Raw genomic sequence first — 57,671 nt, 5'->3', positions numbered from 1 at the left:
CGGAATATTGTTTACAAGAGCCGCTAAAATATATTCGCCTTGTGTTTGCTTGTCAAAATCGTCTAATTCAAATTCTGACAGATCTTGTTCTGTAAATGTGCGCCGTCTTTCGTTTAAGAATAATTCTCTTAAATGAGGTAAATCGCTATCTCTTGATTCTCTTATGATCGTCATTTTAGAAATTGCATTTATTGTTCTTCAAGTATAGAATTTCCTTTAGATAAATCTCCAGAAGTCCATTGCCACGTTTCTTGAAGCCTAATTTTTCCGCTTGCTAAAATTTCAGGTTTAGAAGTGCAGAAACCAGTCATTAATTCGCCTTTTTCATTCACTTGATGATATCTCATTTCGATATTTCCCGCGCCGTCAACCAAACCAATTAAATGACCTTTAACGATTTTTCCTCCAGAATATTCAGAAGTTAAAATGTTTCCTTCCTGTATATAATGAAATGCAGTTTCACTAGAGGTTTCTCCGTTTTCGCTGTTGCTTACAGGTTTGAAGATTTTGTTATTGTAATTAATCATTTTTGATAGTTTAATCTTTTCGATTCAAATCGGTAATTAGTAAAGGATTATTTTCTTTTAGCTTATTTACTAATTCTTCCACCCTTTCTGGATTTTCTTTAATGTTTTCATATTCAGCAGAAGTTATGCCGACGATTTGTAAAAATGAAACTTCGCCGTGTGGCGTTTGTTTTTTAGGAACTTCCAGATCATTCACAAAAATTAATGCCGTAATATCGGTTTCAGTGTCCAGACGAATTGGTCCGTTTGCTGGCATGTAATGAAACTCTTCAAACCAATTTCCACTGTCAAATACATATTTAGCTATATTTTGGAGCAAAGCCACAGCCCAGCTCGGATTTCCGCTATCGGCTTCATAAGGTTTTAATCTAAAAGTAAGTTCAAATCCCCATTTGCTAAATTCTCCATCTGCTTTTTCTTCATTATAATACAATTCAGAAAAACCGTAAGTAATAAAATGGTAATGATCTTCTTGATTTTTGCTTTCGTAATAGCTTACACCATCAAGCGGATGTTCTCCGCCAAGCATATAACTAATTGCTGGAGCAAAATGTTTGGGTTCCTGATTCGGATAAAGGCGTTCAAATTCTTTATCAATTTCTAACCAGCCAACAGCGTCATCTTCGGTAAATTCTTTTTTGTATTGTTCTAATTCCATTTCTAGTAAAACTTATTTTTACACTAAAATAAGTCTTTTTCTAACTATTAGTTTCGACACATTAAAAAAAAATCCGATTTGATTTCGCAAATCGGATTTTGATGTATTTATTGCTGTTGCAATTTTTTCATGAATTCATTTGAAGCCTGTTCCAAAGCTTTAAAATAGTTTCCTTTTTTAAGTTCGGGAATAGAGTAGGTGCTGATTATGTTTTGTGTGTCTTCAGCATTTAACTTGTATTTTATAAAATCGACGCTTAAGACCTGAATTTGCCTTAATGTTTTACTCACAACAATTAGAAGAGTTGGATCTAATCGCGGGTCTTTTGATAAAAATTTGTCAAGATCTACTGCAAATTCGTCAAAAGATTTAAAAGGTTCAACAGAAGGAGTTGTTATGACTACAATTTTGTAAAGGTGTTTTTTTTCGAAAGCGTTAAGGGTAGTGTTTAACGATTGAAGTTCTGCTGGTTTTAATACTTTTTCGAAGTCGTTTACACAGTCTGTAGATTGAGAAAAAGTGCTTTTTAAACGGGAAGCAAAATCGGTGTCGGTTTTGGTTTGGGCAGATAAAACTGAAGATAACAGTATAAGCGTAAAGAATAATTTTTTCATTCTATGGCATGTTAGATTTGGTGCTGCAAAAGTAGCACATTCTTTATTGTAAACAGATGAAAAAATGATCAGTTTTGATTTTAAAATGAAAAAATATTCTTTTTTGAGAAGCAGTTTATCAAATAAAAATCCGATCTACTTTTGGTAAATCGGATTTTGAAATTTTTTATTGAAATAAAGGTATTAGATGATCCCATTTGAGTTCTTTGGCAAAATCTAAAGCTGTTTTTCCGCTATTGGTTTTTGCCTTTGCATTTGCGCCAGCTTTTAAAATGAGTTCTACAGAAGTTTGATTTCCAGCAATAGCTTCACGATGCAAAAAAGTGTAGCCTAAATCGTCTTGCGCTTCTATTTCTTCTGGATTGTTTTTTAAGAATTCGATTAGACTTTCTTTCATATTGATACTCATTGGATGCTCTATCAAGTTTTCTGGTTTTTCTTTCTGATTTGTAACAACCAGAATATCATTGTAATCTCCAAACTCTAAGCCCCAAGCATCGTCATGGTCTTTTCTTTCGTCTTCGTCCATTTCTGAGCGCATGGCGTGTATCGTAAAAGCCCCGTATGTTTTTCCTTGGCTTGCAAATAACCAATCACTGATTTGATTGATCGGAATTGCAATCTCGTCTCCATTATTAACATTGGTTAGATCATTGGGATCATTTACTAAAATCCCGTATATCATTTCGCCGTCAAAGTTTACGTCGTTAATCCACATATGTTCTACGATAGTTTCGTCGTCTATATCTTGAGTGAAAGCCAATTTTACACAAGCAACATCCAATCCTGGAACTATTCTTCTGTATTCCCAAGATAATTCTCTCCAGAAATATTTAAAGGTTTCTTGTGCTCTTTTATAAGCTTCGATCATTTTTGGATTTTCTCCGTCGGCGTAGAATATTTTTGTTTCTTCCATAAAAAAGGATATTTATAATGATTTATAAAAGTAATCTTTTTATGACTTTAAGGAAAATGATATTTAATTATTTTGGAATTTTAAGACGAAGTTTTGTCATTTCGAGGAACGAGAAATCACACTAGTTAATCGACAAAGATTGGGATATACTTTACGGAGTTTCTTGTACGATTTCTCCTTTCAGTCGAAATGACAAAATAGACAAACTTTAAATATGTTGAAATAAATAAATCCGACCTGTTTTTACAAATCGGATTTATAATTTAAAGTTTAAATCGATTAGTATTATCGCTCCAACCTTTCCATTCAAATATTTCGACTATTTTTTCGGTAATATCTTTTTGCTTTTCTTCCCATTTGTTTATAGTTAATGAATAAAATTCAGAACTGTAATCATGTTCAGTATAGTCTATAAAAGCAATTGCATCATTTTTTTCTAATATTGTAATTTTATCAAATGATGTTTTAAAATTAAAATAATTTATCAATTCAGCTATCTTATTCTTTATTGCATCATGATTTTTTGGAAATAAATACATATACGATTTAGTTTTTATTTTGGAGCAATTTGTACAAATATGTTTTATTAAAAAATTGCTTAAACACAAATCTTCATAATAAGTTATTTCCTGTGTTTTTGAATTTATGATGAACCTATAAATGGTTGGATTTTCTTTTAATAAATCAATTTTTTTGATGCCATAAAAAAAGTCTTGCTGTCCTTCTTGTAATAGTAATAGAAAATCATCTTTTTTGTTGTACGAAATAATTAATCGCTGATTTGTAAAAATATAATCGAAGGCAGAATGGATGTATTTTTTATTACCATAAATTATAGAATTATTTAAATCACTAAAAAGATTAAGAACCTTATTGATATTTTCAGAAATATTAATTCCGAGTCGATCTCCAAAATTAATTTCTTCGGTTTGGAGAAGGTCTATTTCATACCAAGTTTTTATAAATTGTATTAAAACAATAAAAATGTTTCTATTATTTATCGTGTGTATTATTGGACTATAACTCATATTACTATTTTTTATTCAATTCTAAAAACACAAAATTATAGAAAAAGGATTACAAAAAATGAAGTGTTATCATAAATAAATCCGACTTGTTTTTACAAATCGGATTATCTAAAATAAGTTTATGTTTTATTTACTTTCAAATCTCTTTTTCCAATAAAAATAAACCGTTACAACATTTAAAACGGCAAGAATCCACAGTAAAGGATTACTGAAAAAATCCTGATAACTATGTCCTTTTGGAATTTCTACAAATGGAACAAAGATTAAAACATCTAATAAAATAGCAGTTAAAGACATTATGAATCCAATTGGAATTCCTGATGTCGAAGTTCCTTTTTTGTAATAAAACGAAGCTCCAAAAATAGCGTAGAAGACAATTAAAATGCAGATTAGTGCTGTTTGTATGTTTAAAGAATCTTTTACAATAGGTATGTGTGCTAGAATAAAAAAGGTTAAAGCTATACAACTCCAGAGTATTATACCCGATAAAACTGCTCTCCGATAATTCATGACAGCTGGTTTACTTTGTTCCAAATTCCAGTTTTTGATGTTTTTAAAACATATTCGGTAAAATCTATTGCTTTTCGGCCTAAAACTTTTTCAATATCATTTGTAATGCTAGAATTTCGTCCGTCCAGTACTTCTGTAAATAAATAATTTACAAGCCAGATTTCGTCTTCAGGAACCTGATATTCCCGAAGCGTCTTCACATAATCCTCAAGTTCTACTGCTTGGAAAATAATTTCTCTCTTTGTAATTTTTGCTATTTCAGAAACAGCCTGTTCAAAATTAAGCAGGCGAGGACCAGTTAATTCATAAGTCTTGCCATTATGTTTTTCGTTTAAAAGTGCTTCTGTTACTACTGCTGCAATATCATCCGCATCAGTAAAAGGCTCGAGAACATCGGCTTTTGGGAGTGCTACAAATCCAGCTGAAACAGGTTCTAAAAAAATACTTTCGCTAAAATTCTGATTGAACCAAGATGCTCTTACGATCGTCCAATTTTTGGATGTTTCTTTTACAATTTCTTCACAAACTTGCGCTTCTCTTTCGCCTCTTCCAGAAAGAAGAACCATTTTTTCTACTCCATTTTGTGTAGCAAGAGTTGTAAACTTCTGAATGATTTCTGGTGCCGTTGGTACTGCTAGATCGGGTTGAAATGTGATGTAAACAGTATCAATGTCTTGCAGGGCATTTAACCATGTTTCTGGTTTTTCCCAATCAAAAGGAATTGTGGCAGATCGCGAACCAATTCTCACTTCTACGTCTTTTTGTGTTTCTAATAATGCTGCAACTCTGCGACCCGTTTTTCCATTGCCTCCCAGTACTAAAATTTTCTTTGTTTTCATGATTAATGATTTTAATTAATGATGATACAAAGTTGCACACATCAACATGAAAAGATTTGTCTGAAAGGAATTAAGATTTGTTTGAAAAGAATTGTTTTTTGACTTCGTTTGGTCTTGATCCAAATTTTTTCTGAAAAGCGTTAGAGAATGAACTTAAGCTTTCGTAACCCACTTCCCATGCAGTTTCTTGTACTGTTTTTTCGCTGTTGCAAAGTAATTCGTAAGCTTTGTTGAGCCTTTCTTCGTGAATGTATTTGTAAACTGGAATTCCAAAAAGTTCTTTAAAGTTCTTTTTGAGTTTACTGCTGTTCAAACCAATTAGTTTAGATAATTCTGTAATAGTAGGTGGTTTTGAATAGTTTGTGCTAACGATATCTTTTGCCTGAAAAAGTTTTTCTTTGTCTTTTTCGCTTAAATCTGTTTTCTTTTCTGTAGAAAGCAGTGCAAAATAATGCGCCAGTAATTCATTCACCTGACTTTTTAAAAATAATAATCTTGTATTGCCAGAATACGTGGTATTGAATATTTTTTGAACGGCCAATTGCATTTCGAGTGTCATAAAAAGCGTTGGGCCTTTTACAAAATGTGCCGATGGATTTACTAATTCAGGCAGTTGTTTTTCAAAGATTTCTCTTTCTTCTTTTGGTAATGTCTGCAGGGTTTTCAGCTTCGCAAAAATGCTGATAGATTGTAAAGGTTTTTCGGGAGCAATTTTATGCGAAAAAGAAACTTTTTGATTTCCAAAGAAAGAAATTGCTAAGCCAGTTGTGTTTGTTAGATATTTTGTTTGATCGTTGTGTTTAATTTCCAATTCTACATTTCCAGAACCATAAAAAGCAAAACCTACTGCATCACCATCAATCTCGCATTGTTGCACAAATTCTTTGTCAGAATTGGATTGTTCGATGAGGACAATGAAATTATTTACTTCTATGATATCGGTGGTCATTTTTAATTAGTCAATTAGAAAATTAGTCAATTAGAAAATTTTTAAATGCTTAAATCTAATCAAATATACAAAACTGACTTTGCTTTAAGTGTTTTTATCTTATAGAGCGTATTAAACAAAAAAATCCGATCTGTTTTCACAAATCGGATTTATTAAATTGAGAATTATATATAACCGTAAAACGGTATATTTTTACAAGTGAATTACTTCGCCGTAAGCATCAGCTACAGCTTCCATAACAGCCTCGCTCATTGTTGGGTGAGGGTGGATAGATTTAAGGATTTCGTGACCTGTAGTTTCTAGTTTACGAGCTACAACTGCTTCAGCAATCATATCTGTAACACCAGCACCAATCATGTGGCATCCTAACCATTCTCCGTATTTAGCATCGAAGATTACTTTTACGAATCCGTCAGCATTTCCAGCAGCTTTTGCTTTTCCAGAAGCGGAGAATGGGAATTTACCAATTTTTAATTCGTAACCTTTTTCTTTTGCTTGTTTTTCTGTTAAACCTACAGAAGCGATTTCTGGAGTTGCGTAAGTACAACCAGGAACGTTTCCGTAATCGATTGGGTCTACGTGTAAACCTTTAATTTTTTCTACACAGTTAATTCCTTCAGCAGAAGCTACGTGAGCTAAAGCTTGACCTGGAGTAACGTCTCCAATTGCGTAGTATCCTGGAATGTTAGTTTCGTTGTAAGCGTTTACTAAGATTTTATCTCTATCAACAGCAATTCCAACTTCTTCTAATCCGATGTTTTCAATGTTTGTTTTGATTCCAACTGCAGAAAGTACGATGTCAGCTTCTAGAACTTCTTCTCCTTTTGCCGTTTTAACAAAAGCTTTAACTCCTGCACCTGTTGTGTCAATGCGCTCAACAGAAGAGTTAGTCATTACTTTAATTCCTGATTTTTTCAAAGAACGCTCAAATTGTTTTGAGATATCTTCGTCTTCTACAGGAACTACGTTTGGCATAAATTCTACGATAGTAACATCTGTTCCCATTGAGTTGTAGAAGTGAGCGAACTCAACTCCAATTGCTCCAGAACCAACAATGATCATAGATTTTGGTTGGGTTGGCAGTGTCATTGCCTGACGGTATCCAATTACTTTTACACCATCTTGAGGTAAGTTTGGCAACTCACGAGAACGAGCACCAGTTGCGATGATAATGTGATCAGCGCTGTATTCTGTAACTTTATTGTCTTTATCAGTAACGTCAAGTTTTTTTCCTGGTTTTAATTTTCCAAAACCTTCGATAACGTCAATTTTGTTCTTTTTCATTAAGAATTGAACACCTTTGCTCATTCCTTCAGCTACACCACGGCTACGTTGAATAACTGCAGGGAAATCTTTATCAAATTCAGAAACTTTCAATCCGTAGTCAGAAGCGTGTTTAAGGTAATCAAAAACTTGAGCAGATTTTAAAAGCGCTTTTGTTGGGATACATCCCCAGTTAAGGCAAACTCCACCTAGATTTTCTTTTTCTACTACAGCAGTTTTAAAGCCTAATTGTGAAGCTCTAATCGCTGTTACATATCCTCCAGGACCACTTCCTAAAACAATAACGTCGTATTTCATTTTTTTTGCTTTTAGTATTAACTATCGAAAATGAAGTTTGTATTTCCGAAACTCATCTTTCGATTTTTTCTTTGTTATTTGTGATTGCGAATTTAAGGATTTATTTTATATGAACACTTGAAATTTTGTTTTTAAAGACATACATTTTGGTCTTTTCACAGAAAGCGAACTAATTGTGAATTGTAAATTGTGAATTATGAAGTGATTTTTAAGATTTAATGATTAGTTCTTAGTAATTAGAGAGAAGTGCCTTAAAAAAAATAAAAAATAAGCCACAGATTATTAGGATTAAAATGATTTTAAAAAATCTGTGTTAATCTGTATAATCTGTGGCTTATAATTATGAGTTATGAATTAATAATTTACCATTCACAATTAAAAACTAAATCTTAACGTGTCCCCAGTTTTCTCCGCTGGCAATTCTTCTAATTTGCATTTCGCTTACGCCGAATTGTTTTGCAATCATTTTAAGACGTGTTTTTTGTTCAGGTCTTGCAAGGATTTTTTTAATTAACATCACTTTTGTGGTCGTTAATTTTCGTCCGTCAGCTTTAAGATTATGTTCAATTAAGTTCTTTTTTGCCTGAATAACGCGCGGGCTTTTACGGCTGTGCGCCATCATTTCCTGTTTGGTTGCCCAACGAAGATTACTCACATCATCGTTTGCTCTGTTGTAATCTAAGTGCAAAACATAGGTTTGATCTTCAGAATCTTTTGGAATAAAGTACTGAGCCACTAATTTGTATAAGAAGAGATATTTATTTACGATTTTATCGTCTTTTTTAACCTTAAAACGGAAAGTTGGATATCCGTCGCTTAAACCTCCTTTTAAGATGCGTCCGTTTTCAATATCATCGGTAAAACTGATTAATCTTCCTCTGTTCGAAATGGCGTATCTTAATTGTAATGAGGCGTTTATTTCTATTTCTTTGAATTTTTCATCAGGATAAAATCTATTTTGTGGCATTGTCTTTTACATTTGATTTCTATACTCTCAAAGATAAAGAATAAACCAAAAATTTTTGCTATCTAACTGATTGTGAAAGGGCAATTTTATGATTTCTATAACGCTAATTTAACGTTTTAAAGCGTTTTTGATAGTTTTTAGTCGGATTTTAATTCACAATTTATGAATATTGCAGTTTTTTAATTTAGGAAAGCAACATCAATTTATAGCTAAATAATTATTAATTTATTGATTGAGCCAATTTTTGAAAGTATGAACTTCCTTTTTACTCATGAAAATTGTGTTGGATTGGGTTTGAAGTACATCAGAATCAATCTAAACTCTATAATGTGAAAAAAGGGTTTGACTTTCAATTAAAGTCAAACCCAATTATTTTTAAACTCACATATTTTTTAGAAGGTCTTTTGATTTCCTAATATTGGATTTGAAATAATAAGCTTATCAAAAATCCAGTTTTAAGCAATTTGTTATCTTCTTTAAAAACAAATTAATTACAAGGAGGAGTTCTAAGAACCATATGTACTGTGGTTTCTTTTGGGATGTTGTAATCAGATAGTGTTCTACCGTCTTCAAGTTGTTTTCCTGCAAATATGATTCTTTGGCATTCAACTGGAATTCCTTCTTTATCGAATATTTTAGCCTTAAGATTATCAATAGTGTCTGAACTTTCAATCTCAATTGTTATAATTTTTCCAGTCAAAGTTTTTACAAAAATTTGCATTGAAAACGCATTAAGCGAAAATGCCAAAAATAGAACGATAAAAAGTAATTTTTTTTTCATAGGATTTTTTAAAAATGATTATTTATACCTCAAACGTACTTATTTATTTGTAAGAATACAAGTGGAATTGTTTAGTTATGATAAATTATTTTTTCCCTAATTATAAGAATGAAATGCTTTTTGGTGCTTTAAGTTTTGTAAGATTTTGAAAATTAAGTGCGTAAGTAATTTCTTAAAGCTAATTAGATGCTGAAAATTGCACCATATTTAACTTGAGGAAGATTAAAAATCAATTCTTAATACTAATGATAAAAGGGTTTGACTTTCAATTAAAGTCAAACCCTTTTATTTTTTAATCTTAGACACTTTTTAGAAGTGTCTTTTTTCTATAGGAGAAAAAATATTAATTATTACCTTTCCTTACGAACAACCAGATGTATCGAGCTTTCTTTTTGAATGTTATAATCAGATAATGTTCTTCCATCTTCTAGTTGTCTTCCTGCAAATATAAGCCTTTGGTTATCAGGGAGAATCCCTGTTTTGTCCATTATCTTAAATTTAATGTAATCAATGGTATCAGAGCTTTCTACTTCAAGGGTTATAGTTTCCGTAGAACCAACAACTCTAATGAAAATTTGCATTGAGAATGCACTAACCGAAAAGGTTAAAAAGAAAACGATAAAAAGTAATTTTTTTTTCATAGGATTTTTTAAAAATGATTATTTATTCCTCAAACTTACTTATTTATTTGTAAGAATGCAATTAAAATTATGGAGTTATGATAAATTCATTTTTTCCTAAATACAAGAAATATCCGTGTTTTTGGTGTTTAATTTTTTTGTAAGATTTTGAAAATTAATTATGTAAGTAATTTCTTAAAACCTAATTAGCTACTGAAAATTGCGAATCGTACAGGTTTTTATAATAGCCATCTGTTTTATTTAGTAATTCGTGATGTGTGCCTTGTTCGACAATCAGACCTTTATCCATCACCACAATTTTATCGGCATTTACAATTGTTGCGAGTCTGTGTGCAATAATAATCGAAGTTCTTCCTTTTGTAATTGTTTCTGTCGCACGCTGAATCATTTCTTCAGAATACGTATCGATAGAAGAAGTCGCTTCGTCCAAAATCAAAATACTTGGGTTGCTCACATAAGAACGTAAAAAAGCAATAAGCTGACGCTGTCCAGACGAAAGCATAACACCTCGTTCTTTTACATCAAAATCGTAATTATCAGGCAGACTCATAATAAAATCATGAACTCCAATTTTTTTTGCCGCATCAATTACTTTGTCTCTTGTAATTTCTGGATTGTGCAAAGTAATATTATTATAAATCGTATCGGCAAACAAAAACACATCTTGCAAAACAACAGCAATTTGTTTTCTTAAAGAAGCCAAAGTGTAGTTTTCGATATTTTCTCCATCAATGCAGATTGTTCCGCTATTGATTTCGTAAAAACGATTCAATAAATTAATAATAGTAGATTTTCCTGCTCCTGTAGAACCTACAATCGCCACGGTCTGTCCAGCAGAAACTGAAAGATCAATACCTTTTATGACTTCTTCTTCTGTAATATAGCTGAAACGAACGTCTTTGAAATCAATTCTTCCATCAAAAACAGGCGCTTCAATGGTTCCTGTATCTTGAATGTGATCTTGCGTATCAATAATGTCAAAAACACGATTGGCAGCAATCATTCCTAATTGCATCTCGTTAAATTTATCCGCAATTTGTCTCAACGGATTAAACAGCATTCCGATAAACATCGTATACGAAAACAAATCACCAAAAGTCGTAAAATGATCTCCATTCAAAATTCTGAATCCGCCATATACTACGACCAGACCTAAAGTAATAGACGAAATAATATCGGCAATCGGGAAGAAGATGGAGTTGTATAAAATCGTTTTAATCCAAGCAACTCTATGTTTGTTGTTGATTTCTTTAAAGTTTTCAGCTTCAATTTTTTCGCGGTTAAAAAGCTGTACGATTTTCATTCCCGTCACGCGCTCTTGTACAAAAGAGTTCATATTGGCAATCTGCGTTCGAACTTCTTCAAAAGCCACTTGCATTTTACGTTGGAAAATTCTGGTAATGTAAACCAAAATAGGCATTGCAACTACAACTATCCAGGTTAGTTTCCAGTTCATATAAAACATGAAAATAAGTACCACGACCATTTTCATCAAATCGCTTATAATCATAAACAAACCTTGACTGAAAATACGGGCAATCGATTCAATATCCGAAACAGCGCGAGTAACCAGCTGGCCAACTGGAACCAAATCGAAATACTTCATTCTGAAACTCAAAATGTGTTTAAAAAGTTTAGTTCGAATATCTTTTACAATATCTTGTCCGAGCCAGTTGGCCCAATAAACAAAGTAAAATTGAGAGAAGACCTCCATCAGTAAAACTACTCCCATTAAAACGATATACATTAGCAATCCCATTTTATCATGAGTTTTGATGTAGCCATCGACCGTTTCTTTTAGTAAATAGGGGCGAAGTGCAGCGAAGATAGACAGCGAAATGGCAAATATGATTACGCCATAATAACGCCATTTATAAGGTCGTGTGTATTTTAAAATTCGTTTGAATAATCCTGTATCGAATGCTTTTGCTTTCATTTGTTTTTAGGAGCTTTAAGCTATAGGCTTTAGGCCATAAGCTTTTAGCTTTTAGCTGTAAGAAATAAGCCTAAAGCCTATTGCCTAAAGCTTAAAGCTTATAAATAATCGTAATAAATATTGGTCAAATATAAACCATGTGCCGGAACCGAAAATCCTGCTTTTTCCCTGCTTTTGCTGGCAATGATATTTTCAAAATCAGCTAAAGTTATTTTCTTTAAACCAATATTGATCAAAGTGCCCACAATAGCGCGAACCATATTTCTTAAAAAACGATTTGCTGAAATGGTAAAAATCAGTTTTTCGTTTTCTTGTTTCCAGTATGCCTCAAAAATCGTGCAATCAAATGTGTTTACATCAGTGTTAACTTTTGAAAAACATTGAAAATCGGTATGCTTCAGTAGTAACTGTGCCGCTTCATTCATCAAAGCAATATCCAATTTTTGTGTAACATACCAGCTCAATTCCTGTAAAAACGGATTTTTTGCTGTATTGATATGATATTCGTAAGTTCGCTTTGTGGCATCAAATCTACAATGCGCATCATCGTGAACCAGAATAATATTAAAAATCGCAATATCTTTTGGTAAATAAGAATTCAGTTTATGAATTAAAACTGGAATGTCTAAGTTTTTTTCTGTATCAAAATGACCGTACATTTCGCTTGCATGAACACCAGTATCTGTTCTTCCAGCCCCCATAATGCTGATACTTTCGTTTAATAAAACCGAAAAAGCCTTATTTAAAGTTTCTTGAACTGAAGAAGCGTTTGGCTGTATTTGCCAGCCATGATAATGTGTTCCGTTATAAGCGAATTGAATAAAATATCTCATTTTAAGGACAGAGGTTCTGAGGTGCAAAGGTATGAAAAAAGGTTCTAAGATTCTGAGATGCTAAGGTTCTAAGTTTTTTCTATAGGGATGTTATGATGTTTTTGATATTTGTTATTTGCTAATCAAGTTTTAGACGCACAGCAGTGCGTCTCTACAATTTAAAATGCTAGGAAAAACTTAGTATCTTAGCACCTCAGAATCTTAGCCTCTTAAAAAAAATGACCAAAATCCTCCTTCTCTCAGACACCCACAGTCACATCGATGATACTATTTTAAAATATGTTGCTCAGGCAGACGAAGTTTGGCATGCTGGAGATATTGGAGATTTGGTAGTGACGGATACGATTAAAAAACTAAAACCTTTACGAGCGGTTTACGGAAATATTGACGATGCAAAAGCAAGATTAGAATTTCCGTTAAATAATCGTTTTTCATGTGAAAATGTTTCGGTTTGGATTACTCATATTGGCGGTTATCCCGGAAAATATAATCAGAATGTTAGAGAAGAATTAGCTTTGAATCCGCCTAAATTATTTATCTGTGGACATTCGCATATTTTGAAGGTCATGTTTGATAAAAAGAATAATTTATTGCACATGAATCCAGGCGCGGCAGGAAAAAGTGGTTTTCATAAAGTGAGAACCATGTTGCGTTTTGTAATTGATGATGATAAAATCAAAGATTTGGAAATTATCGAAATAGGAGAGAAGTAATTAATGCGGCAGCGGAATCTGAATCTTTATTTTGGTTCCCTGATTTTCTTTTGAAGTAATTGATAAAGTTCCTTTATATTTTTTGATTCTAGCTCTAATTCTACTTAAACCGAAGCCTTCAGCATCTTTTAATTTTTGTGTTTTAAAACCAATTCCGTCATCGTGAATGTGGAAGATTAGTTGGTTGTCTTTTTCTGCTAAAGAAAGTTTTGCTTTTTGAGCATTGCTATGTTTGGTAATATTGCTGAACAATTCACTAACTATGAAATAGATTTTCATTTCAAATTTTTCAACATATCTTCTACTGGTCGGAATAGTGCTTGAAAATTCAAATTCAATTGCAGAGTTTGAGTTTTTTTCGCATAGATCTTCCAAAGCATAAATTAATCCAAAACGAACCAAAAGCGACGGAACAAGATCATGAGACATATCGCGTAAAAGTTCATGCACTTCTGATAGAATTGCTTTTGCTTTTCGTATTTCTTCCGATTTTACATCGTTTTGAGCTGTAAACGTATTTAGGTGTAATCCCGCAGAAGACAATAATGAATTGATATTGTCATGGAGAAAAGAAGCAATTTTTTTACGCTCTACTTCTTGAGAATCGATTCCGGAATTAATAATATTAAGAAGGATTTTCTGTTTGGTGTCTTTTCGTTTTATTTTCTGTTTTAGTTTGTTGTTTTGGTATAAAAAGTAAAATAAAAGAAAAATGATGACAGTAAGTATAATGGTTAAACTGACGATTTTTTTATTTCGAAGCTGTTCTGATTTGCTAAGATGATTAAAGGTCGTTTGGTTGTTTGCCGTTTGTGAAACTTTTGCTGTATCTTTTGATTGTGCGATACTATTTCCTTCAAAAGAAAAGAGTAAAAGAAGAAATAGGAAGAATTTGAAACGAAACATAAAAGCAATCTTTAAGGATTAATCAAATTGTTTTTAAGAGCATATTTTACCAGACCTATTGTGCTTTTTATATTAAGCTTTTTCATGATGTTTTTTCGATGCGTCTCGACAGTATGTGAACTGATAAAAAGTTTTTTGCTAATTTCTGTACCGCTGTATTCTAAGGCAATTAAAATAATGATTTCAATCTCACGCGGACTTAAAATTGGGTTTTCTATAATTGCGTTTTGATTTAATTTGGGATTGTCTCTAAAAGTATTGAAAATTTTCTCTCTAACGCTGTCGCTAAAATATTCCTGTCCTTGATAAACGGCTTCGACAGCCTCAATAATATTTTCTCCAGCGCAATTTTTCAATAGATAGCCTTTTGCGCCTAATTTCATAACCTCTTTAATGATTTTTAGATCATCGTAACTGGATAAAATAATGGCTTTACAAGGCATTTCTTTTTCATTAAACTCTTTCAGTACCTCTATGCCGTCTTTCTTTGGCATACTGATATCTAGAATTAAAACATCGGCTTTGTCCTTCATGACATCATCATAAACGGTAGTGCCGTCTAAAGAAGTTCCGACCACTTCAAAATTTGAAACAGTTTGGAGCAGGTTTGAAAGACCATCAATTAATACCTGATGATCGTCTGCAAGATGGATCCTTATTTTTGGTGTCATGATTGTATTTGAATTCGAAAATGCAAATTTATCATGTAAATCACATATCTATAATGCCCTTTAGGTCTGATTTATGATAAAATAAGGCATAAAAAAAACCCGAATAAAAATTCGGGTTCTTCTTCGCACAAATAAACTAAGTTTATAGGTTTACCTCAAACGATCAACAGATTTTACAAGATCTTCGTCCTTTTTGATGGCCTTATTAGCTAAAACTAATAACACGATAGCAACAATCGGCATGAACATCCCAATACCTTTCTCAGAGACCTCAGTCCCTCCAGATAAATTTAGTGATCGATATACAAATAATCCTAATAAAATTAAATTTAATATTATATTCAATCTGTTTAGCACAAACTGATTTTGTCTCTTTTTGAATGAAATGATACTGATAATACTAAGCATAGTCGTTAAGCCTAATAAAACAGTATAAAGCTGATCCTGCATAAAAAAGAATGGCTTTCCTGCACTAGTTGTCCAAAGCGGAACAAAAAGCATTAAAATGCCAGTTGCAGCAAAAGCTAGAAATAAATATACAGTCTGAATTCTTTGTATCATGGTCTAAAAATGTTTTACAAAAATATATTTTCTTTTTTTAAAATACTATTGTATGATAAAATTTTATTCGTATTATTGCATCATAATACCGTAAGCACTTCATACTGCGGTCAATTCAAATTAATTATCTACCTATTCTTTTTACAGTATTCCTTAAAATAATTAAATTCATAGAACATTCATGTTTGATATTTCTGCATTAAAAGAAATGAAGCTTTCTGAGCTTCAAGAAATAGCTAAGTTAGCTAAAACAATAAAGATTACTGGTGTCAAAAAAGAGACTTTAATTAGTCAGATTTTAGCACACCAAGAGAGCTCTAATGCGCCAGCTCAAGCTTCTCAAACAGAAGTAGTTTCTGATGCCAAAGAAGATAAACCAAAGCGTGCCAGAATTGCTCCAGCCAAAACAAAAGCAGCAAATACCAAAAATACTCCCGTTTTAGAATTTGATAAAGTAGAGGAAACTGTTCAAAAAAACGATAGTGTAGATACAATTGAGCCAATTGCAGAAACGGCGACTGTAGAAGCACAGGAAAACAAAGAGCCAGCAGCAAAAAAAGAGCCTAAAGTTGTAAAATTCAGCAAGTCGGCATACGAGAAAAAAGTAGCTCTTAAAAAAGAGAAAGAGGCTGTAAATGAAGTTCCTGCAGAGGAAAATGTAGAAGCAGCCCCATCAGAGCCAACTACTTCTGAGCCAACAGCCGAAACAGCTGAAAAAACTCCTCAAACTGCTCCTGTTAAAAAGATCAATCCGAATCAGAATAAAAACCAGAACCAAAATCAAAACCCGAATCAGAATCAAAATCAGAGCGGGAATGGCAATGGAAACGGAAATCACAATAATCAAAATCCTAATCATAAGAATAAAAAGAATAATAATAATTTCAGGGATTCAGATTTTGAATTTGACGGAATTATTGAAAGTGAAGGTGTTCTAGAAATGATGCCTGATGGTTACGGATTTTTACGTTCATCCGATTATAATTATTTAGCTTCTCCAGATGATATTTATTTATCAACTTCACAAATCAGATTATTTGGTTTAAAAACTGGAGATACTGTAAAAGGTGTGGTTCGCCCGCCAAAAGAAGGAGAGAAGTTTTTCCCTTTGGTTCGTGTATTAAAAATTAACGGACACGATCCGCAAGTTGTTCGCGATAGAGTTTCTTTTGAACACTTGACACCTGTTTTCCCTTCAGAAAAATTCAAACTAGCCGAAAAAGGCAGTTCTATTTCAACCAGAATTATAGATTTGTTTTCACCAATAGGTAAAGGTCAGCGTGGTATGATCGTTGCCCAGCCTAAAACAGGTAAAACAATGCTTCTTAAAGATATTGCAAATGCAATTGCAGCAAACCATCCTGAAGTTTACTTAATTGTTCTTCTGATTGACGAACGTCCTGAGGAGGTTACAGATATGCAGAGAAGTGTTCGTGGAGAGGTTATTGCTTCAACTTTTGATAGAGAGCCACAAGAACACGTAAAAATTGCTAACATTGTATTGGAAAAAGCAAAACGTTTAGTAGAATGCGGTCACGACGTTGTGATTTTATTAGACTCTATTACACGTTTAGCAAGAGCTTACAACACGGTTCAACCAGCATCTGGAAAAGTATTAAGTGGAGGTGTTGATGCCAATGCATTGCAAAAACCAAAACGTTTCTTTGGAGCTGCTAGAAATGTAGAAAACGGTGGTTCTTTAAGTATTATCGCAACTGCATTAACAGAAACGGGGTCTAAAATGGACGAAGTAATCTTCGAAGAATTTAAAGGAACTGGTAACATGGAGCTTCAATTAGACCGTAAAATTGCAAATAAACGTATTTTCCCTGCAATCGATCTTACATCTTCAAGTACACGTCGTGATGACTTATTATTAGACGAGAAAACATTGCAAAGAATGTGGATTATGCGTAAATATCTATCAGATATGAATCCAGTAGAATCTATGGATTTTGTAAACGATCGTTTCAAGAAAACAAAAAACAACGAAGAGTTTTTGATTTCGATGAATGACTAGTTAAAGTTGCTAAGGTTCTGAGATGCTAAGATTCTAAGGTTTTTAACTTTGAGAAAAAAAAGCAAGCCAAAAAATATATAAAACAAAAAAAGGATGAGTAAACTCATCCTTTTTTTTATGACCGTTCCTAAAAGAAACCTTAGAATCTTAGCATCTCAGCACCTTAGTATCTTAAAAAGAACTATTTCTTATCAACTACCGGTCTATTTTCTCTATTAGCTAAATCCCAAGCTACGACAAAAGCCAGTTTTGTTCTTTTAGTTAAAGTGTCGTATTCAATTTTTTGAGGTTCGTCGCCTTTTCCGTGGTAATCTTCGTGAACTCCGTTGAAGAAGAAAACGGCTGGAATACCATGTTTTGCAAAGTTATAGTGGTCAGAGCGCTCATAGAAATGGTTTGGATCTTTTGGATCATTAAATTTAAAATCTAAGTCCATTTTGATATATTTTTCGTTTTGAGCTACAACTGCATTGTGTAAATCAGAAGATAATCTGTCAGCACCAATTACATAAACGTAGTTGTTTGTATTTGAATGCTCAACATCACGACGTCCGATCATGTCGATGTTGATGTCTGCGATTGTATTGGCAATAGGAAATAATGGATTTTCAGAATAATAACGAGATCCGTGTAAGCCATGCTCTTCACCAGTTACATGAAGAAACAAAATAGAACGTTTTGGACCGTGACCTTGTTTTTTAGCTTTAGCAAAAGCTTTAGCCATTTCGATCACCGCTACAGTTCCAGAACCATCATCATCTGCACCGTTGTAAACTTCGCCGTCTTTGATGCCCACGTGATCGTAATGTGCAGAAATTACCAAAACTTCATTTGGTTTTTCTGTACCTTCAATGTAAGCCCAGATGTTTTCTGAATCTGGAAGGTTTTGATTGCGTTTTGCATTCATAAATGCTGCAGGAACTGGCTGATAGAAGTCCGACGCTCCTTTTGGAAAAGAAATTCCGCTTTTTTTGTATTGCTCGATCATGTAAAGACCTGCTTTTTTCTGTCCTTTAGAACCCGTTTCGCGGCCTTCCATTTCGTCAGAAGCAATAGTGTAAAGCATTTTTTTAAGATCTTTTTCACTGATAGCTTTAACATATTTTGACGGATCCGAATTGTCTTTGGCTGTTGTTGACTGCGCAGTTTTACAAGAATACGCAGTAACAACTAAAAATAAAATGAGTATTTTTTTCATTCTAGTTAGTGTAAATTAATAAATGTGTAAAGAACGTATAAAGTCAGTAAAAATAGGATAAAAAGAGAATTTATTATAAACAATAAAAAGCTTTTTATAAAAGAGACTATTCTTGATTCGCCATAAAAACGGTGGTGTGCAGGATAAAAATAATAGCACATCCAGATGGTTCCTGCAAATGTTGTAATTGAGGATATAAAAGACAGCGGACTATCTTCTCCAAAAAGGCCAATAACTCTTTCTATGATAAACATGATGAGGAAAATCAGTAAAAGAAAAGAGAAATAATGGAGTGTAAAAATTCCGTGATCGAAATAATACCACCTTTTTTTATTATGAAAAAGCCATAAGAAAAAAGCAAAAAACGGCATGATTATAAATAGAATTTTAGGAAGATTGTGAAAGAACGATTCAACAAACTTTACATAAATTTCTTTTTTGGTGTATTTTTCTGTGACGTGTATCGCTTTTTCAGAAAACCAATAAGAAGAAGCATTTAGCTTCTCACTTTCTTTTCCATATTTTTGAATCGAATCAAGTTCTTTCATCGTTTTAAAATGAAAATACCTTTTGTCTTCCTTTCTGCTTATTCTTAAACTATCAGTAGCTTTAGAAATTTCTTTGTTCAGCGCTTCTTCGCTTTTATCAATTTTTTCACCTACATTATTTGGAAACATTGCAATAAGCAAAAATGTAATAAAACTTATAAAAATGTAAAGTCGAACCGGCGCAAGATAAGACAAACGTTTTCCCGAAAGGTATTCTTTAGTAAGCGTTGAAGGTTTAAAAAGAAGATTTTTTATTGTTTTCCAAAAAGCATTTTCATAGTGTGTTAAATCTTCAAAAAAGTGAATAAATAAATGATGAAAAGTCTTTCGGCTATCGCTATTTTCTTGTCCACAGTTGGGGCAGTATTTCTGCTCCACAACATGTCTGCAATTTAGACAAGTTTTGTCTTCTCTAATTTTGTTATGTGACATTGGTTTATTTTAATTGATTTGTTCTGGTAGTTTTTAGGTATTTGTTTTTTGAAATTATTTTTTCAGGACTTCGTTTAAGAAAAGCTGTAAATGGTCAAAAGATCTTTTTGCAGCCACAGCATTATACGCCGCACCTTTAGAATTATCACTTCCTGCTTCAGGATTAGTAAAAGAGTGGACGGCATTTGCATAATAAATCATTTCCCAGTCTGCTTTCCCGTCACGCATTTCCTGTTGGAAAGCAGCGATTTCGTCTTTTGAAACAAACGGATCATCGGCTCCATGACAAATAAGAACTTTCGTAGCAATAGGTTCATTTTTTCTGCTTGCATCTTTTCCTAAACCACCGTGAAAGGAAGCAATACCTTTGACATTCAAATGTCCGCGGGACGCTTCAAGAACACCGCTTCCTCCAAAGCAATATCCAATAGCTACAATATTATCGGCATTTGCGCCAGCTTTTACTAATTCTTTCAAAGCGGCATCAATACGTTTTTGATACGCTTCGAAGTTTGTTTTGTAAAAACCAGCCTGTTTTCCTGCTTCGCCAGTATTTTTAGGATAATTTCCTTCGCCATAAATATCAGCGATAAAGACATGATAGCCCAGTTTAGATAACTCTTCCGCGATTCCTTTAGAAGCATTATCAATCCCAAGCCATGCCGGTAGAAGTAAGATTCCTGGATTGTTACTGCTTTTTTTAGCAGATTTTATAAATAAGCCATTAAGTTGCTGGCTTCCTTCTGTATATTTTACTGGTTTTAATTGCGCATTCATAAGATTTGAGAATAAGATTGCACTGAATAAAATGATTATGGAGTTTTTCATAATTTCTTCAATTTTTAACAAATATCAGAAATATTATGTTACAAAAAAACCTCACAAGTAAATTCTTGTGAGGTTTGTAACCAATACTTTAAAAGAATGGTTTTCTTTTTATAAGGATATGTTTCGTTTAAAAGCGCAACCCAATTCTACAATAGAATCGGTTTTGTCAATGCCTGGAATTCCGTCGATTTTTTCGTAAAGAATACGGCGCATATGTTCGTGATTTGTTGCTATTATTTTTATGTAAAGCGTAAAAGAACCTGTTACGTAATAACATTCGGTAATCTCCGGAATTTCTTTAAGAGCCTCAATAATTCTTTCAGAATCAGAATCTTTGTTTAATGTAAGCCCAGTAAAAGAAGCCCAGTCGTAGCCAATTTTCTTTTCCTGAATAATAGGTTTTATCCCAGAAATTACACCTTGTTCAATCATTCTGTTAATACGTTGATGCACCATTGTATTTGATATTTTAAGATTAGTGGCGATAGAAGAAAAGGCCATTCTTCCATCTTTTTCTAATTCTTTGATAATGCTAATATCAAATTCGTCTAATAATTCCATTCAATAAAAATCGTTTAAAAATTGAGTCTTTTGTTATTTATAAAAGTAATTCTTTTTTTTAATAAACAGACACATAATCGCATTTCGAAAAAAATAAATATGTCTTTTTAAAAGTAATTAAATTAAGTTTTTGACTTTTATTTTGTTATATTTAAGTCAAAATATCGTTTTATAGGCGGTTATTTGTTTAATTTTAATATTTTTGTAGAAATAAAAAGCATATTATGATAAGTACAGAAAAAACACTTTCATCAAAATCAGAAGTTTTGATTGAAAAAGAAAACAAATATGGTGCTCATAATTACCACCCGCTTCCTGTAGTTTTAGAGCGCGGAGAAGGCGTATATGTATGGGATGTTGACGGTAAAAAATATTATGATTTTTTATCTGCTTATTCTGCGGTAAATCAAGGTCATTGCCATCCTAAAATTGTAAATGCAATGGTAGAGCAGGCGCAAAAACTGACTTTGACTTCTCGTGCTTTTTACAATGATAAATTAGGAAACTATGAAGAATATGTAACGAAATATTTTGGTTTCGATAAAGTTCTTCCAATGAATACTGGTGCAGAAGCAGTTGAAACTGCTTTGAAAATCTCAAGAAAATGGGCATACGAAGTAAAAGGAATTCCTGAAAATCAGGCACAGATTATTGTGTGTGAGAATAACTTTCACGGAAGAACAACTACAATTATCTCTTTTTCTAATGATGAAACAGCTCGTAAAAACTTCGGACCTTTTACAGACGGGTTTATCAAAATTGAATATGATAATTTGGAAGCGCTTGAAAATGCTTTAAATTCATCTAAAAATATTGCTGGATTCTTGGTTGAGCCAATTCAGGGTGAAGCAGGAGTTTATGTTCCTTCTGAAGGATATTTAGCGAAAGCGAAAGCACTTTGTGAAAAACACAATGTTCTTTTTATCGCCGATGAAGTTCAGACAGGAATTGCACGTACAGGAAAATTATTAGCCGTTCACCACGAAAATGTACAGCCTGATGTTTTAATTTTAGGAAAAGCAATTTCTGGCGGTGTTTATCCAGTTTCGGCTGTTTTATGTAATGACGAAATCATGAATGTGATTAAACCAGGACAGCACGGATCTACTTTTGGAGGAAATCCAGTTGCAGCGGCCGTAGCGATTGCAGCTTTGGAAGTGATTAAAGACGAAAAACTAGCTGAAAATGCAGAACGTTTAGGAGTTATTTTAAGAGACGGATTGAATAAAATCGCTGAAAAAAATAACTTGATTACGCTGGTACGCGGAAAAGGACTTTTGAATGCCATCGTAATCAATACAGATGAAGATTCTGATTTGGCTTGGGAAATCTGTCTGAAATTTAGAGATAATGGATTATTGGCAAAACCAACTCACGGAAACAAAATCAGATTTGCACCGCCGTTGGTAATGACCGAAGAGCAAATTAATGAATGTCTTGAGATTATTGAGAAATCTTTGGAGGAGTTTAAAAATTAATTAATTCTCCGTAACTTTAATGATATAAAAAGGCGACTGTAATGAAACAATCGCCTTCTGTTTATAATTACTTAAAATATCAAAAAAAGTAACTATTTCTTATGAGTCAATGTTTTTATAGCATTGACTCATTTTTATTTTAGAATCTCACTTTTTTCAATTCCCATAAGGTTTTAATAAAAGTATCTACATCCTGAGTTGTGTTGTAAAAGGCTAATGAAGGACGAACTGTAGTTTCAACTCCCATTCTGCGTAAAATAGGCTGTGCGCAATGATGTCCGGTTCTTACTGCAACTCCTTCTTTATTCAAAGCCTGTCCAACCTGATCGTTTGAATAGCCTTGCAAGTTAAAAGACAAAACGCTGGCTTTATCTTTGGCAGTTCCTATTAATCTAACACCTGGAATTTCTTTTAAAAGTCGGGTAGCATATTCGAGTAAATAATGCTCGTATTGTCCAATCGCTTCAATCCCTAGTTTTGTTACATAATCAATAGCAGCGCCAAGACCAATGGCATCGGCAATGTTTCCTGTTCCAGCTTCAAAACGATTCGGAGCTTTGTGGTATTTTATTTCCTCAAAAGTCACATCCTGAATCATGTTTCCACCAGATTGATACGGTTGCATTTCGTTTAGTAAATCTTCTTTTCCATACAAAGCGCCAATTCCTGTTGGACCAAATAATTTATGTCCAGAGAAAACCAACCAATCCGGATTTAAATGCTGAACATCTACTTTCATGTGCGAAACCTATTGTGCACCATCAATTAAAACTTTTGCTCCGGCAGCGTGTGCCATTTCAACTATTTTTTTGGCTGGAGTTACAGTTCCTAATGCATTCGAAACTTGTGTAAAAGCCACTAAACGAGTTCTCGAATTCAGCAGTTTTGCATATTCATCCAACAAAATCTGACCGTCATCATCAACAGGAATCACTCTTAGCTTCAAACCTTTTTTATCAGCAAGACGTTTCCACGGAACGATATTCGCGTGATGTTCCAAATTACTGACAATAATTTCGTCGCCCGAGTTTAAATTCTGATCGCCCCAAGTTGAAGCAACTAGATTTATTCCTTCGGTTGCACCTCGAACAAAAACAATTTCGTTTACAGAACTGGCATTCAAAAAGTTTTTTACTTTTTCGCGGGCAGCTTCGTATGCATCAGATGCGCGAGCAGCCAGTTCGTGTGCCGCACGGTGAATATTTGAATTTTCATGTTCGTAGAAATAGGCAATTCTGTCAATAACCGATTGCGGTTTCTGTGTCGTTGCGGCGTTGTCAAACCAAACTAGAGGTTTTCCGTTTACGGTTTCTCTCAGAATCGGAAAATCCTTTTTGACCAATTCGGCATTAAAATGATGTCCTTTGAAAAGATTAATTTCTTTACCATCAAAAGAATTTCCGACGGCAATATTGGTACTTTTTCTGTCAAACGCAAAAGGATTCTGGTCTAAAAAATAGTAGGATGTTGCCGTTTCATTTCCGTTTAACGGAAAATCTTCTCGTTTTTTAAATTGTGTATCAACAAAAGTCAAGGCTGCCTGCAATTCAATTTCAAACGAAGAGTTTTCTGTTTGAAACGGAAGATATTGATTGTTGAGCAACAATGGCGAAAAAGCAGATTCTTCATTCAGCTGCGGATTTCCATTATTTAAATTAATATCATGAAAACCAGTATGCGGATCATCCATGTTTAAATCATGATTTTCCTGTACCCCAGAAGAAGTGTTTTTACCCTTTGGATCAAATCCCGCTCCAGCATTTGGCGGTAAAGCAAAAGCTCCCGTGTTTTCGTAATTGGATACGGTAGGAGAAGCGCCAAATCCGCTAAAGGAATGTTGAACTGGCTGTACATTCGACGGAACTGCTAAAGGAATTTGATCTAATGAGCCAATGTTTCCTGTTTGCAAGAACGTTTCTGCAATCTTTGTCGCACGCGGATGCTCGGCTTTATCCGGACTTAACGATATTTCTTTTGGAAATTCATTCGGTAAAGCTTTGAACAACTCGTTTGCCAAATGCTGCAAATCATCGATTTTGGGTAAACCGTTGTTGTTAATATTTGTACTCATGATACTTTCCTATTTCTACATCTTCTAATACAGCTATGGCATCGTCAACCAAAATAGCCAAAGAGCAGTAAAGTGAAACCAAATAAGAAGCAATTGCTTTTTCGTTGATTCCCATAAAACGAACAGATAATCCTGGAGATTGTTCGCCTTGCAATCCCGGCTGAATTAATCCGATAACGCCTTGACGGCTTTCGCCTGTACGCAATAATATGATTTTAGATTTTCCTTTTACAATTGGCAGTTTATCCGAAGGAATAAGCGGAATTCCTCTCCAAGTTAAAAACTGAGATCCAAATAGAGATGTAGTAGGAGGAGGAACGCCACGACGAGTACATTCACGTCCGAAAGCTGCAATTGCAAGTGGATGCAGTAAAAAGAATCCAGGTTCTTTCCAAACCTTAGTAAGCAATTCATCCAAATCATCTGGAGTTGGAGCTCCCGTACGTGTTTTAATGATTTGTGAAGGCACAACATTGCTCAATAAACCATAATCTTTATTATTGATTAATTCGCTTTCCTGACGTTCTTTAATCGTTTCAATTGCCAAGCGAAGTTGTTCTGAAATTTGGTTGTAAGGTTTGCTGTATAAGTCGGAAACACGGGTGTGAACATCAACAATGGTTTGTACAGCTGCGAGATTGTATTCTCTTGGATTATCGATATAATCAACAAAAGTGTTGGGTAAAACTCTTTCGTCACGAGCAGAACAATCTACTTCGATGTGATTGGCATTTTTAACTTTGTTTAAACGAAATACACCCGATTCTACTGGAGTCCAATGTAATAAATGTGTTAGCCATCTTGGTGTTACGGTTCCGATTTGCGGAACGGTACGAGTTGCAATTGCGAGCTGTCTTGCTGCAACATCGCCTAATGCGGTCTGTTGTGGTTTTGTTTCGGCCATTTTTTTTGAGTTTTAATAGGTTTATAATTTATTTTTTGATTCCTTAAAGTTATTTATAAATTTTATTCAAACAGCTCATCTACAGATAAATATCTTTCTCCTGCGTTGTAATTGAACGTTAGGATTGCAGTGTCTTTTGGTGTTTCCTTTTTGTTTTCTGAAATTGTTTTAATTTTTATTTCGTTCTTATGATACACAATAGAATTTGGAAGAATACTGTTAGTAAGCCAGACATTGCCGCCAATAATTGAATTTTTACCAACAGTTGTCTGACCGCCAAGGATGGAGCTGTTGGCATAGATTACTACATTATCTTCAATTGTTGGATGTCTTTTTATAAAAGCATCTTCTTTTTTTACACTCAAAGCCCCAAGCGTAACGCCTTGATAAATTTGTACATCATTGCCAATAATTGTGGTTTCGCCAATTACAATTCCCGTTCCGTGATCAATGGCAAAATTATCTCCGACTTGAGCGCCGGGATGAATTTCTATACTAGTTTTTATGTGTGCATATTCAGATATAGTTCTAGCAAGAAGTTTTAGATCCTGTTCCCATAATTGATGTGAAAATCGATAAATCGCAATAGCAAAAAAGCTAGGATAAGAATACAAGACTTCTTCAAAGGATTTTGCGGCTGGATCTTTTGTAAAAATAGTAAGCGCATCATTTATGGCTTTTTTGTGTAAATGCGGAATGGCTTCAAAAAAGATTTCAGTCTGTTGTCTTGAATCACTTTTGGGAGAAAAATCGGTGACTAGTTCATCAAACTGTTTTTCAAGAAGATTGAATTTATATCTTACAGATGCCTCAGTTTCATAGGTCTTTGTTGTATTTGAATACAGCAGAAGGAAGAAATCATCAATAAACTGATGGATAACTTTTTTTTCGGGAAGAATTAATAATTCCTGATGTTGTCGCGCTATTTCGTGATAAAAAGATTTCATAACAATTGGTTTTTGGTTTGTAATTGAAATTCTTACCATAACTGATATCTGAATCAAAACCTTTTAAATAGTATTTGATGACATAATAATCCTCGATGCAAAGCAGCAAAGTGATTATAGGATTACAGTAGGAAAGTGTTTGGGAAATAAAGAGAATCGCTTTTTGGCTCCCATTTTTTTAAAATGGAAATCGCTAAAAAGAAAATAGTGAAGGGATTAACAACAGAAACACATACAACAAAATGTATTGTATGTATAATTTTTAGGAAAAATGTGAGATGATATTTTTTCTGATGTTTTCAAAATGTAGTGCTTTAATTATTTAAATTCTACTAATTCTATAGACAAAGTTATATTTATTATGGTAAAATCCAAATCTTTTTTGAAATTTATTTGATACGTTATGAAATTATTCTGTGATAAATAAAATATTTTGGTTTTAATGTGCTGTTTATTAGTTGTTTGTGTTTTGTTTAAAACAATGAAAAAGGGTCGAAAAACAAGTTTTTAAAACTCATTTTTCGACCCTTGAATACTTTTTAAAATTCAAAAAAGATTTTTTTTTTAAGATTTGAATTATTTCTTAGCAGCAGCGCCCGGAATCAATTCTCCTTTTTGTTTGAATTTGCTGTATTCTACAACTCCTGTTTTATCTGCCCAATCGAAATATTTGGCCGAAAGATCGTTTACAATTCCAGGATTTTGTGCGGCAACGTTTGTTGTTTCGCCACGGTCTGCTTCAAGATCATAAAGTTCCCATTGGTAAGACGGATAAATAGAAACCAATTTCCATTTTCCTTCTCTAACCGCTCTGTTTCCAGCTCTTTCCCAGAATAAAGGAGCGCCACGGTTTACTTCGGATGCATTATCAAATAAAACAGGCAGCAAACTTTTACCAGGAAGCGGATTAGAAGTTACGCCATTTAAGTTTTTAGGATAGTCAATTCCAGCCAATTCGTAGAAAGTAGGAGCAAGGTCAATAATATGTCCAGTTCCTTTATCAATTCTTCCTGCTTTAATTTTTGAAGGATACCAAGCAATAAACGGAGAACTGAATCCGCCTTCGTGCATATTGTTTTTATAATCTTGTAAAGGTGTATTAGAAAGATATGCCCAGTTTTGTTCCTGATAATCAAAAGAACCCGAAGTTCCGATTGGTCCGTCGTTACGAACTAAACCTCTTTTTAATGGATTGTACGTATTGAAACCACCTTGAGCGCCATTATCTGCAATAAAAATAATTAAAGTGTTTTTGTCTTTCTTTAACGCTTTCAGTTTATCTAAAACCTTTCCAACATTTTGATCCATGTTGTCTACCATTGCGGCGTACACTTCCATTTTAGCTTTCCAGAATTGTTTTTCGTCATAAGTCAATTTATTCCATTCTGGAACTTCTGGGTCACGAGGAGCAATAGTTTGATTAGGAAGCAAAATGCCGTTTTCTCTTAATTTCTGAATTCTTTTTTCTCTTAAAGCATCCCAGCCCTCATCAAATTTCCCTCTGTATTTGGCAATATCTACAGGTTTTGCCTGTAATGGCCAGTGAGGCGCAGTAAATGCTAAGTATAAAAAGAAAGGTTTGTTTTCTTTGTTTTGTTCGTCTAAGAAAGTAACCGCGTTGTTTCCAATTTCATCTGTGAAGTAGTACGAATCGTCTTTTGGATGCAGTTCTTCATTATTGCGGATCATTTTTACTGGATAAGCCGTTTTCCCGAAAGGAAGCGGTTTTGTGTCGAAATAATTTGCTGCACCTTTTAAGATTCCGTAAAACTTATCAAAACCTCTTTGATTTGGCCATTGCGCTTGATCTTCAGAACCTACGTGCCATTTTCCTGACATTAAAGTGCTGTAACCTCCAGAACGGAAAACTTCACCCAAAGTCAAAGATTCCTTGTTTAAATACCCTTGATAAGCTGGCAAACCTAGATTCACATCAAAATAACCAACTCCAGCTTTGTGCTGATATTGTCCCGTTAATAAAGAAGCTCTCGTAGGCGCACAAATTGAGTTGTTGTAAAATTCGCGCAGACGAGTTCCTTCTTTCGCTAAACGATCTAAGTTTGGGGTTTTAATCTCAGAGCCGTAATTTCCTAAATCTGAATATCCCATATCATCGACCATAATCAAAATTACGTTGGGTTTAGATGATGCGGTTTGGGCTTCGGTTTTATAAGAACCAATTATTCCTGTCAATAAAACAGAAAATAAAATGTTTATTCTTTTATTCATCTTATTTATAATTTACTGTTAGTGTATTTTTAATTTTATTTCTAACACATAGAGGCATAGATTTTATAGATGTAGTAAGGCGTTTTACTTGTAATAAAGATCATAGCTATGTGTCGAGAAATATATTTCTCTTTTATATTCTTTTCGAAAGCAAAAAAACTATGTCTCTATGTGTTAAATTAATTTATGTGTTTAAAAAAAGTTATCTCCAAGCCGGAACTTGTTTCAAATTCGGATTCAAATCCAATTCTCTCTGTGGAATAGGAAAATGAACGTGTTTTGGCTGTGCGTTCGTTTTTCCCGCCGCTTTTAATTTAGCCACAAAATAATCTGGGCCTCTTCTCGCCAAGTCAAACCAACGCTGATATTCGTAAACCAGTTCTTTTCTTCTTTCTTCAAAAACCGCTTCTCTAAACGCGTCTTGACTTAGTGCTGGAGAAGTTGTTGCCAATAATTCAACTCCAGCCCTTGTTCTCACGCGGTCAACTGCGGCATACGCTTCTGGAGTTGGGCCTCCGTTTTGTTCGTTTAAAGCTTCTGCATAAATCAACAATACTTCTGCAAAACGTATAATTGGCGTATTTTTAGAAGACTGCCCCGGCGAAGTCGGCGTCGCGGGATCAAAATATTTGTTGAAATGTGGCGTAACTTTATACGTTTTTCCATCGGTCGGACTTACAAATTCGACTGCAAAAGTGATGTACTTTCTTTTGTCTGTTTCAGCGAAAGCTTCAAAAAGTTTACCTTCTTTGTGCAATGCATCTGCTTGATCTCCTGCAATTCCAGGAACAGAAGTTGGAGCAGCTGTAGAAGCCAGCATATTTCCATTCCAATTTGTTAAACCTTTAAATTGAGCTGAGAAAATATGTTCTTTTCCGTTTTTGGTTGCCACATTAAATACATCAGCATAATTTTCGAACAAATCATAAACTTTGCTGTCAATGATTTCTTTACTTTTTTCGGCTGCTTTCTGCCATTTCTTTTCAGTTAAATATACTTTTGCCAAAATACTTTTTGCAGCGCCAGCAGTTACCCGGCCTTTGTTTTGTTGCACTACAGGAAGCGCTTCGGCATCAATTAGATCGTTTTCAATCTGCGTATAAACATCTGCTTCTGGAGTATTGCTAACATTGATTGCTTCCGGCGTTAAAACTGTTGTTTCGTGTAAAACCAACGGAACATCTCCAAACCATCGTACTAAATTAAAGTATAAAAGTGCTCGTAAGAACTTTGCCTCGTTAATTAAATCTTTGTCTTTCTGTGAATTAAGATTTGGATTCTTCGCGATATTGTCAATTGCCACATTTGCTCTATTGATTCCATCATAACTTTGTCGCCATAATTCAATCATACGGTCGTTTGAAGCATCGTGCGTTAAGTTGGACAAAGCTCTAACATGTGCATTTCTTGCTCTTGGTCCTGCTTCATAATCATCTGTTGCCATTTCGGTCGCAATCTGAATTAAACGATTGTATAGCGTATGTGTCGAACTGTTTATAGCATTATGAATAGCAATAACTGCTGCATCGGCATCTTCGGTGGTTTTATAAAAATTGGTAGACGAAATAAATGCTTTTGGATCTTCGTCTAAAGAATTGCACGCACTCACTAAAAAGAGTACCGCTAAACTGAATATTATATTTTTTTTCATGATAAGTCTTTTAGAATGTTACGATTAATCCGCCTGAGATTGTTTTAGAAGCAGGATAAATTCCAGTATCTGTTCCCGGAGAAATTGTCGTTCCGTTTGTTACTTCAGGATCGTAACCTGTGTATTTTGTCCACGTTAATAAGTTCTCTCCGATAACACGGAATTTTACTGAGGTCAAACTTAATTTCTCTGATATTTTTTTTGGAAGATTATAGCTTAAAGCAATGTTTTTTAATCTCACGAACGAACCATCTTCTACAAAACGATTAGAGAAAACTGGTGCAGGATCTAATTTTGCTCTCGGCGTTGTATTGCTCGGATTTGTTGGTGTCCAAGCATCTAAAGCTGAGGTTGACGCATTTTGCTGCCCGTTGTACAATTCCAGAGCTTGTAGGTTTCCGTTCAGGATTTTATTTCCAACAGAACCATTCACTAAAATGGCCAATTCAAAACCTCGGTAAGTGAAATTATTAGAAAATCCGAAAACAAAATCGGGCTGTGCATCACCAATGCTAGTTCTATCTGCTGCGGTTGTAAACGCTCCGTCTCCGTTAATGTCTTTATACAAGCGATCTCCCGCTTTTGGCGTTGCATTTCCTGTATAAACTCCTTTTGTCGCGACTTCATCTGTCTGTAAAATTCCGTCAGTAACCGCGCCATAGAAAGTTCCTAAAGACTGGCCCACTTTTAAAATATAGTTTCCAAAAGTGTAAAATTCAGCACCATTTCCTAAAGCAATAATTTTGTTTTGGTTAAAGGCAATATTAAAGTTCGATGTCCATGAAAAAGCAGTATTTCCAAGAGAAGCATTCAAGCCAAATTCAATTCCCTGATTACGAACAGATCCAAAATTCTGAAGCGAAGAAGTAAATCCCGTTGTGTACGGAAGCTGAACGTCTAACAATAAATCTTTGGTGATTTTGCGATATACATCAACTGTTAAATTCAATTTATCATTGAAGAAACCAACATCGATTCCAGCGTCAAACTGGTTCGTTAATTCCCATCCCAAATTGTTGTTTGAAATTCGCGTAGGCGTAAAACCGGTATAAATCTGGTCTCCGAAAAGATATTTTACACTCGTTAAAGTAGATAAAGACTGGTATTCTCCAATTTCCTGATTTCCTGTAGCACCCCAGCTTGTTCTGATTTTTAAACTATTGATAACGTCTTTTACAGGATTAAAAAACGATTCGTTACTAATCTGCCAAGCTGCGGCAACAGAAGGGAAATAACCCCATTTATTGTCTTTTCCAAAACGAGAAGAACCATCGGCTCTAATACTTCCTGTTAAGAAATATTTGGAATCATAATTATAATTTACCCTCGATAAAAACGAATTCAGCGCCCAAGTGCTTTCGCCAGAAGTTGGCATTAAAGCCACATTTCCGCTTTGTAAACTGTAGTAAGAAGTAATATCATTTACATATTGCTGTGATCCAGAAGTGTTAAACTCTCGCGTTGAACTTTGCTGTGTATAACCCGCCAAAGCATTCAGATGATGTTTTTCTCCAAATACTGTTGTATACGTTAAGGTGTTTTCGTTTAACCAGCTTCTAGAATCGGCAGTTCCAATTTTTCCTTCTCCATTGGTAATAGAACCTTCATAAATGCTAGATGGGAGATAACTTTTTTCTTTGTTGAAAATCATATCGGTTCCAAAAGAAACTTTCAAAACCAAATTTTTCAAAATATCATATTCGCCGTAAATAGTTCCTAAAATACGATCGGTAATAGATTGATTTTTACGTTCGTTTAACGTTGCGATTGGATTGGCAAAAATATTTTCAAACGGATTTCTTAAAGTATAACTTCCGTCTGGTTCGTAAATCGTTGCCGTTGGAGGCATACTCAATAACGCTGTAACCAAACCGCTCGGAGCCACTTTAGATTTGGTTTCGGCAATTGTTAAGTTCAAACCAAATCTCGCTTTACTGCTTATTTTTGAATTTAAATTAACACGTCCACTGAAACGTTCAAAACCTGTATTTTTTATGATTCCTTCTTGATTGTAATAGTTTCCAGAAACCGCATATTTGGTCTGATTGTTTCCGCCAGAAACACTTAATTGATGATTTTGTGTCAGTCCTTTTTGGAAAGCCGCATCTTGCCAGTCGGTTCCTTTTCCTAATTGCGCAATTTGTGCATCACTCAGATATTGGTTTGTTCCGCCCGCTGGATTAGAATCGTATAAAGCGGCATTTCTTAATCTCGAAAAACCTTGGGCGTCTAACACATCAACTTTTTTACGAACTGACTGTTGGCCAATTGTAAAATCATAATTTACAGTGGTAGCAGTATTTGAACCTTTTTTGGTTGTGATAATAACAACTCCGTTTGCTCCTCTAGAACCGTAAATGGCTGTTGAAGAAGCGTCTTTTAAAACCGTAATCGATTCGATGTCTGACGGATTTATAGTAGAAAGCGGATTGGTTGGCGTACCGCTCAAAACACCAGAAGTGACTTCTGAATTGTATAATGGAAAGCCGTCGATTACATATAAAGGCTCATTTCCGCCCTGAATCGAACTTCCTCCACGAATACGAATGCTCATACCAGCGCCCGGCTGACCCGAAGTTTGTGTTACGTTAACACCCGCAACAGAACCTTGAAGTGAACTTTCAAGCGTTTTTTGAGTTGCTTTTAAGGACATTTGGGCTACGGTTTCGGCAGCTCCAGTATAATCTTTTTTAGAAGTGCTTCCGTATCCAATAATTACAATTTCATTCAATTCCTTCACATCTTCTTTTAATGAAATCTGAATAAAATCTTTGGTTGCGATATATTCTGCGGTAACGTAGCCTAAATAGCTTACGATTAAAGTATAAGGAAATTTTTGTCCTGTCTGAAAATAGAATTTTCCGTCTAAATCGGTTACAGAACTATGAGTTGTTCCTTTGATCTGAATCGTTACGCCAGGAATTGGCTGATTGGTAACTTGATCTACAACGGTACCATTTAAGGTCGAATTAATTAAGGGCTGTGTATTTTGTGCTTTAATTCCGATCGAAATTAAGAATACAAAAAGCCACAAAAAGGCATGTAATTGCTTGTTCATTACTTTTTTGGATTTAAATAATAAAGCAGTACGGAAACTTGGTTTTCCAATTTCCGAAGGCTTTCTTTAGTGATAAATGTTCTTTGAGTCTTGCCATTTCTGTTGCCGCAGAAATGGTTTTTACTATGAAAGGATAGGGCAGTGCATTATTTTCATTTTGTAATCTTGTTTAGTTATTATTTTTTTTAGTTAATATGGTTTTGACATAGTTAATCGTTCAATACTTTAGGTATTAATCGTTTGTTGCCAAGATGTAATTTAGTTTGTGATTTTATTTTCGATAAGAAACGAAAACGGAGATTGGATTTTTAACAGCACATGCACATATAACAAAAAGTGTTATGTGTGAATTTTTCAGGAAGAATGTAATGCGATGTGTAAGCTGTTGTTTTCAAAATGTAGTTCTTTATTGTTTAAACTCTACTAATCCTATAGACAAAGTTAATTTTATTATAATGAAAACCAAAAGATTATTTAATTTTTTTGAGGAAAAGTATATTTAAAGAATGCGAAATATATTTTAAATATTTTTAAGTGATTGTAAATTAGTTGTTTAGTGTTTTTGTTTTAAAAAATAAAAATAGATTTAAACTATTTTGTTTATACAGTTTTTACTTGCTTTTTTAAGCTTGATGTTTGAATTATAAAACTAAACCCGACAGGTTTTAAAAACCTGTCGGGTTTGATATAGAATAGTAATGCTATTTTTAAGGTTTGAAAAGCAAAAAAGCGATAATCAATGTAATAAGGATATTAAAAAATTGTGCAGCGAGAAAAGCTATTAAAGGTTTTCGGCTATTGTTTTGAAGCAAATCTTTAAAATTGGTTTCTAAACCAATGCTGGTAAAAGCCAAGGCAAACCAAAGTCCTTGGAGATTTTTTAAACTTTCTTTTAGTTCATCGCGAGTTTCTGGTGCAACAAAAAACGAAAAGACAATAGAAGCTGCAATAAAACCAATGACAAACTTTGGAAAACGCTCCCAGATTACGCCGAGAGTTGGTTTCGATTTTTGAATTTCAGAAGACTGATTGTGAGTATAAGTCCAATAAATAGAAATAGCAAAAGCGGCTAAGCCCAATAATACATTTTGAGAAAATTTGACAATTGTACTTATTTTTAAAGCTGTTTCTCCCACCAAAGTTCCTGATGCGACGACTGCTCCAGAAGTATCAATACTTCCGCCAAGCCAAGCGCCCGTAACTTCTTCGGGAAAATTAAAATGACTGGCAATGATCGGCATAAAAATCATCATAGGAATTGCAGTTACTAAAACCATCGAAATAACATAAGACAGTTTTTTAGAATCTCCTTTTATGGCGCCCGAAGTTGCAATCGCTGCCGAAACGCCACAGATAGAAACGGCACTCGAAATCATCATGGTCAATTCGTCGTCGACTTTTAGTTTTTTACATAACCAGAAGGCAAAATACCAAACGGATAAAACTACGATCAAAGCTTGAATTAAACCTAATGAACCCGCTTTTAAAATATCTGAAAAAATAACACTCGTTCCCAATAAAACCAATCCGATTTTGACAAAAAGTTCGGTTGATAAAGCAGAACGAAACCATTCTGGAAGTTGGAAGAAATTTCCAATAATCAATCCGATGACTAAACTGAAAATAACTGCTTCTAGATTTAGCGCTTTTACTTCAGAATTTCCTGCAATGATTAAGGCGATTATTGTCAAGAGATAAATGATTGGAAATCCGAAAATGAAATTTTTAATTGATTTTCCAACTAAAAAAGTGCCGATTGTTCCGATAGAAATAAAATAAAGGAATTGAAGACTAATTGTTTGAATGTTTTTAATTTCGAAAACATTGTTTATTAAGTCTGTTCCATTTGTCCATTTAAAAACAGGAACTTCTGGCAGAAAAATAAAGAGAGAGATTCCGATAATTAGAAAACCGAGAATAACGACGGTCCAATCTTCGTGGATAGTAAATTTTGTTGAGGTTGACATTGTATGTTTGCTTTCCTGCAAGGTTTCCAAAACCTTGTAGGTATTAAGTAATTATTCGAGTAGTTCAAACAAACCTACAAGGCTTTGGAAACCTTGCAGGAGTTGAGTATTTGTATTTAAATATTACAAATCGACAAAGTATTTTTGTTTGCCAAAGTCAAATTCGTAATAGGTTAAATTAGGCCAAAGCGGCTTAATTAATCCTTTTTCCCAGTTTTGTAAAGCGGCTTGTAATTCCTTTACTTTTTCAGGATTTTTTTGTGAGAGGTCTGTTTTTTCAAATTTATCAGAAGCAAGGTTGTAGAGCCATTTTTCATGGGTTCTTCCGCTGATGACTAATTTCCAGTCGCCGCTTCTAATGGCTTTTGCATCGCCCGAACGCCAGTATAAATCTTTGTGAGCTACTTTATTTTCATTTACCGTTTTTACTAAATCAACTCCGTCATAAACTCGATCTTTTGGTAAATCAGAACCAATCGCTGATGCAATGGTTGTGAAAATATCTAGAGTGCTTATAGGATTTTTGTAAACAGTATGAGGTTTGACTTTTCCTTTCCATGAAAGTGCAAAAGGAACATTGATTCCGCCTTCAAAATGAGAAAATTTACCGCCTTTTAAAGGTGCATTTGTTGTGGCAAAAGTATAATCGGCACCGCCATTGTCACTGGCAAAAACGATTAAAGTATTTTCTTCAAGACCTTCTTTTTTGATTTTTTCTCGGATTCTTCCAATCGCATCGTCTAAAGCGCTGATCATGGCAAAATAAACGCGTTTGTTTTCATCTTTTACATTCGGAAAACGATCGTAATATTTTTTACGAACCTGAAATGGCGTATGTGGCGCATTAAACGGAATGTATAATAAAAAAGGTTTGTTTTTATTTTTGTCAATAAAAGCTTCTGCTTCTTCCGCAAATTTTTCAGTTAAATAGGCTTTTTCATCAATGATAGTGCTGTCTCGGCGAATCTGTCCAATTCCGACACGGCCTTTGCCCCAAATCATTTTATCGGTAAAATCTTTGTGATGGTGATTGATGATGTCTGGATTATTGTCTTCTGGAGCAAATAAGGAGAATGCTTGATAAAAGCCGTAATGATAATCGAAACCACGGTCCAGAGGAAAAAAAACTTTATTATGTCCCAAATGCCATTTTCCAATAATTCCTGTAGCGTAACCTTGTCTTTTGGCTAAGTCGGCAAAAGTGATTTCAGATTTCGGAAGTCCTTGTGTTGCAATAGATGCATCATTTGGATATTCGATTTTATCATTTAATCTCCAATTATTGGTATTCAACAAATATTTGAAGGCGTAATATTCCAAATTGTTTTTCGGATAGCGATCTCCTGGCTGATATTCATGTCCAAAACGTTCCTGATATCTTCCTGTAATCAAACCCGCACGAGAGGGCGAACAAATTGCTGCCGATGCATATCCATCGGTAAAAGTAACTCCAGAAGCCGCCAAAGAATCAATCTGTGGAGTAGGAGTCGATTTTCCGCCATAGAGCGAAATATCATATTTGCCTAAATCATCGGCAAGGAGAATAATAATATTCGTCTTTTTTACTGTTGAATCAGATGGAGCTTTTGAAGCTAAAAAGGCTTTTTTCCCTTCGGCAAGTTTTTGATCTTCTTTGACTAATGTTCCGTCAGTGTTAATAGGCCAGAATAAAAATGCTGCTAGAATGAGAAGCACTAGTAAAATGGGAATTACAATTTTGGTTATTTTTTTATAGGTTGCCATGTATGGTTTTTGGTTGGGTTTGAGTGGAATTGATTTTTTTTGTCATTTCGACGAAGGAGAAATCTTCACGAGTAACTCCTCAACGAATATCCAATCTTTGTAGAGCTTCTTGCGAAGATTTCTCCTTCGTCGAAATGACAATATTATGGTTACGTAATTGTAAAAAGTTTCGAGACTACTTAGAAGCCAATGCAACATCAACTTCACTCTTCAAATCATTGATGCCTTCTTTCTTAAAAACAATTTTTCCATTTTCATACAAGATCAAAGTCGGAAAAACTTTTACTGTTTTTAAATCGGCAATAACTTGCGGACTGTCTTCCAATTCAATTTCTACGATTTTTAAATTGGTTCCGTATTCAGATCTGATGGTTTCTAAAACTGGCTTTACTTTTTTACAAGGCGCGCAGTATTTTGAACCAATATCGACTAGAACAGTTTTATTATCGGCAATAATTTTATTGAATTCTGCCAATGACAATTTGCTTTTTAGATTGGAATAAAAAGGTTTTCCGTTTCCGATCCAATTTGCAATTCCGCCCTCTAAACTATAGGCTTCAGAAAAGCCATTTTTTAATAATTCTTTTTCTAAAGCAACACTTCGGCCGGCTCCAATAGAATAAATAAAAACAGGTTTTGATTTATCTAGTTTAGCAACAGATTGCGCGTAGTTTTCTGATTGAAGATTAAAGTTTACAGCGCCTTCAATATGATTCAAAACAAATTCTTCAGGAGTTCTGGCATCAACAATCTGCGGATTTTTTTGGCTTTTTATTTTCGAATAAAATGAATCTAACGACAATGAGCTGTGACTTTCATTTTGCGAAAAAGCAGCAACTGCCCATAAAAAGGCAATTGCTGTTATACTGTTTTTTAAGATTTGATTTTTCATATCCAGAAGTATTAAACTTGTTCTAATACAGGTGATGGAGTTTCTTCGGTAACCGTTTTTGGTTTTAGCGGAAGCGATAATACTCCCTCGGCAAGAGAACTGCCTTCTTTTTTAGATTTAAAAATCGGCCAAAGAAACTGAGCATACCATTCTTCTTGTTTGTATGATTTTGTTCCGAATGTTTTTGGATATTTACGTGTTATTAGTCCTGTTCCGAAAATGATATCCCAGATAAAAAACATATTTCCAAAATTTCCTTTAAAATGGCCAACGCCATCTCCGCTTGTATCTGCATGATGCGCTTGGTGTGTTGCAGGAGTAGAAATCACTCTTTCTAAAACCCATGCAATCGGGTGTAATACTTTGTATTTGTAAAAAGGTTTGTCCCATGGAATGCTTGAATGCGCTCCCAAAGTGATGAAACTTTTGATTACTAAAACAAATAAAGCAGGAAGACCTAAACCTAAATAGGTTAAAGTTGCTGTCAAATAAATTTGAGAAAAGAAAAGTGTATAAATAAAGTTTTGTCTAGAAGCCATCGCCATTCCCATATACGGAGCTGAATGATGTGTTCTGTGAAAACGCCATAAAAACGGAACTTGATGATGCAATCTATGATACCAATATTGCGTTAAATCGTCTGCAATGGCAATTAAGAAAAAGCCTCCCCAAAACGGAACCCATGATAATGAGTTTGCTAAGTTTGGCAGTAAATAAGGCAAAGCAGTTAAACTAAAAAAAGCAATTACAGGAGGCAAAAGAAGTTTTGGCGCTAAGAAACAAACGATATCTATTTTGCGTTCTTCGCCAGTCCATTCATCATCGTATAAACCTGCTGCAAATTCGATAACTCCCAAAACAAGCATAAATACTGTTAATCCCCAAGTTCTGATATTGGCAAAAACGGGTTGTGCAAATTCTAAAAACGAAGGCAGTGTAATATGCGATTCACTTACAGCGCCACCCGTTAATTTAAAATAAAGGTAAATTGCCACTACAGGCAATGAATAAATGAAGAAACTTATCGTTAAGTCTCTCGTTAATTTTTCTTTTTGAACTATAGCCATGATTTCTTATTTTAAAAATTGATTTACTACTGCTAATCCGCCAGCCAGAATCGCCAGTGGAACTAAAAACAAGATTATCCCAACGACAATCTTTTTTCCTATAATTTCATAATCTACTCGTTTCATAATTCTTCGTTTTAAGTCCTGCAAGGTTTTTCAAACCTTGTAAGGATGTTTTTTTTAAGCTTTTAATTTAAACCTGCAAGGTTTTGGAAACCTTGCAGGTTCGGTAATTAGTTATTGGTTCCTCCAGGTTTAGTTGCCTGCTTGATTAAGTCGGAAACTGTTTTTCCTTTGTCGGCACCAGTATTGTGAATTCTTCTGTTGTAAACATCCTGCCAGTCAATCAACGGATACACATTGTTTTCTTTTGCCTGTTCGTCAAATAATTTTTGAAGTTCAGCCAGTTTTTCAGGATATTTTTTAGCCAGATTATTACGTTCGTTGAAATCTTCGTTTAGGTTATACAGTTCCCAAACATCGGTATCGAAGTTGCTCGGAGCAGGTTTTTCGTTGCTTCCTAAAGATTTTTTCACAGCAAAAGAATCTGGTAAATGGGCTGCAGAAGCTTTCCATCCGTCTTTGTAGATTGCTCTGTTTCCAAAAATGTAGTAATACTGTACTTTGTGCAATGATTCGGCTTTCGGATTATCTAAAGAAGCTTGGAAAGAAGATCCTTGAATAATATCTTGTTTGATTCCTTTGATATATTCTGGAGCTTTAATTCCTGCAATAGCCAATGTAGTTGGAAGCAAATCGGTTACGTGGCTGTATTGATTTCTGATTCCGCCTTTATCTTTAATTCCGTTTGGATAAAAAACAATCAACGGATTACGAGTTCCACCTTCTGAATGCGCATCTTGTTTCCAGTTTTTGAAAGGAGCATTGGTTGCTTGCGCCCATCCTAAAGGATAATTGGTATTTAGACCTTTTGCTGTTCCGATTTCTCCAATATTATTTAAATTGCTTTGGAAATTCTCTTCATCTGTTTTTCCTTGAGCAAACAAACTCTGATTGATTGTTCCTTGTAAAGTTCCTTCTTTACTGGCTCCGTTATCACCAATAGCAACAAAGATTAAAGTATTATCCAATTGCCCGCTTTGTTTTAAATAATCCACAACTCTTCCAATTTCATAATCGGTATAGGTTAAGAATCCTGCGTAAACTTCCATGAATCTTGCGTATACTTTCTTTTGGTCTGGAGTTAATTTTTTCCATTCCGTAATTAAAGCGTTACGATCTGGCAGTCCAGCATTTTGAGGAAAGATTCCCAATTTCTTTTGGTTTGCCAATACCTTTTCGCGGTAAACATCCCATCCTTCGTCAAATTTTCCTTTATATGGTTCAACCCATTTTTCAGCAACCTGATGAGGTGCGTGAACAGCTCCTGGCGCATAGTACAAGAAGAACGGTTTTCCTGGTGCTGCTTTTTGTTGTTTTTGGATGTAACTGATGGCTTTGTCTGTAATCAATTCATTCAAATGACGTCCGTCAGGTTTAATATGAACTTGATCTTCTACCAAATCAGGATTGTATTGATCGGTTTGAGAACCTAAGAATCCGTAGAAATGATCGAAACCTTTTCCAGTTGGCCAACGGTCAAACGGACCAGCATCTGAGGCTTCCTCGTCTGGCGTAACGCCATATTTTCCAACAGCAAAAGTGTTGTATCCATTATCGCGAAGAATCTCTGCAATTGTTCCTTTATCAGAAGGAATTCTTCCGTCCCAGCCTGGGAAACCTGCGGATAAAATAGTATGAGAAAATCCACTAACGTGAACTCTTCCTGAGTTTCTACCAGTCAATAAAGCCGCACGGGTAGGGGCGCAAATTGCTGTTGTATGGAAGTTGGTATAGCGCAAACCATTATTTGCCAAATTATCAAAAGTAGGCGTATTAATCAATCCTCCAAAGGTACTTGAAGCTCCAAATCCTACGTCGTCTAAAAGAATCCAAACAATATTCGGAGCGCCTTTTGGAGCCGTTACAGGATCTGGCCAATATTCTTTAGAATCAGCTAAAGTTTTACCAATTGTACCCTTAAATTCTTGTTTGTCCTGTGCAAATCCTAATTGTGCAATTAGGACAGCAGTAATCAAAAGCCCTTTCTTAGAGCCTTTGATTGAAATGCTATTTTTTAAATTTTTCATTTTTTATAGTTTTTTAGTTATATGGTTTTAATTAATATCCAGGATTCTGAGGTAATCCGTCAGGGTTGATATTTCTTTCGCTTTGCGGAATTGGATACAGATTATTTCGTTCTGAAACTGAGTTTTTGGCTGTAACTTTTTTCACTTCAGTAACCAATGTTCCCCATCTTACCAAATCGTACCAGCGTTGTCCTTCTTGAACAAATTCTTTTTTACGCTCTTCTTGAATTGCTGCTCTAAAAGAGGTCTGATTTAATCCAACTAAATCGACAGAAGCATCTGGAGTTGTAATTGGTTTTCCAAAAGCTCTTCTGCGAACTTGATTGATTAATTCGTAAGCTTCTGCAGTTGGTCCGCCTTGTTCATTTATCGCTTCCGCTAAAGACAAAAGGATGTCGGCATAGCGAATAACAGGAAAGTTGATTGCTACGTTTGAAGGTGTCGCCAGATTAGACAAATCCAAGTATTTTTTGAAGATTGGTTTCGGAAAAGTATAAAGTGTTCCCGTTGACGGATTAAGCAATTGTTTGGCATAACTCACATCTCTTCTTTTGTCACCAGGCGCATAAATATCATAAAATAAAGCAACATCTGAGATAATATCTGCTGGTTCTGTTGCGGTAAATCCAGTAAAAGAAGTTGCCTGAAAAGTACTTCCGCTAGAACCATTTCCTGCTTGATTTGGCTCAAATTGAACCGAGAAAATATGCTCTTTTCCGTTCTTTTTTGTTTTAGTGAAAATATCTTGGAAATCTTCAAACAACGCGTATCCATAACCTCCATCAATTACTTCTCTAGATTTTGCAATGGCATTTGGCCAGTCTTTTCTAGTCAGATATACTTTTGCTAAAATCGCTTTTGCAGCTCCCGATGTAGCGCGCCCAGCATCTGCTGTAGTATACGTTTTTGGAAGAGCTTCAGCATCTGTCAAGTCTTTAATAATTTGATTGTACACTTCGTCAACCGTAGAGCGATTGGTTTTTAGATCTCCCAAATTGATAGAAGTCGCTTCGTGCAAAACAATTGGAACACCGCCCCAAAGACGAACTGCTTGAAAGTACAAAAGGGCTCTAATAAATTTGGCTTCATTGATCAATCTGGTTTTGATAATGTCTGAACCTGATACTTTCGGAATATTATCAATAGAAACATTGGCTCTGTTGATTCCGTTATAAATTTGTCTCCAAGCCACTTGAACACGATCTGAAGTAGCATCATGCGTTAAACTGCTCAAAGCTCTAACTTGCGGATTGGTTGCCGAAACTCCTGCAGCAGCATAATCAGAACCCATATCTGTTAAGAAATAAAGGTTTCTACCAAACAAACTCTGCTCGCCTGGATCAAGGCTTAAAGAAGCGTAAACTGCAGTTACACTTGCAGTAGCATCATCTTGCGTGACAAAATAATTGTCTTCGGTTACAAAAGAGGTTGGTGTTACCTCAAGATCAGCGCACGATACTAATAGACCGGCACTTAAAAGGAATGTTATAATTATCTTTTTCATTATATATTTTTTTACTTAGAAAGTTACGTTCAAGCCCGAAATGAATGTTTTGGAGTTTGGATAAGAACCAAAATCAATTCCTGGATATAAGTTGTTTTGTTCGTATGAACTTACCTCTGGATCATAGCCAGTATATTTCGTCCACGTGATGAGGTTTTCTGCTGAGATGTAGATTTTTACACTCTTGGTTCCCAGTTTTTTAGAAACGCTTTTTGGCAACGTGTATCCTAATGTTATTAGTTTTAATCGTAAGAAAGAAGCATCTTCTACGTAGCGCTCAGAAACAATTCCAAGAGGAGAACTAGAGGCTCTCGGGATTTCGTTGCTCGGATTGGTTGGTGTCCAACGGTCATTCAATGTAGACGCGGCATTGGTTCCAAGAGTCGAAATTTCTAACTGCTGATTTAAAGCATTGAAGATTTTTCCGCCGTACGCTCCTTGAAAAGAGAAATTCAAATCAAAATCATTGTATGAAATGGTGTTACTGAAACTTCCAACAAATTTTGGCTGAGAAGTGCCTAGATTTCCTTTGTCAAGAGCTGTAATAACACCGTCTCCGTTGGTATCCACATATTTTCTGTCACCCACTTTTGTGTTCGCTAAACTGTTGATTTTTGGTTGTGTATTAACTTCTTCCTGAGTCTGAAAAATTCCGTTGGTTTTATATCCCCAGAAACTTCCCAAAGGCAAACCTACTTTTACAATAACAGGCTGTTGCTGTAGCAAAGAACCATTTGGAACTACTGGGAAAAATTCATTTACACCATTTCCAATCTCAGTAACTTTATTTCTATTTAAAGAAAATACGATATTGGAATTCCAAGCGAAATTTTCTGTTTTGATGTTTTCAGTTGTTAAACCAACCTCAAAACCTTTGTTTTCAACCCCTCCAATGTTCTGAAGCACTGTTGCATAACCTGAACTCAATGGCACTGGAACGTTGATTAATAAATCTTTTGTCTTTTTGTAATAGACATCAAAAACAAAATTGATTTTTCGGTCTAATAAGGATAAATCCAATCCAACGTTATACTGATTTGTTTTTTCCCATTTCAAATCTGGATTGGCCAATCGGGTAGGAGCTAAACCGGTGTATAAAGTTCCACCAAAAGAGTAATTTACAGATCCCATAGAAGCCAACGGAAGATAGTTTCCAATTTCCTGATTTCCTGTAGTCCCCGCCGTAATTCTCAATTTAGCTTCGGTTACGCCTTTAATGTTGTTTGCAAATTCTTCATCGGTAATATTCCATGAAAATCCGGCAGAAGGAAAATAACCCCAAAGTGATTCTGAACCAAAACGAGAAGAACCGTCTGCACGTCCAGAAAGCGTAAAGTTGTATTTTCCTTTATAAGAATAATTCACTCTCGCTAGCCAAGATTTCAGTACGCTTTCATAAGCATCACTGTATGGTTTTACGGGCACACCGTCTTGAATAGCATTGTAAGTATTGGCATCATTAACAAAAGTTTGAGCTCCAGCATTTACAACTTCGCCTTTAGTATATTGAAGCGTATAACCTCCTAAAGCAGAAAACTTATGATTTTCGCCAAAATGTGTGTTGTAATTAAGTGTGTTTTCATTCAAAACAGAACCAACTGATCTTTCTCCGATAGAAGCTAAACCTTTTGTTCCTGCTCCAGTAGTGGTGTTTGATGGAGCATAATAATTTTGTTTTGTGTTTAAAACATCACCGCTAATCGCAACTTTTGCAGTCAATTCTTTATTAAATTTATATTCGCCAAATAAACTGGTTAGGATTCTGTTTAATTTGGTTTCGTTAGTTGTATTATCCAAATCGTTAATTGCGTTCGGAATATAACCATTTACAGAAGTTGCGTAAGGATTGTTAGTTACATTGTAGCTTCCGTCTGCATTTTTAATAGGAACAACAGGAGCTGTCAAGACCACACTTACAAGTGGATTCGGATTTCTTCCGGCCGCCGCACCGCCATTTGTACCCACACCATTTGCAATTGAATTGGTATAGTTGGCATTTACGCCAAATTTGAATTTCTGAGAATAATTTCTTTCGTAGTTAACTCGAAGTGAAATACGTTTAAAATCAGAACCTAAAACAATACCATCTTGATCAAAATAACCTGCAGAAACCGCATATCTAGATTTTTCATCACCACCAGAAAAAGATAGATTATGACTTTGAACGGGTGCCGCAGTGATAAATGCTGCAGACTGCCAATCGTAATTTCCAGAAGTTTTTAAAGCTTCGATTTGAGATGGAGAAAAGGAAGGTGCTTGACCAATACTTGCCTGAACGTCGTTTCTTAAACTTGCCCATTCGCTGGCATTCATTAGTTTTAGTTTTTTTGAAATATTTTGGAATCCGAAATAGCCTTGGTACGAAATATTGTCTTGTCCTTTTGTTCCTTTTTTAGTGGTAATAATTACAACTCCATTTGCACCACGCGAACCATAAATTGCTGTTGCCGATGCATCTTTAAGAACTTCTATCGATTCAATATCAGCAGGGTTAATAGTTGACAGAACATTTACACTTGCTCCGGCATAAGTTACTCCAGCGCCACTATTGCTGTTATCATTATAAATTAAAATTCCATCAACAACATACAAAGGTTCGTTACCAGCAGTAATAGAGTTTCCTCCGCGAATGCGGACACTTGAAGAAGCGCCTGGACGACCAGAACTTTGTGTAACTACAACTCCAGCTACAGCGCCTCTTAAAAGATTATCTGCCGAAGAAGTGACCTGAGATAAATTGGCTTTTGGAACCGATGATACAGAACCTGTAATGTCTTTTCTTTTTTGAGTTCCGTAACCCACAACAACCAATTCGTCTAGCTCTTGGCGTTCTTCTTTAAGGTTAATGATTACTGGATTTTTCTCAACAATTACTTCTATTTTTTTATATCCGATGTAAGTTACAATCAAAGTGTAAGGAAATTTCTGTCCCGTCTGAAAATAAAATTTTCCTTCTGCATCTGTAACAACGCCGTGAGTTGTTCCTTTAATGGTTACAGAAGCGCCGATAATGGGCTGATTTGTAATGTCATCTACAACAGTTCCGTCTAATTTTGATTGTATAAGCGGGGTGGTATTCTGGGCTTGTATTCCTGCCGTTAGGAAGAGTAGAAACAGCAGTATGTGTATGTTTAACTTTTTTTTCATTTCTTTGTGTTGGTTTTAAGTAATTAACAAGACGCCCTGAGCACTGTTTATACAGCACTCTAAAAGTGTTCTTGATTTAGTGATAAATGTTCTTTAAGCCTTGCCATTTCTGTTGCCGCAGAAATGGCTTTTTTTATTTACAGCAACAGGTTTGCAATGTTTTCATTTTAGTTTCTTTTAGTTGTTGGTTATTTAATTTGTTGAATAATAGGTATGATTTCAAGAATCTAATCCAACACAATTGAATGCATCGGAGAGATTTTTGGTTAAAATTCAGTAAATATTTTTGGTGGTGTTTTTTTTGATTTGCTTTGATATGTATTCTAAAGGCAAACAAAATAAAAGTAGATTATTAACAACAGAAACACATATAACAAATAGTGCTATAAGTGTATTTTTTAGGAAGAATGTAACGCGATATGCTTTCTGTTGTTTTCACAATAATAATTTTTATAGTTTGAAATATTATCTTAAACTCTACTAATCCTATAGACAAAGTTAAATTTTATATAATAAAAACCAAAAGTTTGTAAAGTTTTTTTCAAAAAAATATTTGTTTAGTTTATAATCTAAAGAATTGATTCTCTTGAAATGCCTTATTTCAATTGATTTCGTGCTAAATTATTGATTCACAGAAATGTTAAATTTAAAATTAGAAATAAAGTAAAAAATGTAGTATTTATACCCTTTTTTTATAAATATAAGAGTACCTAAGACGTAAAATGGAGCTCTTAAAACGTCTGAAAACCATCTTTATAATATTAATTTATAAAAAAATAATAGAGCACATATTCTTTCTTTGTGTTGCAATTGGTTGTTTTATAAATATTTATTTTTCAATAATTAACGTTTTATTTTAGTAAAATACCTTTTTATCCTTAATATGATATTTGTCATTTTTAGTAAGAATTTAACCCTGTAGTTTTGCTTTGTAATTGAGGAATAGTATTCTCAATCTAAATCAAAGTAATTTTCTATTTATGGGTAATCTATCTCAGTCTCACAGAATTTTATTCCTTAACACACTTGCTTTTACAATTTGTTTTGCTTGTTGGACTTTAAACGGCGTTTTGATTACTTTTTTGGCTGATAAGGGAATATTTAATTTCACTGTTGTAGAAATTGGCTGGTTATTAGGAATTCCAATTCTTTCAGGCTCTATATTCAGGCTTCCAATCGGAATTTTAACTGATAAATATGGGGGAAAAGTTGTTTTTTCTGCCTTACTATTACTTTGTTCAATTCCGCTTTTTTTAATGCCATTTGCAGATTCTTTCTGGACTTTTGCCATCCTTAGTTTTTTCTTTGGCTTAGTAGGTACCAGCTTTGCTGTCGGAATAGGTTATACCTCAATTTGGTATCCTAAAGAATGGCAGGGTAGAGCTTTGGGAATTTTCGGAATGGGAAACGCAGGCGCTGCAGTAACTACTTTTATTGCGCCAACTTTATTAAATAATTTATCAGAAGCAGATCCTGCTCACGGATGGAAAATGCTTCCTGTGATTTATGGAGCAACACTAGTGCTTATAGGAATCCTATTTATTGTCTTTGCTAAAAACAAAACCAATCAGGTGGTGTCAAAAACTACTATAGAATTAATCTCGCCACTTAAAAAAGCCAGAGTCTGGCGATTCGGGGCTTACTACTTTTTAGTTTTCGGATTTTTTGTTGCCTATTCGCAGTGGCTTCTTCCAAACTTCATGAATGTTTACGGCACAACTTTAGTAATGGGCGGAATGTTTGCCACAATGTTCAGTTTGCCATCTGGTGTAATCAGAGCACTTGGAGGTTATTTATCAGATAAATTCGGAGCTCGAAAAGTTATGTATTGGGTTTTAGGATCTTCAATTATAATTAGCTTTTTGTTGATGTTTCCAAAGATGGAAATCCTTACCGCTGGTCCTGGCGTTATGTCTCTTACCAACGGAACAGTTACAGAAATTACTGCAAATGAAATAATTGTAAACGGGAAAAAACATCAAATCAACAGTAAAAAAGATTTAGAAACTAACAGCGAATCTTCTGTTTTTCCTGTAAAGAAATCATGGCAAGAAATTGTTGTAGAGCAAAATCAGGAGGTTAAAAAGAAAGAATTATTAGCTCATGGCATTACGCAAATTAATTTCAGTGCCAATCTTTGGGTTTATCTCGTTCTGGTAATCCTGATAGGCATTTCTTGGGGAATTGGTAAAGCAGCAGTCTACAAACACATTCCAGAGTATTTTCCAAATGAAGTTGGAGTTGTAGGCGGAATGGTTGGTTTAATTGGAGGTTTAGGTGGGTTTTTAGGTCCCATAATCTTTGGATATCTCCTTACCTATACTGGGCTCTGGACCAGTTCATGGATTTTTATATTTCTAGTTTCTGTGCTTTGTCTGGTATGGATGCACCGCACAATCATAAAAGCTATGAGAACAAAATCACCAAATTTTGTAAGGCAAATAGAAGATAATCAATAATTTAAATAAAATAAAGATGAAAACTTGGTTAGAAAAATGGAACCCAGAAGATGAAGCATATTGGAATTCTGACGGAAGTAAAATAGCATGGAGAACTTTAATTATAACAACAATTACTTTAACATTATCATTTGCTTCCTGGTTTATGATGAGTGTTATTGCAGTAAAATTGCCTGGTTTAGGATTTAGTTTTTCTAAAGATCAGCTTTTTTGGTTAACTGCAATTCCAGGGTTGGCGGCAGGGTTATTAAGAATTATTCACACCTTTCTGCTTCCAATATTTGGAACTCGTCATATTGTATCTTTTGCGACAGCAATTAAATTAATTCCCGTAATCGGAATTGGTTTTGCAATTATGGATGTAAATACGCCATTTTGGGTTTTTGCAGTTTTAGCATTTACTACAGGTTTTGGTGGAGGAGATTTTTCTTCTTATATGCCAAGTACAAGTTTGTTTTTTCCGCAAAGATTAAAAGGAACTGCTCTTGGGATTCAGGCAGGAATTGGAAACTTTGGAGTTTCTCTCGCACAATTTGTTACGCCTTTAGTAATTAGTGTCGGAATTTTTGGAGCTTCGACAGTATTTACGAGTATTGACCCAAAAGAAACCATAACGGTATTTGAAAATTCATCAGGGCAGAAACAAAAAGAAGTTTTTGCTTCTTTAGACACAGAAGTTCAGGCTCGAATCTTATCTAATGTGAAAAAGAATATTGTAGATTCTGTTAGCACGGCAGTTAATTCTCAAGATAATGCAGTTATTTTTTCGTCACTTCCGCTTAAGGCTAAGGCAAAAGCAATTGCAAACGCTAACCCTAAATTAGCCGAAAAAGTACTGAACAATTTGAGCCCCGAAAATTCGGCTGTTAAAAACAAACCAATTTATCTACAGTCTGCTGCATTTTGGTTTGCGCCATTTTTAATACTTATGGCATTTGTAAGCTGGTTTTATTTGAAAAGTATTCCGATGAAAGCTTCTGTAAAAGAGCAATTAGATATTTTTTCGAATAAACATACTTGGTACTGTACAATTACTTATGTAATGACTTTTGGGACATTTGCCGGTTTGTCTGCAGCATTTCCTCTTATGATTAAATTTTTATATGGAGATTTTCCCAATGCACCAGATCCTTTGGTATATGCATTTTATGGTCCACTAATTGGTTCTGCCAGCAGAATAGCTTTCGGATTTGTGGCCGATAAAGTTGGAGGTGCTATATTAACGACTATAACAGGCTTAGGAATTTTAGCAGGATCAATACTTTTAGTAACACAAGGTCTGGTAGCGCCGACAAGTATGGATCAGTTTCCGCTTTTTGTAACTGTAATTTTAGGAATGTTCTTTTTTACAGGTATTGGAAATGCAGGAACATTTAGACAATATCCAATTATTTTTAAAGAAAATCCGCGTCAAGCAGCGGGAGTTATTGGTTGGACTGCTGCCATTGCTGCTTTTGGACCTTTTATATTCTCTAAGTTAATAGGGAATAATATTTCAGCAAATGGCACTGTAAATCAGTTTTTTATAGGTGTCTGTCTTTTTACCCTTTTAGCTACAGGTATCAACTGGTGGTTCTACAATCGTAAAAATTGCGAAAAACCAAGTTAAATAAGTAATCAATAAATTTTTAGTTAATGATGAATAACAAAACATATAATACCAAAGCTTTATTGGTTGCTTCGGCTGTTTCTATACTTACAGTTGTGTTTGTATTTTATGGTTCGAGAGAATTACAAAATTTTGATGCAGCACTTGTAACATACCTTTTCGGAACGATATTCGCCTTCTTCGGAATCGTTTATCGATACACCGTTTGGCTGCAGCGTCCTCCAACATGGCTGTACTTTAAACGAAGTATAAAATTTCTATTTACAGGAAAAGTATTTTCTCATTTATGGTTTTTAGGAAAAGAATCGGTGCAAAATATTGTCGTTCAGAAATTTATTTATCCGAGAAGTAAATATCGCTGGTTTGCGCATTTTTGTATTGCATTAGGTTGTCTGTCAGCTTTTGCCATTACAATACCGCTTACATTTGGATGGATCCATTTTACATTGGCTCCTAATTCTATTTCGATTTACGAAGCACATTTTTTTGGATTTAAAATGATGGATTTTGAAATAGGATCGTTTCTTGCATTCTTAATATTTCATGCCTTAAACTGGTCTTCATGGCTTGTAATTATTGGCTCGGTTTATTACTTAAGAAGAAGATTAACCAATCCGGGATTAATTGCAACACAAACTTTTGAAGGCGATTTGCTACCTCTAATTTTATTGATTGCAATTTCAGTTACGGGTTTATGTCTGACGTATTCCTATCAGTTTATGAAAGGTTTTGCTTATGACTTCTTAGCTGTAATTCATGCCGTAACAGTTATCATGTTTTTGATTTGGATTCCCTTTGGAAAATTCTTCCACATTATTCAGCGTCCGGCACAAATTGGTGCACACATTTACAAACAGGAAGGCATTAAAAAAGGAATGGCCGTTTGTCCGCATACAGGAGAAGAGTTCGCAACAAAACTTCATATTGATGATTTAAAAATCGTGACTAATCAGTTGGGATTTGATTTTACACATGAAGACGGAACTTCTCATCTCGATTTAAGTCCAGAAGGTAAAAGATCACGATTAGCTCAGGCACATTTAAAAGCCAGATCGCAGGGCGGTAAGTTATTTGGATAATTTTAAAAGTTTCAGGTTTAACGCTTCAAGTTTGTGCGAAACTTCAAACTTCAAATAAAAATATAGTTTCCTGTTTTAGGTTCCCAAGTTGCACAATCTTTGGATAGCTTGAAACCAGAAACTTTAAACAAAAAAACAAAATAAGCATGGCAAAATTACCAGTATCAGCAGAAAAAATCATAGAAGTTTTCGGACCGCATAAAAATTACGCGCCTCTTGACGGTTATGAAGGAAGAGATGAACCAGATGAGGTTGTAAAAACACATTGTTGTTTTTGCGGAATGCAGTGTGGTATTCAATTATTAGTTAAAGAAAATAAGGTGGTTGGTTTTGAACCTTGGATGGAATTTCCTTTTAACGAAGGTCGTTTGTGTCCAAAAGGTGTACAACGTTATCTTCAGAACAATCACCCTGACCGACTTTTACATCCTATACAAAGAGTTGAAGGAAAAGGTTTTGAAAAAATATCATGGGATGATGCAATGGATAAAACTGTTGCGGAAATAAAACGAATTCAGGAAAAATATGGAAAAGATGCTTTTTCAATGCTTTCAGGAGTATCATTGAGTAACGAAAAAAGTTATCTGGTCGGAAAATTTGCCCGAGTAGCCCTTAAAACAAAGAATCTAGATTATAACGGAAGACTTTGTATGGTTAGCGCTGGTGCGGGCAATAAAAAAGCTTTTGGTTTAGATCGTGCTTCAAATAATTATTCAGATCTCGAATATGCCGAAGTTATTATTGTGACAGGAGCAAATATTAGCGAAACTTTTCCAACATTAACACACTGGATTTGGAAAGCAAGAGACCGTGGTGCCAAACTAATTGTAATTGATCCAAGAATGATTCCGTTGGCCAGAACAGCAGACATTCATTTGGATATAAGACCTGGAACAGATTCTGCTTTGTACGGTGCCATGTTGAAATATTTGGTAGACCACGACATGTTAGATCATGATTTTATAGATAATTACACATCAGGTTTTCAGGAAACGATAGACGCTGTGAAAGATTATACATTAGAATGGGCAGAGGAAATAACAGGAATTGATAAAAATAGAATTAGGGAAGCAGCAGAATTATGGGGTAAAGCTAAGACAAGTTTTTTACTTCATGCGCGAGGCATCGAACAGCATTCTAAAGGAGTAGATAATGTGGTGGGGTGTATCAATTTAGTTTTGGCTACAGGAAGAATTGGAAGACCATATTGTGGATATGGAACAATAACCGGACAAGGAAATGGACAGGGTGGAAGGGAACACGGTCATAAATGCGACCAGTTGCCAGGAAATAGAGATATAGAAAATCCAGAACATCGTAAATACATATCTGAAGTTTGGGGTATTGATGAAAAAGATATGCCCGGAAAAGGACTTTCGGCTTATGAAATAATTGATGCTATTCATAGAGGAGAAATCAAAGGTTTACTTTCGATTTGTTTTAATCCATTAGTTTCTCTTCCAAACAATAGTTATGTGCGAGAGGCGCTGGAAAAGTTGGAGTTTTATGTTTGTATCGATTTCTTTTTAAATGAAACTGCCCGCCACGCCGATATTGTTTTGGCAGGCTCCTTACAGGAAGAAGAGGAAGGCACAACAACTTCTGCAGAAGGGCGTGTTATAAGAGTTAGACAAGCAGTGAAACCTCCGGGAGAAGCTCGAACAGATACTTCGATACTATTAGAAATTGCCAAAAGATTGGGAGAAGAAGATAAATTTACCTATGACAATAGCGAAGCCATTTTTAATGAACTTCGATTGGCCTCGAAAGGAGGTACAGCAGATTATTTCGGAATTTCTTATAAAAAAGTAGAAGATAATATGGGAGTTTTTTGGCCTTGCCCGACAGAAGAGCATCCAGGAACTCCAAGGCTATGGGAAGATAAAAAGTTTAAAACTCCAGATGGAAAAGCGCATTTTAACCCAGCACCCTATAGATTGCCAAGTGAAGTTACAGATAATGTGTATCCAATTACTTTGACTACTGGGCGAGTGGTTTCTCAATATTTAAGCGGAACGCAAACTCGTAGAATTGGAAAATTAGTAGATCAATTTCCTGAACCATTCGTAGAAATTCATCCAGAACTGGCAACAAAATACGGAATAAAACAAAGAGAATTAGTGAAGGTATCAACAAGAAGAGGAGAAGGAATTTTTCCAGCAAATATTGTAGAAACAATTAGACAGGATACTGTTTTTGTACCCTATCACTGGCCAGGATTAAAATCAGCAAATCAATTAACTATTGCTACGCTAGATCCTGTTTCTAAAATGCCCGAATTTAAAGTTTGTGCGTGCCAATTAGAACCGCTGGGAACAATGGCCCCGCCTTCTAACGAGTCTGATGCGTATGCAAGCGTTTAATCTGTAAAAAAGAACTTATGAATTTAACCAATTTTAATACCAGCGAGGAATTTTTTGTAGATATGCAACGCTGCATTGGCTGTAAAGCCTGTGAAATGGCCTGCGCCGAATGTGAAACAAATGGTCAGCAAACTTTGATCAGTGTAAATTATGTTGATCGTGCTGCCACAATTCAAACCACAGTGCAGGTTTGTATGCATTGCGAAGATCCGGTTTGTGCCAATGTTTGTCCTGCAGATGCCATTTCTCAGGACGAATTTGGAGTCGTGCACACTGCCAATACAGAAAGATGTATTGGCTGCTCAAATTGTGTAATGGCCTGTCCTTTTGGTGTTCCAAAAAAAGTCGAAGAATACGATTTGATGATGAAATGTACAATGTGTTACGACAGAACAAGTGTTGGCAAAAAACCAATGTGTGCAACCGTATGTCCAAGTGGGGCTTTGTTTTACGGAACAAGAAATGAAATAGAAGAAATGAGACCCAATAGCACACCAATTAATAATTTCATTTTTGGCAAAGAGAAAGTTAAGACTAAAGTCAATATTATGATGCCAAAAGGAAGTAAAGAATTAAGAATTTATTAAATACCGAGCTATGTCTAAAGAAGATAATTTAAATCAAAACTGGAAAAAAGATTTTCCGATAAAAAAACAAGAATCCACTCAGGTCAGCCGACGCGATTTTGCTAAATTCTTAACGTTTGTTTCTGGCGGATTAATGGTTGGAAGCGGTTTTGTAACTGCAAAAGCATTTTTATTGCCAAAAGAAGAAGTTCAGGGAGAGCATTTTATTTGTAATAAAGAAGATGTTCCTGTAGGCGGTACAAGAGGTTTTGTTTTGGAAGGAAGTACAATTCCGTATATTTTGATTCACTTAGAAAATGGTGAATTTAAGGCATACGAACAAAAGTGTACCCATCTTTCTTGTTCTGTATTCTACAAACCCGGAACCGGAATCATACATTGTCCTTGCCACGAAGGTTCATTTGATGCCATGACAGGAGACGTAATAGCCGGACCGCCGCCAAGAGCTTTACCGCAATTGGAAGTGGTTTTTAAAGAAAATGCTGTTTTTGTAAAAGCATTAATAGAAAAAAAGGATAGCTAATAAAACTTAAAGACATGAGTACTTTTAGAACAGGGCAGAACAATTCGAACCCAAATAAATTGAATAACATACTTTCAACACTTATATTTATTTTGATTTTAAATGTCAGCATTCAAATATGGCTTTTGTATGCCTCTCTAAATAATGCGCTAGATAATAATAAAGAAATTTTAATTCCTGCATTTATAGCTTCAGTAATACTTTTTTCAATTGGTTTTGCATGGCTTTATTATCTTCCGAAAGGAAATTTCAGAAAGAAATAGATAATAACGATTTTTTGAAAGAATTACGCTAAATTTATATTCTGAAAAAAATAAATTATTTAGGATTATAACTAAGTAAAAATACTTATATTTGTAATAAGTATTTTTTGCTTTATAATAAAATGCCAGTAATGATTAAAGTTGAAGAAGCCTTAGCGACTATTGAAGCGAACAGTACTAAAATGCCAACAAAATATATTCAAGCCAGCAAAGCTTTAGGATATGTTTTAGCAGAAAAAGTGATTTCGCCAATAAACATGCCTCCATTTCGCCAATCGGCTATGGATGGATACGCGTTTACACACAGTATCAGGCATCAATACGATGTAGTTGGGATTTCTCAAGCAGGAGATCATTCCAATGTAAAGCTAAAAGCAACCGAAGCCATTAGAATATTTACTGGAGCTTTTATTCCTGATAATGCAGATACGGTAGTAATGCAAGAGCATGTAATGGCAACTAAAGATTCAATTTTGATTGCCACAATGCCAGAAAAATCAGCAAATGTTCGGTTAAAAGGAGAACAAATTGCTAAAGATGATATAGTTTTTGAAGCTAATACTTTAATTACTCCGGCTGCAATTGGATTTTTAGCCTGTTTAGGAATTACAGAAATTGAAGTTTATAAAAAGCCCAAAGTTGCCATTTTGGTTACCGGAAATGAATTAACAGAACCGGGGAAGAAATTAAAAAAAGGCAAAATATTTGAAAGTAATTCGGTTATGCTTAAAGCTGCGCTTCAAACAATTGGGATTGAAAAAGCAAAAGTTTACCGAGTAAAAGATAATCTAAAAGCAACAAAAAAGGCTTTAAAAGATATTTTAGAAAAATACGATATCGTTCTTATTTCGGGTGGAATTTCTGTTGGAGATTATGATTTTGTGAAAGAAGCATTACTGCAAAATGAAGTAGAAGAGCTTTTTTACAAAATCAATCAAAAACCTGGAAAACCAATGTTTTTTGGCTCTAAAAATGATACTTTGGTTTTTGCATTGCCTGGAAACCCAGCCTCATCTTTGACAAATTTTTATATTTATGTATATCCAGCAGTCAAAAAGAGAATGGGATTTTCTACTGCACATTTGCCAAAGATTGTTCGAAAATTAGATAAAGAGATCGTAAATAACACAGGAAAAACACTTTTCTTAAAGGCGTTGTATAATGAAACAAATGTTGAGATTTTAGACGGACAAAGTTCTGCAATGCTGAATTCTTTTGCTCTAGCGAATGGATTGGTAATAGTACCGCAAGATGTTGAAAATATTAAAAAAGGCGAGTTAGTAACGATTCTGCCGATTGATTAGATTTTTTTAGACAGATAGAATAAAGAATAAAGAATAAAGAATAAAGAATAAAGAATAAAGAATAAAGAATAAAGAATAAAGAATAAAGAATAAAGAATAAAGAATAAAGATTTTTGGTTAAAAACGAAAAGCGCTATATAAATAAAAACACATAGCAATAAACTTGAAACAAATAAAACAAAATACATGAGTCTCCTAACTTCCGAAAATATACTATTATTCAGTTTTGCCTTAATTATAATAGCGTTTTTATATTCAAGCGTAGGGCATGGCGGAGCATCGGGATATTTGGCATTGATGAGCATTTTTGCTTTTCCGGTTTCGGTAATGAAGCCATCGGCTTTGCTGTTGAATTTGTTTGTTTCGAGTATTTCGTTTTTGTTTTATTATAAAAACAGTTATTTCAAACCAAAGCTCTTTTATCCGTTTGCCATAGCATCGATTCCAGCAGCGTTTATTGGCGGTTTTATAACCTTAGATAATGCGATTTATAAAATTGTTTTAGGTATTGTATTGGTTTTTGCGGCCTTGAGATTGTTTGGAGTTTTTAATTTTAAAGAAAAAGAAGAAGTAAAAATAAATCTTCCGTTTGCTTTAGCCATTGGTTTTGCCATCGGATTATTATCTGGAATGCTGGGAATTGGCGGTGGAATTATTTTAAGTCCGATTCTATTATTTTTAGGATGGGCATCAGTAAAAGAATCGGCGGCAATCTCGAGTTTATTCATTTTTGTAAATTCATTTGCGGGAATGATGGGATTCTTTTTAGGAGGAAAAACAATTCCGATGGAAAGTTTCTATCTCGTTCCAATTGCGGTAGTAGGAGGAATGTTAGGAGGTTTTTATGGAAGCGGATCTTTCTCTAACAGAACATTAAAAATGGTATTGGGAACAGTGATTTTAATGGCAAGCGTTAAATTGATTTTTCATTGAAAATAAATTGAATTTAACCGCAAAACACGCAAAGTTTTATAAAAGCGGTTTTAAGAATAGTAAAGCACGGAAAGCTTTGCGGACTTAATTTAAAAGTTAAGAAAAAAAAACTTAGCGCACTTTGCGGTAAAAAAAAACGCATTTCAACTTAAAACCTGAAACAAAAAGACAATGGAAACACTAACAGTATTTATTCTTTGCGGAGGAAAAAGCACCAGAATGCAGTCAGAAAAAGGATTGGTTTTGTTTCAGGATAAGCCATTTATAGAGCATATCATTCAGGCGATTTTACCTATTACAGATCAAATTAAGCTCATTACAGGATCAAAAGAATACGATTATTTACCGTATCAAAAAATACAGGATTTAGTAATAGACAAAGGGCCGCTGGGAGGAATTTACACCGCATTATCACATTCTGAAACCGAATTCAATTTGATTTTAAGCTGTGATATTCCGTTAATTTCAACCGAATTATTACAGGAATTAATATCAAAACATACACAAGAAGCTGGAATTACAGTT

The 57,671-nt window shown here is 34.6% G+C and carries 47 protein-coding genes and 1 pseudogene (2 of these 48 cut by a window edge); 13 read left to right on the top strand and 35 right to left on the bottom strand.

The window, feature by feature from the left end; genetic code table 11:
• The 15 genes from SOM12_RS01205 to truA form a co-directional block, all read right to left on the bottom strand.
• Window positions 1–174, bottom strand: the 5' portion of a protein-coding gene (locus SOM12_RS01205; RefSeq protein WP_320492105.1) for a GNAT family N-acetyltransferase. It extends 261 nt beyond the left edge of the window; the window shows 174 of its 435 coding nt (coding positions 1–174); it begins with the start codon at window positions 172–174; its stop codon lies off the left edge, out of view.
• A gap of 14 nt (window positions 175–188) precedes the next feature.
• Entirely contained in the window at window positions 189–527 is a 339-nt protein-coding gene (locus SOM12_RS01200; protein WP_320492104.1) for a n-acetylglutamate synthase, read from the bottom strand.
• A gap of 10 nt (window positions 528–537) precedes the next feature.
• On the bottom strand, window positions 538–1,185 hold the full coding sequence (locus tag SOM12_RS01195) for a suppressor of fused domain protein (protein WP_320492103.1): 648 nt from the start codon (window positions 1,183–1,185) through the stop codon (window positions 538–540).
• Between the two features lie 107 nt (window positions 1,186–1,292).
• The gene (locus SOM12_RS01190; RefSeq protein WP_250836821.1) at window positions 1,293–1,799 is read right to left on the bottom strand and encodes a TPM domain-containing protein; all 507 of its coding nucleotides are present in this window, start codon (window positions 1,797–1,799) and stop codon (window positions 1,293–1,295) included.
• A 166-nt stretch (window positions 1,800–1,965) separates the two neighbouring features.
• Complete coding sequence (locus SOM12_RS01185) at window positions 1,966–2,715, bottom strand: DUF2314 domain-containing protein (protein ID WP_320492102.1); 750 nt, start codon at window positions 2,713–2,715, stop codon at window positions 1,966–1,968.
• A gap of 263 nt (window positions 2,716–2,978) precedes the next feature.
• Complete coding sequence (locus SOM12_RS01180; RefSeq protein WP_320492101.1) at window positions 2,979–3,743, bottom strand: hypothetical protein; 765 nt, start codon at window positions 3,741–3,743, stop codon at window positions 2,979–2,981.
• A 126-nt stretch (window positions 3,744–3,869) separates the two neighbouring features.
• Window positions 3,870–4,277 (bottom strand): DUF5367 family protein, encoded by a 408-nt coding sequence (locus tag SOM12_RS01175; protein WP_320492100.1) that lies wholly within the window; start codon window positions 4,275–4,277, stop codon window positions 3,870–3,872.
• Window positions 4,250–5,092: an NAD(P)H-binding protein gene (locus tag SOM12_RS01170; protein ID WP_320492099.1), complete on the bottom strand. Its 843-nt coding sequence runs from the start codon at window positions 5,090–5,092 to the stop codon at window positions 4,250–4,252. The genes SOM12_RS01175 and SOM12_RS01170 overlap by 28 nt, the downstream gene beginning before the upstream one ends.
• A 70-nt stretch (window positions 5,093–5,162) precedes the next feature.
• Window positions 5,163–6,041, bottom strand: a complete 879-nt coding sequence (locus SOM12_RS01165) for an AraC family transcriptional regulator (protein WP_320492098.1) — start codon at window positions 6,039–6,041, stop codon at window positions 5,163–5,165.
• A gap of 192 nt (window positions 6,042–6,233) precedes the next feature.
• The gene (lpdA, locus tag SOM12_RS01160; RefSeq protein ID WP_073416603.1) at window positions 6,234–7,622 is read right to left on the bottom strand and encodes a dihydrolipoyl dehydrogenase; all 1,389 of its coding nucleotides are present in this window, start codon (window positions 7,620–7,622) and stop codon (window positions 6,234–6,236) included.
• A 382-nt stretch (window positions 7,623–8,004) separates the two neighbouring features.
• The gene (locus SOM12_RS01155; RefSeq protein WP_095928832.1) at window positions 8,005–8,589 is read right to left on the bottom strand and encodes an NUMOD4 domain-containing protein; all 585 of its coding nucleotides are present in this window, start codon (window positions 8,587–8,589) and stop codon (window positions 8,005–8,007) included.
• A 487-nt stretch (window positions 8,590–9,076) separates the two neighbouring features.
• Window positions 9,077–9,370, bottom strand: coding sequence for a ubiquitin-like protein (locus SOM12_RS01150; protein WP_320492097.1), 294 nt, complete (start codon window positions 9,368–9,370; stop codon window positions 9,077–9,079).
• Between the two features lie 350 nt (window positions 9,371–9,720).
• On the bottom strand, window positions 9,721–10,011 hold the full coding sequence (locus SOM12_RS01145; protein WP_320492096.1) for a ubiquitin-like protein: 291 nt from the start codon (window positions 10,009–10,011) through the stop codon (window positions 9,721–9,723).
• A 181-nt stretch (window positions 10,012–10,192) separates the two neighbouring features.
• Window positions 10,193–11,947 carry an ABC transporter ATP-binding protein gene (locus SOM12_RS01140; RefSeq protein WP_320492095.1) on the bottom strand — a complete coding sequence of 585 codons (1,755 nt, stop codon included), beginning with the start codon at window positions 11,945–11,947 and terminating at the stop codon, window positions 10,193–10,195.
• 98 nt (window positions 11,948–12,045) lie between these two features.
• On the bottom strand, window positions 12,046–12,780 hold the full coding sequence (truA, locus tag SOM12_RS01135; protein ID WP_320492094.1) for a tRNA pseudouridine(38-40) synthase TruA: 735 nt from the start codon (window positions 12,778–12,780) through the stop codon (window positions 12,046–12,048).
• Between the two features lie 218 nt (window positions 12,781–12,998).
• Between truA and SOM12_RS01130 the strand changes: the two genes are divergently transcribed.
• Window positions 12,999–13,493: a metallophosphoesterase family protein gene (locus SOM12_RS01130; RefSeq protein ID WP_248727597.1), complete on the top strand. Its 495-nt coding sequence runs from the start codon at window positions 12,999–13,001 to the stop codon at window positions 13,491–13,493.
• Here SOM12_RS01130 and SOM12_RS01125 read toward each other — a convergent pair whose 3' ends face one another.
• The 3 genes from SOM12_RS01125 to SOM12_RS01115 form a co-directional block, all read right to left on the bottom strand.
• Window positions 13,494–14,399 (bottom strand): sensor histidine kinase, encoded by a 906-nt coding sequence (locus SOM12_RS01125; protein WP_320492093.1) that lies wholly within the window; start codon window positions 14,397–14,399, stop codon window positions 13,494–13,496.
• An 11-nt stretch (window positions 14,400–14,410) separates the two neighbouring features.
• Window positions 14,411–15,070 (bottom strand): response regulator transcription factor, encoded by a 660-nt coding sequence (locus tag SOM12_RS01120; RefSeq protein WP_320492092.1) that lies wholly within the window; start codon window positions 15,068–15,070, stop codon window positions 14,411–14,413.
• Window positions 15,071–15,220: 150 nt separating this feature from the next.
• A complete protein-coding gene (locus SOM12_RS01115; RefSeq protein WP_008468670.1) occupies window positions 15,221–15,631 on the bottom strand; it encodes a DUF4293 domain-containing protein in 411 nt (136 codons plus the stop codon).
• A gap of 181 nt (window positions 15,632–15,812) precedes the next feature.
• On the opposite strand from SOM12_RS01115, the gene rho reads away from it, so the two are divergent.
• Window positions 15,813–17,651: a transcription termination factor Rho gene (rho, locus tag SOM12_RS01110; protein ID WP_320492091.1), complete on the top strand. Its 1,839-nt coding sequence runs from the start codon at window positions 15,813–15,815 to the stop codon at window positions 17,649–17,651.
• Window positions 17,652–17,832: 181 nt separating this feature from the next.
• On the opposite strand, the gene SOM12_RS01105 is transcribed toward rho, so the two are convergent.
• The 4 genes from SOM12_RS01105 to SOM12_RS01090 form a co-directional block, all read right to left on the bottom strand.
• Window positions 17,833–18,849 carry a M28 family peptidase gene (locus tag SOM12_RS01105; protein ID WP_320492090.1) on the bottom strand — a complete coding sequence of 339 codons (1,017 nt, stop codon included), beginning with the start codon at window positions 18,847–18,849 and terminating at the stop codon, window positions 17,833–17,835.
• 5 nt (window positions 18,850–18,854) lie between these two features.
• Window positions 18,855–19,829: a DUF3667 domain-containing protein gene (locus SOM12_RS01100; protein ID WP_095928824.1), complete on the bottom strand. Its 975-nt coding sequence runs from the start codon at window positions 19,827–19,829 to the stop codon at window positions 18,855–18,857.
• 54 nt (window positions 19,830–19,883) lie between these two features.
• Window positions 19,884–20,657, bottom strand: coding sequence for a dienelactone hydrolase family protein (locus SOM12_RS01095; protein ID WP_320492089.1), 774 nt, complete (start codon window positions 20,655–20,657; stop codon window positions 19,884–19,886).
• A gap of 108 nt (window positions 20,658–20,765) precedes the next feature.
• On the bottom strand, window positions 20,766–21,218 hold the full coding sequence (locus tag SOM12_RS01090) for an Lrp/AsnC family transcriptional regulator (RefSeq protein ID WP_095928823.1): 453 nt from the start codon (window positions 21,216–21,218) through the stop codon (window positions 20,766–20,768).
• Window positions 21,219–21,442: 224 nt separating this feature from the next.
• Here SOM12_RS01090 and rocD point away from each other — a divergent pair, with 224 nt between their 5' ends.
• Window positions 21,443–22,696, top strand: a complete 1,254-nt coding sequence (gene rocD, locus SOM12_RS01085; protein ID WP_320492088.1) for an ornithine--oxo-acid transaminase — start codon at window positions 21,443–21,445, stop codon at window positions 22,694–22,696.
• 139 nt (window positions 22,697–22,835) lie between these two features.
• On the opposite strand, the pseudogene SOM12_RS01080 reads toward rocD, so the two are convergent.
• The 13 genes and pseudogenes from SOM12_RS01080 to SOM12_RS01020 form a co-directional block, all read right to left on the bottom strand.
• Window positions 22,836–24,386 (bottom strand): annotated as a pseudogene (locus SOM12_RS01080) (family 2A encapsulin nanocompartment cargo protein cysteine desulfurase).
• A 364-nt stretch (window positions 24,387–24,750) separates the two neighbouring features.
• Window positions 24,751–25,671 (bottom strand): family 2A encapsulin nanocompartment shell protein, encoded by a 921-nt coding sequence (locus SOM12_RS01075; protein WP_095928820.1) that lies wholly within the window; start codon window positions 25,669–25,671, stop codon window positions 24,751–24,753.
• 62 nt (window positions 25,672–25,733) lie between these two features.
• Window positions 25,734–26,618, bottom strand: coding sequence for a serine O-acetyltransferase (locus tag SOM12_RS01070; RefSeq protein WP_320492087.1), 885 nt, complete (start codon window positions 26,616–26,618; stop codon window positions 25,734–25,736).
• Between the two features lie 576 nt (window positions 26,619–27,194).
• A complete protein-coding gene (locus tag SOM12_RS01065) occupies window positions 27,195–28,847 on the bottom strand; it encodes an arylsulfatase (RefSeq protein ID WP_320492086.1) in 1,653 nt (550 codons plus the stop codon).
• A gap of 202 nt (window positions 28,848–29,049) precedes the next feature.
• The gene (locus SOM12_RS01060) at window positions 29,050–30,498 is read right to left on the bottom strand and encodes a RagB/SusD family nutrient uptake outer membrane protein (RefSeq protein ID WP_320492085.1); all 1,449 of its coding nucleotides are present in this window, start codon (window positions 30,496–30,498) and stop codon (window positions 29,050–29,052) included.
• Window positions 30,499–30,508: 10 nt separating this feature from the next.
• Entirely contained in the window at window positions 30,509–33,556 is a 3,048-nt protein-coding gene (locus SOM12_RS01055) for a TonB-dependent receptor (RefSeq protein WP_320492084.1), read from the bottom strand.
• A gap of 707 nt (window positions 33,557–34,263) precedes the next feature.
• Window positions 34,264–35,523, bottom strand: coding sequence for a YeiH family protein (locus SOM12_RS01050; protein ID WP_320492083.1), 1,260 nt, complete (start codon window positions 35,521–35,523; stop codon window positions 34,264–34,266).
• A gap of 123 nt (window positions 35,524–35,646) precedes the next feature.
• Window positions 35,647–37,266, bottom strand: a complete 1,620-nt coding sequence (locus tag SOM12_RS01045) for a sulfatase-like hydrolase/transferase (RefSeq protein ID WP_320492082.1) — start codon at window positions 37,264–37,266, stop codon at window positions 35,647–35,649.
• 175 nt (window positions 37,267–37,441) lie between these two features.
• A complete protein-coding gene (locus tag SOM12_RS01040) occupies window positions 37,442–38,158 on the bottom strand; it encodes a thioredoxin domain-containing protein (protein WP_320492081.1) in 717 nt (238 codons plus the stop codon).
• Between the two features lie 11 nt (window positions 38,159–38,169).
• Window positions 38,170–39,225, bottom strand: coding sequence for a sterol desaturase family protein (locus SOM12_RS01035; RefSeq protein ID WP_320492080.1), 1,056 nt, complete (start codon window positions 39,223–39,225; stop codon window positions 38,170–38,172).
• A gap of 233 nt (window positions 39,226–39,458) precedes the next feature.
• Window positions 39,459–41,375 carry an arylsulfatase gene (locus SOM12_RS01030; RefSeq protein ID WP_320492079.1) on the bottom strand — a complete coding sequence of 639 codons (1,917 nt, stop codon included), beginning with the start codon at window positions 41,373–41,375 and terminating at the stop codon, window positions 39,459–39,461.
• A gap of 31 nt (window positions 41,376–41,406) precedes the next feature.
• Window positions 41,407–42,879, bottom strand: a complete 1,473-nt coding sequence (locus SOM12_RS01025) for a RagB/SusD family nutrient uptake outer membrane protein (protein WP_095930440.1) — start codon at window positions 42,877–42,879, stop codon at window positions 41,407–41,409.
• Between the two features lie 15 nt (window positions 42,880–42,894).
• Window positions 42,895–46,026 carry a TonB-dependent receptor gene (locus SOM12_RS01020; RefSeq protein WP_320492078.1) on the bottom strand — a complete coding sequence of 1,044 codons (3,132 nt, stop codon included), beginning with the start codon at window positions 46,024–46,026 and terminating at the stop codon, window positions 42,895–42,897.
• Between the two features lie 980 nt (window positions 46,027–47,006).
• On the opposite strand from SOM12_RS01020, the gene SOM12_RS01015 reads away from it, so the two are divergent.
• From SOM12_RS01015 to SOM12_RS00970, 10 genes are all read left to right on the top strand, one after another.
• Window positions 47,007–48,485, top strand: a complete 1,479-nt coding sequence (locus tag SOM12_RS01015) for an MFS transporter (RefSeq protein ID WP_320492077.1) — start codon at window positions 47,007–47,009, stop codon at window positions 48,483–48,485.
• A gap of 16 nt (window positions 48,486–48,501) precedes the next feature.
• Window positions 48,502–50,094: a magnesium transporter MgtE N-terminal domain-containing protein gene (locus SOM12_RS01010; protein ID WP_095930443.1), complete on the top strand. Its 1,593-nt coding sequence runs from the start codon at window positions 48,502–48,504 to the stop codon at window positions 50,092–50,094.
• A 29-nt stretch (window positions 50,095–50,123) separates the two neighbouring features.
• Window positions 50,124–51,173, top strand: a complete 1,050-nt coding sequence (locus SOM12_RS01005) for an MFS transporter (protein WP_414655667.1) — start codon at window positions 50,124–50,126, stop codon at window positions 51,171–51,173.
• Between the two features lie 146 nt (window positions 51,174–51,319).
• The gene (locus SOM12_RS01000) at window positions 51,320–53,536 is read left to right on the top strand and encodes a molybdopterin oxidoreductase family protein (RefSeq protein ID WP_320492075.1); all 2,217 of its coding nucleotides are present in this window, start codon (window positions 51,320–51,322) and stop codon (window positions 53,534–53,536) included.
• 17 nt (window positions 53,537–53,553) lie between these two features.
• A complete protein-coding gene (locus SOM12_RS00995) occupies window positions 53,554–54,123 on the top strand; it encodes a 4Fe-4S dicluster domain-containing protein (RefSeq protein ID WP_095930445.1) in 570 nt (189 codons plus the stop codon).
• A 10-nt stretch (window positions 54,124–54,133) separates the two neighbouring features.
• Window positions 54,134–54,646 carry a Rieske (2Fe-2S) protein gene (locus SOM12_RS00990; RefSeq protein WP_095930446.1) on the top strand — a complete coding sequence of 171 codons (513 nt, stop codon included), beginning with the start codon at window positions 54,134–54,136 and terminating at the stop codon, window positions 54,644–54,646.
• Window positions 54,647–54,660: 14 nt separating this feature from the next.
• Window positions 54,661–54,909 carry a DUF6755 family protein gene (locus tag SOM12_RS00985; RefSeq protein WP_095930447.1) on the top strand — a complete coding sequence of 83 codons (249 nt, stop codon included), beginning with the start codon at window positions 54,661–54,663 and terminating at the stop codon, window positions 54,907–54,909.
• A 131-nt stretch (window positions 54,910–55,040) separates the two neighbouring features.
• The gene (gene glp / locus SOM12_RS00980; RefSeq protein WP_320492074.1) at window positions 55,041–56,213 is read left to right on the top strand and encodes a gephyrin-like molybdotransferase Glp; all 1,173 of its coding nucleotides are present in this window, start codon (window positions 55,041–55,043) and stop codon (window positions 56,211–56,213) included.
• Window positions 56,214–56,399: 186 nt separating this feature from the next.
• Complete coding sequence (locus tag SOM12_RS00975) at window positions 56,400–57,146, top strand: sulfite exporter TauE/SafE family protein (protein ID WP_320492073.1); 747 nt, start codon at window positions 56,400–56,402, stop codon at window positions 57,144–57,146.
• Between the two features lie 171 nt (window positions 57,147–57,317).
• A protein-coding gene (locus SOM12_RS00970; RefSeq protein WP_320492072.1) for a molybdenum cofactor guanylyltransferase crosses the window boundary here: on the top strand, window positions 57,318–57,671 show its 5' portion. Its footprint extends 219 nt past the window's final position; only the first 354 of its 573 coding nucleotides appear in the window; it begins with the start codon at window positions 57,318–57,320; the stop codon falls past the right edge of the window.

The organism is Flavobacterium sp. CFBP9031 (assembly GCF_034044945.1).
GTDB lineage: Bacteria > Bacteroidota > Bacteroidia > Flavobacteriales > Flavobacteriaceae > Flavobacterium.
This window is presented reverse-complemented; position numbering and strand designations above follow the sequence as displayed.

Coding starts and splice junctions, on each gene's coding strand:
- SOM12_RS01200 (WP_320492104.1), bottom strand. CDS start 527: ATGATTAATTACAATAACAAAATCTTCAAACCTGTAAGCAACAGCGAA.
- SOM12_RS01195 (WP_320492103.1), bottom strand. CDS start 1,185: ATGGAATTAGAACAATACAAAAAAGAATTTACCGAAGATGACGCTGTT.
- SOM12_RS01190 (WP_250836821.1), bottom strand. CDS start 1,799: ATGAAAAAATTATTCTTTACGCTTATACTGTTATCTTCAGTTTTATCT.
- SOM12_RS01185 (WP_320492102.1), bottom strand. CDS start 2,715: ATGGAAGAAACAAAAATATTCTACGCCGACGGAGAAAATCCAAAAATG.
- SOM12_RS01180 (WP_320492101.1), bottom strand. CDS start 3,743: ATGAGTTATAGTCCAATAATACACACGATAAATAATAGAAACATTTTT.
- SOM12_RS01170 (WP_320492099.1), bottom strand. CDS start 5,092: ATGAAAACAAAGAAAATTTTAGTACTGGGAGGCAATGGAAAAACGGGT.
- SOM12_RS01165 (WP_320492098.1), bottom strand. CDS start 6,041: ATGACCACCGATATCATAGAAGTAAATAATTTCATTGTCCTCATCGAA.
- lpdA (WP_073416603.1), bottom strand. CDS start 7,622: ATGAAATACGACGTTATTGTTTTAGGAAGTGGTCCTGGAGGATATGTA.
- SOM12_RS01155 (WP_095928832.1), bottom strand. CDS start 8,589: ATGCCACAAAATAGATTTTATCCTGATGAAAAATTCAAAGAAATAGAA.
- SOM12_RS01150 (WP_320492097.1), bottom strand. CDS start 9,370: ATGAAAAAAAAATTACTTTTTATCGTTCTATTTTTGGCATTTTCGCTT.
- SOM12_RS01145 (WP_320492096.1), bottom strand. CDS start 10,011: ATGAAAAAAAAATTACTTTTTATCGTTTTCTTTTTAACCTTTTCGGTT.
- SOM12_RS01140 (WP_320492095.1), bottom strand. CDS start 11,947: ATGAAAGCAAAAGCATTCGATACAGGATTATTCAAACGAATTTTAAAA.
- truA (WP_320492094.1), bottom strand. CDS start 12,780: ATGAGATATTTTATTCAATTCGCTTATAACGGAACACATTATCATGGC.
- SOM12_RS01130 (WP_248727597.1), top strand. CDS start 12,999: ATGACCAAAATCCTCCTTCTCTCAGACACCCACAGTCACATCGATGAT.
- SOM12_RS01125 (WP_320492093.1), bottom strand. CDS start 14,399: ATGTTTCGTTTCAAATTCTTCCTATTTCTTCTTTTACTCTTTTCTTTT.
- SOM12_RS01120 (WP_320492092.1), bottom strand. CDS start 15,070: ATGACACCAAAAATAAGGATCCATCTTGCAGACGATCATCAGGTATTA.
- SOM12_RS01115 (WP_008468670.1), bottom strand. CDS start 15,631: ATGATACAAAGAATTCAGACTGTATATTTATTTCTAGCTTTTGCTGCA.
- rho (WP_320492091.1), top strand. CDS start 15,813: ATGTTTGATATTTCTGCATTAAAAGAAATGAAGCTTTCTGAGCTTCAA.
- SOM12_RS01105 (WP_320492090.1), bottom strand. CDS start 18,849: ATGAAAAAAATACTCATTTTATTTTTAGTTGTTACTGCGTATTCTTGT.
- SOM12_RS01100 (WP_095928824.1), bottom strand. CDS start 19,829: ATGTCACATAACAAAATTAGAGAAGACAAAACTTGTCTAAATTGCAGA.
- SOM12_RS01095 (WP_320492089.1), bottom strand. CDS start 20,657: ATGAAAAACTCCATAATCATTTTATTCAGTGCAATCTTATTCTCAAAT.
- SOM12_RS01090 (WP_095928823.1), bottom strand. CDS start 21,218: ATGGAATTATTAGACGAATTTGATATTAGCATTATCAAAGAATTAGAA.
- rocD (WP_320492088.1), top strand. CDS start 21,443: ATGATAAGTACAGAAAAAACACTTTCATCAAAATCAGAAGTTTTGATT.
- SOM12_RS01075 (WP_095928820.1), bottom strand. CDS start 25,671: ATGGCCGAAACAAAACCACAACAGACCGCATTAGGCGATGTTGCAGCA.
- SOM12_RS01070 (WP_320492087.1), bottom strand. CDS start 26,618: ATGAAATCTTTTTATCACGAAATAGCGCGACAACATCAGGAATTATTA.
- SOM12_RS01065 (WP_320492086.1), bottom strand. CDS start 28,847: ATGAATAAAAGAATAAACATTTTATTTTCTGTTTTATTGACAGGAATA.
- SOM12_RS01060 (WP_320492085.1), bottom strand. CDS start 30,498: ATGAAAAAAAATATAATATTCAGTTTAGCGGTACTCTTTTTAGTGAGT.
- SOM12_RS01055 (WP_320492084.1), bottom strand. CDS start 33,556: ATGAACAAGCAATTACATGCCTTTTTGTGGCTTTTTGTATTCTTAATT.
- SOM12_RS01050 (WP_320492083.1), bottom strand. CDS start 35,523: ATGTCAACCTCAACAAAATTTACTATCCACGAAGATTGGACCGTCGTT.
- SOM12_RS01045 (WP_320492082.1), bottom strand. CDS start 37,266: ATGGCAACCTATAAAAAAATAACCAAAATTGTAATTCCCATTTTACTA.
- SOM12_RS01040 (WP_320492081.1), bottom strand. CDS start 38,158: ATGAAAAATCAAATCTTAAAAAACAGTATAACAGCAATTGCCTTTTTA.
- SOM12_RS01035 (WP_320492080.1), bottom strand. CDS start 39,225: ATGGCTATAGTTCAAAAAGAAAAATTAACGAGAGACTTAACGATAAGT.
- SOM12_RS01030 (WP_320492079.1), bottom strand. CDS start 41,375: ATGAAAAATTTAAAAAATAGCATTTCAATCAAAGGCTCTAAGAAAGGG.
- SOM12_RS01025 (WP_095930440.1), bottom strand. CDS start 42,879: ATGAAAAAGATAATTATAACATTCCTTTTAAGTGCCGGTCTATTAGTA.
- SOM12_RS01020 (WP_320492078.1), bottom strand. CDS start 46,026: ATGAAAAAAAAGTTAAACATACACATACTGCTGTTTCTACTCTTCCTA.
- SOM12_RS01015 (WP_320492077.1), top strand. CDS start 47,007: ATGGGTAATCTATCTCAGTCTCACAGAATTTTATTCCTTAACACACTT.
- SOM12_RS01010 (WP_095930443.1), top strand. CDS start 48,502: ATGAAAACTTGGTTAGAAAAATGGAACCCAGAAGATGAAGCATATTGG.
- SOM12_RS01005 (WP_414655667.1), top strand. CDS start 50,124: ATGAATAACAAAACATATAATACCAAAGCTTTATTGGTTGCTTCGGCT.
- SOM12_RS01000 (WP_320492075.1), top strand. CDS start 51,320: ATGGCAAAATTACCAGTATCAGCAGAAAAAATCATAGAAGTTTTCGGA.
- SOM12_RS00995 (WP_095930445.1), top strand. CDS start 53,554: ATGAATTTAACCAATTTTAATACCAGCGAGGAATTTTTTGTAGATATG.
- SOM12_RS00990 (WP_095930446.1), top strand. CDS start 54,134: ATGTCTAAAGAAGATAATTTAAATCAAAACTGGAAAAAAGATTTTCCG.
- SOM12_RS00985 (WP_095930447.1), top strand. CDS start 54,661: ATGAGTACTTTTAGAACAGGGCAGAACAATTCGAACCCAAATAAATTG.
- glp (WP_320492074.1), top strand. CDS start 55,041: ATGATTAAAGTTGAAGAAGCCTTAGCGACTATTGAAGCGAACAGTACT.
- SOM12_RS00975 (WP_320492073.1), top strand. CDS start 56,400: ATGAGTCTCCTAACTTCCGAAAATATACTATTATTCAGTTTTGCCTTA.